This is a genomic window from Desulfonatronovibrio hydrogenovorans DSM 9292 (assembly GCF_000686525.1).
GTDB lineage: Bacteria > Desulfobacterota > Desulfovibrionia > Desulfovibrionales > Desulfonatronovibrionaceae > Desulfonatronovibrio > Desulfonatronovibrio hydrogenovorans.
Genome location: NZ_JMKT01000011.1, coordinates 171,989 through 229,659 on the forward strand (window position 1 = coordinate 171,989; position 57,671 = coordinate 229,659).

52 protein-coding genes and 1 tRNA gene (2 of these 53 running past the window's edge) are annotated in these 57,671 nt (G+C 48.8%); 37 read left to right on the plus strand and 16 right to left on the minus strand.

The window, feature by feature from the left end:
- On the minus strand, positions 1-1,168 hold the 5' portion of the coding sequence (locus P771_RS0110245; protein ID WP_028575077.1) for an aspartate:alanine exchanger family transporter. It extends 509 nt beyond the left edge of the window; 1,168 of the gene's 1,677 nt are visible here — the first part of the coding sequence; it begins with the start codon at positions 1,166-1,168; its stop codon lies off the left edge, out of view.
- Positions 1,168-2,838 carry a diguanylate cyclase gene (locus P771_RS18350; protein ID WP_084301835.1) on the minus strand — a complete coding sequence of 557 codons (1,671 nt, stop codon included), beginning with the start codon at positions 2,836-2,838 and terminating at the stop codon, positions 1,168-1,170. Before P771_RS18350 ends, P771_RS0110245 begins: the two co-directional genes overlap by 1 nt.
- A gap of 381 nt (positions 2,839-3,219) precedes the next feature.
- Here P771_RS18350 and P771_RS0110265 point away from each other — a divergent pair, with 381 nt between their 5' ends.
- From P771_RS0110265 to P771_RS0110310, 9 genes are all read left to right on the plus strand, one after another.
- Positions 3,220-4,002 carry a response regulator gene (locus tag P771_RS0110265; protein ID WP_028575078.1) on the plus strand — a complete coding sequence of 261 codons (783 nt, stop codon included), beginning with the start codon at positions 3,220-3,222 and terminating at the stop codon, positions 4,000-4,002.
- A 44-nt stretch (positions 4,003-4,046) separates the two neighbouring features.
- Positions 4,047-5,846, plus strand: coding sequence for a methyl-accepting chemotaxis protein (locus P771_RS0110270; protein WP_028575079.1), 1,800 nt, complete (start codon positions 4,047-4,049; stop codon positions 5,844-5,846).
- Between the two features lie 116 nt (positions 5,847-5,962).
- Positions 5,963-6,292 (plus strand): STAS domain-containing protein, encoded by a 330-nt coding sequence (locus tag P771_RS0110280; protein ID WP_028575080.1) that lies wholly within the window; start codon positions 5,963-5,965, stop codon positions 6,290-6,292.
- Complete coding sequence (locus P771_RS0110285; protein WP_028575081.1) at positions 6,285-6,647, plus strand: response regulator; 363 nt, start codon at positions 6,285-6,287, stop codon at positions 6,645-6,647. Before P771_RS0110280 ends, P771_RS0110285 begins: the two co-directional genes overlap by 8 nt.
- A 71-nt stretch (positions 6,648-6,718) precedes the next feature.
- Complete coding sequence (locus P771_RS0110290; RefSeq protein WP_028575082.1) at positions 6,719-8,875, plus strand: chemotaxis protein CheA; 2,157 nt, start codon at positions 6,719-6,721, stop codon at positions 8,873-8,875.
- A 14-nt stretch (positions 8,876-8,889) separates the two neighbouring features.
- Entirely contained in the window at positions 8,890-9,957 is a 1,068-nt protein-coding gene (locus P771_RS0110295; RefSeq protein WP_028575083.1) for a protein-glutamate methylesterase/protein-glutamine glutaminase, read from the plus strand.
- A 136-nt stretch (positions 9,958-10,093) separates the two neighbouring features.
- Complete coding sequence (locus P771_RS0110300; protein WP_035244289.1) at positions 10,094-12,145, plus strand: methyl-accepting chemotaxis protein; 2,052 nt, start codon at positions 10,094-10,096, stop codon at positions 12,143-12,145.
- Positions 12,146-12,260: 115 nt separating this feature from the next.
- On the plus strand, positions 12,261-12,761 hold the full coding sequence (locus tag P771_RS0110305) for a chemotaxis protein CheW (RefSeq protein WP_028575085.1): 501 nt from the start codon (positions 12,261-12,263) through the stop codon (positions 12,759-12,761).
- Positions 12,762-12,803: 42 nt separating this feature from the next.
- Positions 12,804-13,646 carry a CheR family methyltransferase gene (locus P771_RS0110310; RefSeq protein ID WP_028575086.1) on the plus strand — a complete coding sequence of 281 codons (843 nt, stop codon included), beginning with the start codon at positions 12,804-12,806 and terminating at the stop codon, positions 13,644-13,646.
- Positions 13,647-13,696: 50 nt separating this feature from the next.
- Here P771_RS0110310 and P771_RS0110315 read toward each other — a convergent pair.
- The 3 genes from P771_RS0110315 to P771_RS0110325 form a co-directional block, all read right to left on the minus strand.
- Positions 13,697-13,773 (minus strand) — tRNA-Met (locus tag P771_RS0110315).
- Between the two features lie 82 nt (positions 13,774-13,855).
- On the minus strand, positions 13,856-14,722 hold the full coding sequence (locus P771_RS0110320; RefSeq protein WP_028575087.1) for a universal stress protein: 867 nt from the start codon (positions 14,720-14,722) through the stop codon (positions 13,856-13,858).
- Between the two features lie 117 nt (positions 14,723-14,839).
- A complete protein-coding gene (locus P771_RS0110325) occupies positions 14,840-15,049 on the minus strand; it encodes a hypothetical protein (RefSeq protein WP_028575088.1) in 210 nt (69 codons plus the stop codon).
- Between the two features lie 289 nt (positions 15,050-15,338).
- Between P771_RS0110325 and P771_RS17230 the strand changes: the two genes are divergently transcribed.
- Complete coding sequence (locus P771_RS17230) at positions 15,339-16,331, plus strand: patatin-like phospholipase family protein (protein ID WP_051617258.1); 993 nt, start codon at positions 15,339-15,341, stop codon at positions 16,329-16,331.
- Here the strand turns inward: P771_RS17230 and P771_RS0110340 are convergent.
- On the minus strand, positions 16,302-17,753 hold the full coding sequence (locus P771_RS0110340; protein ID WP_028575089.1) for a UTP--glucose-1-phosphate uridylyltransferase: 1,452 nt from the start codon (positions 17,751-17,753) through the stop codon (positions 16,302-16,304). The two genes, P771_RS17230 and P771_RS0110340, sit on opposite strands and share 30 nt — an antisense overlap.
- Before the next feature lie 13 nt (positions 17,754-17,766).
- Positions 17,767-19,077, minus strand: a complete 1,311-nt coding sequence (locus P771_RS0110345) for an ATP-dependent 6-phosphofructokinase (protein WP_028575090.1) — start codon at positions 19,075-19,077, stop codon at positions 17,767-17,769.
- Positions 19,078-19,481: 404 nt separating this feature from the next.
- Here P771_RS0110345 and P771_RS18355 point away from each other — a divergent pair, with 404 nt between their 5' ends.
- The 7 genes from P771_RS18355 to dsrP all read left to right on the plus strand — a co-directional run bounded on the left by P771_RS18355 (position 19,482) and on the right by dsrP (position 25,786).
- Positions 19,482-19,934, plus strand: coding sequence for an Hsp20/alpha crystallin family protein (locus P771_RS18355; protein ID WP_150112178.1), 453 nt, complete (start codon positions 19,482-19,484; stop codon positions 19,932-19,934).
- 324 nt (positions 19,935-20,258) lie between these two features.
- The gene (locus tag P771_RS0110360) at positions 20,259-20,771 is read left to right on the plus strand and encodes an RsbRD N-terminal domain-containing protein (protein ID WP_028575092.1); all 513 of its coding nucleotides are present in this window, start codon (positions 20,259-20,261) and stop codon (positions 20,769-20,771) included.
- A 41-nt stretch (positions 20,772-20,812) separates the two neighbouring features.
- On the plus strand, positions 20,813-21,841 hold the full coding sequence (gene dsrM / locus P771_RS0110365; RefSeq protein WP_028575093.1) for a sulfate reduction electron transfer complex DsrMKJOP subunit DsrM: 1,029 nt from the start codon (positions 20,813-20,815) through the stop codon (positions 21,839-21,841).
- 6 nt (positions 21,842-21,847) lie between these two features.
- Entirely contained in the window at positions 21,848-23,470 is a 1,623-nt protein-coding gene (gene dsrK / locus P771_RS0110370; RefSeq protein ID WP_028575094.1) for a sulfate reduction electron transfer complex DsrMKJOP subunit DsrK, read from the plus strand.
- Positions 23,470-23,853 (plus strand): sulfate reduction electron transfer complex DsrMKJOP subunit DsrJ, encoded by a 384-nt coding sequence (gene dsrJ, locus P771_RS0110375; protein ID WP_028575095.1) that lies wholly within the window; start codon positions 23,470-23,472, stop codon positions 23,851-23,853. The genes dsrK and dsrJ overlap by 1 nt, the downstream gene beginning before the upstream one ends.
- The gene (dsrO, locus tag P771_RS0110380; RefSeq protein ID WP_028575096.1) at positions 23,854-24,618 is read left to right on the plus strand and encodes a sulfate reduction electron transfer complex DsrMKJOP subunit DsrO; all 765 of its coding nucleotides are present in this window, start codon (positions 23,854-23,856) and stop codon (positions 24,616-24,618) included.
- Between the two features lie 10 nt (positions 24,619-24,628).
- Positions 24,629-25,786: a sulfate reduction electron transfer complex DsrMKJOP subunit DsrP gene (gene dsrP / locus P771_RS0110385; protein WP_028575097.1), complete on the plus strand. Its 1,158-nt coding sequence runs from the start codon at positions 24,629-24,631 to the stop codon at positions 25,784-25,786.
- A 71-nt stretch (positions 25,787-25,857) separates the two neighbouring features.
- Here dsrP and P771_RS0110390 read toward each other — a convergent pair whose 3' ends face one another.
- Positions 25,858-26,442 (minus strand): VOC family protein, encoded by a 585-nt coding sequence (locus tag P771_RS0110390; RefSeq protein WP_028575098.1) that lies wholly within the window; start codon positions 26,440-26,442, stop codon positions 25,858-25,860.
- 134 nt (positions 26,443-26,576) lie between these two features.
- Here P771_RS0110390 and P771_RS0110395 point away from each other — a divergent pair, with 134 nt between their 5' ends.
- The 8 genes from P771_RS0110395 to P771_RS0110435 all read left to right on the plus strand — a co-directional run bounded on the left by P771_RS0110395 (position 26,577) and on the right by P771_RS0110435 (position 33,181).
- Positions 26,577-26,765 (plus strand): ferredoxin, encoded by a 189-nt coding sequence (locus P771_RS0110395; RefSeq protein WP_028575099.1) that lies wholly within the window; start codon positions 26,577-26,579, stop codon positions 26,763-26,765.
- Positions 26,766-26,965: 200 nt separating this feature from the next.
- Positions 26,966-27,676 (plus strand): YkgJ family cysteine cluster protein, encoded by a 711-nt coding sequence (locus tag P771_RS0110400; RefSeq protein WP_028575100.1) that lies wholly within the window; start codon positions 26,966-26,968, stop codon positions 27,674-27,676.
- A gap of 3 nt (positions 27,677-27,679) precedes the next feature.
- Positions 27,680-28,036, plus strand: coding sequence for a hypothetical protein (locus P771_RS0110405; protein WP_028575101.1), 357 nt, complete (start codon positions 27,680-27,682; stop codon positions 28,034-28,036).
- A gap of 15 nt (positions 28,037-28,051) precedes the next feature.
- Entirely contained in the window at positions 28,052-28,687 is a 636-nt protein-coding gene (locus P771_RS0110410) for a tetratricopeptide repeat protein (protein WP_028575102.1), read from the plus strand.
- A 229-nt stretch (positions 28,688-28,916) separates the two neighbouring features.
- Entirely contained in the window at positions 28,917-30,230 is a 1,314-nt protein-coding gene (gene dsrA, locus P771_RS0110420; RefSeq protein ID WP_028575104.1) for a dissimilatory-type sulfite reductase subunit alpha, read from the plus strand.
- Positions 30,231-30,242: 12 nt separating this feature from the next.
- Positions 30,243-31,406: a dissimilatory-type sulfite reductase subunit beta gene (gene dsrB, locus P771_RS0110425; protein ID WP_028575105.1), complete on the plus strand. Its 1,164-nt coding sequence runs from the start codon at positions 30,243-30,245 to the stop codon at positions 31,404-31,406.
- Between the two features lie 66 nt (positions 31,407-31,472).
- Positions 31,473-31,703 carry a dissimilatory sulfite reductase D family protein gene (locus P771_RS0110430; protein ID WP_208595963.1) on the plus strand — a complete coding sequence of 77 codons (231 nt, stop codon included), beginning with the start codon at positions 31,473-31,475 and terminating at the stop codon, positions 31,701-31,703.
- A 32-nt stretch (positions 31,704-31,735) separates the two neighbouring features.
- On the plus strand, positions 31,736-33,181 hold the full coding sequence (locus P771_RS0110435; RefSeq protein WP_035244291.1) for a cobyrinic acid a,c-diamide synthase CobB: 1,446 nt from the start codon (positions 31,736-31,738) through the stop codon (positions 33,179-33,181).
- Between the two features lie 46 nt (positions 33,182-33,227).
- On the opposite strand, the gene P771_RS17240 is transcribed toward P771_RS0110435, so the two are convergent.
- From P771_RS17240 to P771_RS0110455, 4 genes are all read right to left on the minus strand, one after another.
- Complete coding sequence (locus tag P771_RS17240) at positions 33,228-33,983, minus strand: tRNA1(Val) (adenine(37)-N6)-methyltransferase (protein WP_051617260.1); 756 nt, start codon at positions 33,981-33,983, stop codon at positions 33,228-33,230.
- A 9-nt stretch (positions 33,984-33,992) separates the two neighbouring features.
- Entirely contained in the window at positions 33,993-35,198 is a 1,206-nt protein-coding gene (locus P771_RS0110445) for a DUF1015 domain-containing protein (protein ID WP_028575108.1), read from the minus strand.
- 19 nt (positions 35,199-35,217) lie between these two features.
- Entirely contained in the window at positions 35,218-36,762 is a 1,545-nt protein-coding gene (gene murJ / locus P771_RS17245) for a murein biosynthesis integral membrane protein MurJ (protein ID WP_337833574.1), read from the minus strand.
- A 129-nt stretch (positions 36,763-36,891) separates the two neighbouring features.
- Positions 36,892-38,244, minus strand: a complete 1,353-nt coding sequence (locus tag P771_RS0110455; RefSeq protein WP_208595964.1) for an MFS transporter — start codon at positions 38,242-38,244, stop codon at positions 36,892-36,894.
- 329 nt (positions 38,245-38,573) lie between these two features.
- Between P771_RS0110455 and P771_RS0110460 the strand changes: the two genes are divergently transcribed.
- From P771_RS0110460 to P771_RS17265, 10 genes are all read left to right on the plus strand, one after another.
- Complete coding sequence (locus P771_RS0110460; RefSeq protein WP_028575110.1) at positions 38,574-39,497, plus strand: diguanylate cyclase; 924 nt, start codon at positions 38,574-38,576, stop codon at positions 39,495-39,497.
- Between the two features lie 97 nt (positions 39,498-39,594).
- Positions 39,595-44,103 (plus strand): PAS domain S-box protein, encoded by a 4,509-nt coding sequence (locus P771_RS18360; RefSeq protein WP_051617261.1) that lies wholly within the window; start codon positions 39,595-39,597, stop codon positions 44,101-44,103.
- The gene (locus tag P771_RS18365) at positions 44,096-45,265 is read left to right on the plus strand and encodes a PP2C family protein-serine/threonine phosphatase (RefSeq protein WP_051617262.1); all 1,170 of its coding nucleotides are present in this window, start codon (positions 44,096-44,098) and stop codon (positions 45,263-45,265) included. The genes P771_RS18360 and P771_RS18365 overlap by 8 nt, the downstream gene beginning before the upstream one ends.
- Before the next feature lie 35 nt (positions 45,266-45,300).
- On the plus strand, positions 45,301-45,648 hold the full coding sequence (locus P771_RS0110475; protein WP_028575111.1) for an STAS domain-containing protein: 348 nt from the start codon (positions 45,301-45,303) through the stop codon (positions 45,646-45,648).
- A 3-nt stretch (positions 45,649-45,651) separates the two neighbouring features.
- Complete coding sequence (locus P771_RS0110480; protein WP_028575112.1) at positions 45,652-46,089, plus strand: ATP-binding protein; 438 nt, start codon at positions 45,652-45,654, stop codon at positions 46,087-46,089.
- 165 nt (positions 46,090-46,254) lie between these two features.
- Positions 46,255-46,584: a tetratricopeptide repeat protein gene (locus P771_RS0110485; RefSeq protein WP_161635965.1), complete on the plus strand. Its 330-nt coding sequence runs from the start codon at positions 46,255-46,257 to the stop codon at positions 46,582-46,584.
- A gap of 89 nt (positions 46,585-46,673) precedes the next feature.
- On the plus strand, positions 46,674-47,216 hold the full coding sequence (locus tag P771_RS0110490) for a tetratricopeptide repeat protein (protein ID WP_028575114.1): 543 nt from the start codon (positions 46,674-46,676) through the stop codon (positions 47,214-47,216).
- 5 nt (positions 47,217-47,221) lie between these two features.
- Positions 47,222-50,485 (plus strand): tetratricopeptide repeat protein, encoded by a 3,264-nt coding sequence (locus tag P771_RS0110495; RefSeq protein WP_161635966.1) that lies wholly within the window; start codon positions 47,222-47,224, stop codon positions 50,483-50,485.
- A 102-nt stretch (positions 50,486-50,587) separates the two neighbouring features.
- Positions 50,588-52,180, plus strand: coding sequence for a glycosyltransferase family 2 protein (locus P771_RS17260; protein ID WP_244147316.1), 1,593 nt, complete (start codon positions 50,588-50,590; stop codon positions 52,178-52,180).
- The gene (locus P771_RS17265) at positions 52,152-53,207 is read left to right on the plus strand and encodes a glycoside hydrolase family 26 protein (RefSeq protein ID WP_051617263.1); all 1,056 of its coding nucleotides are present in this window, start codon (positions 52,152-52,154) and stop codon (positions 53,205-53,207) included. The genes P771_RS17260 and P771_RS17265 overlap by 29 nt, the downstream gene beginning before the upstream one ends.
- Positions 53,208-53,286: 79 nt before the next feature.
- On the opposite strand, the gene P771_RS0110510 is transcribed toward P771_RS17265, so the two are convergent.
- The 3 genes from P771_RS0110510 to P771_RS0110520 form a co-directional block, all read right to left on the minus strand.
- The gene (locus P771_RS0110510; RefSeq protein ID WP_035244349.1) at positions 53,287-54,093 is read right to left on the minus strand and encodes a hypothetical protein; all 807 of its coding nucleotides are present in this window, start codon (positions 54,091-54,093) and stop codon (positions 53,287-53,289) included.
- A gap of 60 nt (positions 54,094-54,153) precedes the next feature.
- On the minus strand, positions 54,154-54,546 hold the full coding sequence (locus tag P771_RS0110515) for a DUF3568 family protein (protein WP_035244351.1): 393 nt from the start codon (positions 54,544-54,546) through the stop codon (positions 54,154-54,156).
- A gap of 91 nt (positions 54,547-54,637) precedes the next feature.
- Positions 54,638-55,981: a M48 family metalloprotease gene (locus P771_RS0110520; protein ID WP_035244353.1), complete on the minus strand. Its 1,344-nt coding sequence runs from the start codon at positions 55,979-55,981 to the stop codon at positions 54,638-54,640.
- A gap of 206 nt (positions 55,982-56,187) precedes the next feature.
- On the opposite strand from P771_RS0110520, the gene P771_RS0110525 reads away from it, so the two are divergent.
- Entirely contained in the window at positions 56,188-56,976 is a 789-nt protein-coding gene (locus tag P771_RS0110525; protein WP_028575119.1) for a lysophospholipid acyltransferase family protein, read from the plus strand.
- A gap of 54 nt (positions 56,977-57,030) precedes the next feature.
- Here the strand turns inward: P771_RS0110525 and P771_RS0110530 are convergent, their stop codons facing one another.
- Positions 57,031-57,237, minus strand: coding sequence for a hypothetical protein (locus P771_RS0110530; protein ID WP_028575120.1), 207 nt, complete (start codon positions 57,235-57,237; stop codon positions 57,031-57,033).
- Between the two features lie 296 nt (positions 57,238-57,533).
- On the opposite strand from P771_RS0110530, the gene P771_RS17270 reads away from it, so the two are divergent.
- Positions 57,534-57,671: the 5' end (the start) of a DedA family protein gene (locus P771_RS17270; protein WP_051617266.1), read on the plus strand. 453 nt of this gene lie beyond the right edge of the window; 138 of the gene's 591 nt are visible here — the first part of the coding sequence; it begins with the start codon at positions 57,534-57,536; its stop codon lies beyond the right edge, outside the window.

Here is a 57,671-nt window from a genome sequence, read left to right on the forward strand (position 1 = left end):
AAGCAAAGGTCAGCAGGTCTGTCTGGATAATGTTTCTCTCCACATGACCCAGGCGCCGGATGAGTTCTTCAAGCCTGTCTCTGGCTCCGGTAACCCTGACCACGTCGCCTTTTTCCAGAACAGTGGACTCGTCAATGGGGAGGTTCACGTGAGAACGGCTGACCCTGGTTACAAAACAGCCATATCTGGCTGGATAGTGCAGGTCACCCAGGGACCTGCCCACAGCATCAGGGTGGGTGACCACCACGTCATGGGTTTTGACCGGTGTGGTGAGCAGTTCTTTGTCCAGTACCTCAGGGCCAAGCATTTTTTCCATGCGCTCATGGCCTTCCAGAGGCCCGACCACTGAAACCCGGTCATTTTGCTCCAGGACCGTGTCTGCTCCTGGGGCGAATTTTTCCTTTCCCCGGATAACGCTCTGGATCACACATCCTGTTCTGGTGGTAAAGCTTAAGTCTTTTAAGGGACGCCCCACCACCTGGTCTGACTGAACACGGTAGGCCCGGAGCATCTGACTCTGGGATGATTCGGCACTGTCGTCATCTTCAGGGGTGAAGCGTTTCTGTCTGGCCAGTTTGACCGCTTCCTGGGCCAGGTTGAACTTTAACAGGTAGGGGATGAGTCTGATGAAGGCCAGAAGCCCAATCAGGCCGAACAGATAGGTTATGGCATAGGCTGAACCTATGTCCTGAATGACCAGGTCTGCTGATCTGGATTCAGGCAGCCTGGCCAGGCCGCTGTGAACCGCATCCTGGGCAGCGGCCAGGGTCGGGGTGCTGGTCAAGGCACCGGAAAGAAGGCCTGCGCTGATTCCCCTGGAAAATCCGAGATAGGAAGAGATGCCAAAGGCCAGAGCCACTGCACTGATGCTGACCACCAATGCCAGGGTGACGTATTTAAGGCCGTCCTCCAGAAAGACGCTGAAAAATCTCGGGCCGGCCTGAAGGCCTACTGAATAGATAAAAAGAATGAACCCTATTTCCAGGGTGTTGGCCGGAAGCTCAAAGCCAAAGTGTCCGAAGAAAAGACCAGTTAGCAGGACTCCGGTGGTGGATCCGAGTTCAAAACCCCTGACCTTTATGTTCCCCACCAGGTAGCCCAGGCCCAGGATCAGGAAAAACAGGAGTTCAGGCATGTCCCTGATAATTCCGATGAGGTCAATTTCCATTATTCGCCTTTGGGGAGATCACCATAAAACAGAAAATTAAGACCTGGCTGCTGCTTGGCTCTGTACATGGCCAGATCTGCAGCGTGGATGAGATCCTCGATGTTCTGGGCGTCGTCCGGATAGATGCTTATGCCCAGACTGGCATTGATAAAGCAGTCCTGACCGTCCACCTCGAATTCCATTTTCATAATCCCCAGGATCTTACTGAGAGTCCGTTCAATGTCTTTTTTTTGAGTCAGGCTGGAAATCACAAAAACAAATTCATCTCCTCCGAACCTGGCCACAGTATCTGTTTTTCGGGCGCACTGGGCCAGCCTGTTGGCCACAGTCTGGAGCACGGCATCCCCGAACATGTGTCCGTATCTGTCATTTATGGGCTTGAAATCATCCAGGTCAATGAAGATCAGCCCGACTTTCTGGTCGTACCTCTGGGCATAAGAGATGGCCTGATCCAAACGGTCGTTGAAAAGCTGACGGTTGGGCAGACCGGTCAGGGGATCATGCAGAGCCTTGCGGGTCAGTTCCTGCTCCACGATCTTAAGGGGAGTAATGTCAGTGAGCATGGCATACCAGGCCGTGGCATTCTCGAATTCATGGGGAACAGTACTTATTCTCAGCCATTTGATATTCTCTCCCGGACCATAGACCCTGAAATCCGAGCCAAAGGCCAGGTTGTCGGACATGCTCTGTTTGAACTGTCTGTAAATCCGGTTCAGATCATCGGGATGAACCCTTTCCCAGATGAGATCAGGCTTAATCATGATGCTCTCAGAGTTCAAGGCCAAAAGATTGAAGATCCCTGGGCTGACATACATCAGCTCCGGTTTCTGGCGGGGCAGAACCCTGTACTGGATAACTGCTCCAGGCATACGGGAGGTGACTTCCTTGAGCAGTTTTTCACTTCTCTCCAGAGCCTTGCGGGTGTTGATGTTGCGGGTAACATCCATGGCCACTTCAACCATGCTTACAACCTGGTCTTTATCATCCCTGACCGGATAGGCCCTGACATCCCAGACCCTGCCATCCCCGGTTTTCTGCTGGGACTTTTCCATTTTTCCGGATACAAGGGCCCTGGAAACCGGGCAGTCGGACCGGCCTGTTTCTGTGCACGCCCATAAAGAATTGCATTTTTGACCCGATACATCTTCCAGAGAGGAGTCTATGCTTTCCAGGGCGGATCTGTTGGCCCAGATGACCTTCATCTCCAGATCCAGACAGATGACAAGCTCACTAAGGCTGTTCAGAATGGTCTGGTACCAATGCTTCTGGCTGGCAACTTTTTCCTCGGCCTTTTTGAGCCTAAGCATGGCCTTGACCTGGGCAAGAAGCTCTCTTTTTTCCACAGGTTTGACCAGGTAGCCGTCAGCTCCAGTTTCAAGACCCAGGGCTTTGTCCAGGGGGTCAGTCCGGACTGCGGAAAACAAAAGGACAAGGATTCCCTGAAGGGTTGGGTCCGATTTCATGGCCCGGCAGACATCAAGTCCGTTAAGGTCTGGAAGTTTAACATCAAGCAGAACCAGATCCGGCATGTATTGGCGGGCTCTGCTGATTCCCTCGTAGCCGGTGGATGCTTCCATGACCCTGTAGCCTGCATCACCAATGATTTTGGAAGCAAACAAAAGGCCTGCTGGGTCGTCGTCTACTATGAGAACGCTTTCTTGATTTGACATGGATGGCAAGGAATGCGGGTCAGTAAGTTTTTTTCAGGTCAGCACCGCCAGTGGCCATAAACAAGGCATGATTGCCGGTAACCAGAAAACTGCAGAACTAAAAAGCAGCCCGGATAACCGGGAAAGAGCAGATCCGGGCCTTGATGGAAATATTATATAACATACCTGAGCAAATATAAACCACTTTTTTCCCCGTGACTTAAGCCGACTGAAAAAAGCCGGAACCTGTTTCTTTTTTTTGAACATGTTATGTTTTTTGCTTGTTAATAGATTTAATTTTCAGTATATTTTATATATGTAAAGTTTTGCTTCATTCGTATGGTAATCTTTCTGGTACGCATGTGAAAAAAATAACCCGATTTCATCACCGGAGTCCTGATCATGACTGAAGAAGTTTTTAAGGTCCTGCTGGTGGAAGACAACCCTGTGGACGTCCTATATTTTGAAAAGATATCCAGGGAAATGAGTGATGTTAGCCTGAGTCTGGTCAAGGCAGGTACCCTGTCCAAGGCCATTGAACTTGCGAAATCCCAAGAGCTTGACCTGGCAGTGTGCGACCTTGGACTGCCCGACAGCATGGGGCTGTACACGGTCAAGCAGATAATGGCTGTCTCTCCGGACCTGCCCATTATCGTCATGACCAATATCAATGATGAAGATCTTGGATTCAAGGCGGTAAAGATGGGTGCACAGGATTATCTGCCCAAAGGGAGCTACAATCCAGGCCTCCTGGCCAGATCCATCAAGTATTCAGTGGAACGAAAGGCTTATGCGGCCAGGCAACTATGGAGCTGCAGAGAAAGGTTCACGGCCCTGTTCAACAACATTTCCCAGGGAGCAGCCTTTTTTGACAAGCAGTTGAGCATGACCCACTGTAACCCCCTCTTTTCAGAGCTGCTGGGGCTGAAAGGTGTTCTGTCAGGTCCAGATATTCTTGATCAGGTTTCACCTGAATTTCTCCAAAGAGTAAGTGCTGTCCTGGAAGGATCAGAATCTAATATGGATATGGGGGCCTTGGTGTTGAAGAAATCAGCAGAGTTCCAGCCCTGGATTCGATGCATTCCGGTCAAAGACAGGCAAGGTGATGTCCAGGGAGTTCTCTGTCTGGCCATTGAAAAAACACCATCCAGGCCCTTGATAGACCTGGGTCCTGAAGCTGATTGATGCTGTATTCATTTTAACTGCCAAAGTCATTTTGAGGAACTGTTTTGCAACACCAGAAAAGATTTGATTTTGAATCCTGGGCCGGTCAGATCCAGAAGGTATCTGCATTTCTGGACACCGTCATCAAGGACAGGGAACAGGATTTTTTGAATCTGGGCCAGGAACTCCATGAAATATCTTCCAAATCATCCGGACTCTACAATATGGCCGGTCAATTGACCGACCTGGCTGGAGGAGAAAAGATTATCAAGGCCCAGACCGACCTCAGGCAAAAACTGGATGACATAAACACCTATTGTGATGTGACCTGGGGGGAAAAAAGCGCTGATCTTCTGGCAGGAGTGCTTGAGCAAAGCAGCTCTCTGGTTCTGCAGATGAATGACTTTAAAAAAATCGTGCGCACCCTGAATGTTCTCAGCTTCACCACCAGGATCGAGAGCGCCAGGCTGGGTGAGCTGGGCCGGGGGTTTATGACTCTGGCAGATGACGTGGAAAGCCTTGGCAGCAAAATGATGGCCCACTGGCAAAGAATAATTGATGAGTCATCCACTCTTTTTCAGCTGGTTGATTCTGCCCGGATCAGGGTCCGGGAACTGGTTGGGGATCAGAAGACCGGAGTGGGGATGGTGCTTGAGGACATAAATTCCAACCTCGGGTATCTGGAGGATATCAGACTCAACTCAAAACAGGCCTCAGAAGAAATGGAGGAAAAAGCCGGCCAGATCAGCTCGGGATTTAGAGAAATGGTGTCTTCAATGCAGTTTCATGACATAACCAGGCAGATCATTGAGCATGTCCAGGAAACCCTTGATGAAGTGCTTAGTCTGATCCGGCAGAACTCTGATCCGGTTGAAGGGGGTGACCAGGATTTTACGGAACAAGTGGCTGGTTGGATCAACAGGGTCTGCCATCTGCAAATCCGCCAGATGGATCAGGCCGGCTCATCGTTTTTCAAGGCAGTGGACAGCCTGAAGAATAATCTTGATTCAGTTGCCGGGAACGTTTCCGGGATGACGGATAGCCTGAAGAAATCCCTGGGCATGGGTGATGACCGGCAGGACAACTTGCTGGCCACCACGGGAAGCAAAATATCCCAGGTCAAGTCATGCATTAATCAGTTTGCCGACCAGAGCCGGGAAATCGGCAAGATAATGCAGACTGTGGGGAAGAGTGTGTCCCAGATGTCCTCTTTTGTGAATGATATTGAAGAGGTGGGCTCGGAAATCGAACTCATTGCTTTAAATGCTAGTGTGCGGGCTGCCCATACCGGCTCTGAGGGCTTGGCTCTGGGTGTGGTGGCTGTGGCTATTCAGCAGCTTTCGGGCCGGGCCAGGGAAAAGACGGGTGTGGTCACCCAGACTTTGAAAAGAATTGCCGAAGACTCTGGACAGTTGAATGAATTGACTTCCAGGGCCATGGACTTCAGCGGGTTTGACCGCATAAGCTCAGGGATAGACACTACTCTGACTGAATTGCAGGATCTTGATGCCCGGACCGGAAAGATGATTTCAGAGATACTTGGTACGGGCCGGGAGCTGGCCGAAACAGCAAGGCATCTTGGTGACAATCTTGGGATTCACCATGAGGTGATACAGGAACTGGATCAGGCCAAGGGTTTGCTGAGCAAAATAGTCCGGGAGACAGAAGCCGGATCTGGCAATGACTTTGAAAATATGGAGTGGCCGGAAAATCTGAGAAGGATGTTTGATAGATATACCATGGAGTCCCAGAGGCTTGTACACAAAATTCAGCTGGATGGACAGGCTGAACCAGAACAGGACGCCCAAAGTCCAGAGCAGGCTGATGACCAGGAATCATTGGGAGATAATATTGAACTGTTCTGAAGTGGATGGAACTGGCCACTTAAAAAGGCCATGAAAGATGATTCAAGGGTGCTGAACCGGCGAGCAGCCTTAAGTCCTGTCAAAAGCAGGGTCAAGGCAATTATTAGGAGAAAGCTGTGACTGATTTTCAGGTTACAACAGATAAGGACGGGGCTTTGGTAGTCCTCAAAGGCAGTCTGGGTATTGAATCGGCTTCTGAACTTTACGCTGGAATCAAGGAAGCCCTGGAAGCCCATGAAGTGATTCGGATCAATATGAGCGGGGTGGATAATGTGGACCTGTCATTCCTCCAGCTGGTCTGCTCCCTGTACAAGGCAGCGGTCAAGGAAGGAAAAAAGCTCGTCTTTGATCAACTTCCGTCCAGGATTGTCAGGAAGGCCGAACAAATGGGATTTACCGAGGAATATACCGGAGGATATTTCTGGAAAGGAGATGAAAATGGCTAAAACCATAATGACAGTTGACGATTCAGCCAGTGTCCGCCAGATGGTCAACTTCACCCTCAAGGATGCAGGATACACAGTTGTTGAGGGCTGTGACGGAAAAGATGCCCTTACAAAACTGACTTCGGCTGTGAACATGATCATAACCGATCTGAACATGCCCAACATGGACGGGCTTGAACTCATCCGCCAGGTCCGGGCCAAGCCTGGATTCAAGTTTGTGCCCATTATCATGCTTACCACGGAATCTCAGGCAGAAAAAAAGCAGGAAGGAAAACAGGCCGGAGCCACTGGATGGATAGTCAAGCCTTTCAAGCCCGAACAGTTACTGGCTGTGGTCCGAAAGGTGCTTGGTTAGACGTCCCTGAAATAGGTGCTTTTGGATCGGGGATGGTTTAATTGGTCCGAACTTTCACTAGGAGGCTTTAGATGACCAGAGCAGACCAGGGTCGTCAGGCATACCGGGTTGAAGCAGCTGAATTGCTGGACGAACTGGAGCAGGGCCTTTTGGAGCTGGAAGATAATCCTGATGATCATGAGTTGATCAACAGGATTTTCCGGGCCATGCATACCATAAAGGGATCAGGCTCCATGTTCGGGTTTGAGGAGATTGCTTCCTTTACCCATGAAGTTGAAACAGTGATGGATCAGGTCCGGTCCGGCACTGTAAGCCTTTTTCCAGGACTCATCGACCTTCTGTTCAAATCCAGGGATCTTATCAGCGATATGCTTGCTGATCGCGGTGCTGATCGGGATAAAAGGGCTCAGGACATAATCAAGTCTTTAAAGGGCAGTTTGCCTGCTCAGAAGATTGCCAAAGAGGCTGAACAGGTTAATCAGAATGAGGCTGAGCATCTTGCTGACAAGGCTGAACCGAGTACCTTCAGAATACGTTTCCGACCCCACCGGAATATATTTTTTACTGGTGCCAAGCCACTGGCTTTACTGGACGAACTCTTTGACCTGGGTATCTGCGAAGTTAAAGCCGGAACAACCAGGGACACCCCGCTATGCAAGATAATCGCCAGGACGGACGATATACCGGACCTGGCAGAGATGAATCCAGAGATGTGCTATACATGGTGGGATATTATCCTGACCACCAGTGACGATGAAAACGCCATCCGGGATATTTTTATCTTTGTTGAAGATGATTGTGACCTGCATATAGAAAAGATCAGTTCCGCCGGGGCAGTGGACATTGAAGAGGCGCACGACAAGCTCGGGGAAATACTGGTTCAACGGGGTGTGATTACTGAGCAGGATGTTGAAGAGGTCCTGAGCCTTCAGAAGCGGATCGGCAGTATCCTGGTTCAGAGTGGAAAAGTGTCAGCCCAGGAAGTTGCTTCTGCCCTTGCTGAACAGGAAGTAGTCAAAAAGTCGGGAGCCCGGAAAAAGGACAGTGTAGAAGTCTCCAGCATCAGGGTGGACTCCAGCAAACTGGACAGTCTGGTCGATCTGGTGGGAGAGCTGGTCATTGCTCAGGCCAGATTGAACCAGATTGCCGGTGAGATCCCCTCTCCCAGCCTCCAGACCCTGGCTGAAGAAATGGAAAGACTGTCCGATTCCCTTCGGGACAGCACTCTGGGTATAAGAATGATGCCCATCGGGACCACCTTCAGCAAGTTTATCCGGCTGGTCAGGGATCTGTCCAGGGATTTGAAGAAAGATATCAGACTGATCACCAAAGGAGCAGAAACAGAACTGGACAAGACAGTTATTGAAAGACTCAATGATCCCCTGGTCCATCTGTTGCGCAACAGCATCGACCATGGCATTGAGCCGCCAAAAATCAGAGAGTCCCAAGGCAAGCCGGCTCAGGGCACCATAACCCTTTCAGCGGCCCATGCCGGTGGAGAAGTGGTCATTGAAATAGTTGACGATGGACAGGGCCTAGATCCGGATGCAATCAGGAAAAAGGCACTTGAAAAAGGATTGATCAGCAGTGAGGCTGAGTTGGGAGATTTTGAGGTCCAGCAGTTGATATTTGAGCCGGGTTTTTCCACTGCCGGAAAAATAACCGGGGTCTCAGGCCGGGGGGTTGGAATGGATGTGGTCAAAAGGTCCATTGAATCTCTGAGGGGAAATGTTTTTCTGGAAAGCGTCAAAGGCAGCGGCACCAGGATCACTGTCAAACTGCCCCTTACCCTGGCCATTATTGACGGCCTTCAGATCAGGATCGGGGATGACAACCTGGTGGTCCCCCTGGCCATGGTGGAAGAGTGTGTAGAGTTGAGGATGGATGGCAAGAAAAAGGAATCCAAAAGTGTAATAAATCTGCGTGGAGAGATGGTTCCTTATATCCGGCTGAGCGATTGGTTCAGTATCCCCTGCCAGGATCTGGATATTGAGCAGATAGTCATTGTCAGTGTCAAGGATCAAAGGGTCGGTCTGGTGGTGGACAAGGTCGTGGGTCAGCATCAGACTGTGATCAAGAGCCTGGGCCAGGTCTACAGAAATGTCCGGGGAATTTCTGGAGCAACAGTCCGGGGAGATGGAAGCATGGCCCTTATCCTTGATGTTCCGGCCCTGGTGGCTGATGTGGAGGCGGAACAGCCTAAGGGTGGACACCAGCATGAACTTTAGGCTTGGTGGGATTCATGGCAAAAAAGATTAAGGTCCTCATAGTTGATGATTCGGCCCTGGTCAGGCAGACCTTGGCCGACATCCTGTCCAGCGACCCGGAAATAGAAGTCATGGGTGCTGCAGCAGATCCCTTTGCAGCAGTCTCCAAAATGGAGGAGCAGGTCCCTGATGTCATCACCCTGGATGTGGAGATGCCGCGTATGGACGGGATTACGTTTCTGCGCAAGATCATGACTCAGCATCCCATTCCAGTGGTAATATGCTCTACTTTGACTGGTGAAGGGGCGGAAACAACCCTTAAAGCCCTGGAATACGGGGCAGTGGATATAATTCAGAAGCCCAAGGTCGGTACCAAACAGTTCCTTGAAGAATCAAAGGTCCGGGTCTGCGATGCAGTTAAAGCTGCCTCTCAGGCCAGGCTCAAGCCTCTGTCCCGCATGGTTCAGGCCATGCACAAGATGACTGCTGATGCAGTCCTGCCACCGCCCACTACCCGGGCCATGGCTGAGACTACAGAAAAGATGGTGGTGGTAGGGGCATCTACAGGAGGTACCGAAGCCCTGAGGATTGTTCTGCAGGCCATGCCCCTGGACTGTCCTGCCCTGGCCATTGTTCAGCACATGCCGGAAAATTTTACTGCTGCTTTTGCCTCCAGGCTGGATTCTATCTGCAGGATTTCAGTCCGGGAGGCCAGGGACGGCGACAGCATGCTCAGAGGGCATGCCCTGATAGCTCCAGGGAACAGGCATATGCTGCTTAAAAGAAGCGGTGCCAGATACTATGTGCAGGTCAAGGACGGTCCAATGGTTGCCAGACACCGGCCATCAGTGGATGTCCTGTTCAGGTCTGCTGCCAGGTATGCAGGGGGCAACTCCATTGGAGTGATCATGACCGGTATGGGCGATGATGGGGCCAGGGGAATGAAAGAGATGCATGACCAGGGGGCTTTTACCATTGCCCAGGACCAGGAGACCTGTGTGGTTTATGGAATGCCCCAGGAAGCAGTCAAGTTGGGGGCTGTGGACAAAGTTGGATCACTGCAGGAGATCCCCAGGGAGATTATCAAAGCTGTGAACAGGTGATTTTTTGGGGTTCCAGCAGCTCCGGCCTGAGTGTGTAATACACTGTTTGGGGTGGAAACAGGCGGGCAGCTGGAACAGCAAATCAGGTGGTTTAGTTTAACGGCTGGCAAGCCACAGGCAGGAAGGAGCAGGATTGATGAAAAACATTAAGCTCGGTGTGAAACTGTTGGGGGGGTTCATTGCAGTGGCCCTCATCGTCCTTGTTGTGGGTTTTTTCGGCTGGAGGGGGGCCAATAATCTCAGCGGACATATTGAAGGGGTGGGTACCATTGATCTTCCCGGGGTCCAGGTACTCATGGAGATTGAAAAAGATTATGAATCTCTGCGGGTGGCTCAGAGGACTTTGCTTTCTCCCGGTCTAAGCCCTGAAGAAATGAATCGGCAGCTTGATATTCTTACCAGGCTCAGGAGTGACATCGCCCTGCTCCGGGAAAGATACGAAGCCCTGCCTGCGACATCCGAGGAAAGGGCCATGTGGCGTCAGGCTTCTTCAGCACTTGATGAATGGCGTGCAGTCAATGATCAGTATATTGAAACAGTCAGACAGCTCCAGAGAACCGGCATCAATAACCCGGCAGAACTGAGGGCTTATCTTCAACAGTTCCGGGGGGATCACCACGCTCTGATGGGTGATGTGTACGCCCTTATAACCACTGGGGATTATTTTGAGGGAGGAGATGACCCCACAGCCTGCAATTTCGGCCGATGGCTGGCTCAGTTTCGTACCGATAACCAGCAGCTGATGGAGATACTCAGGCGCATGCCTGCTTCCCATGACCCCTTTCACCACTCCATCAGAGAGATCAGGAATCAGGTCCAGGCCGGCAATACTGCTCAGGCCAACCAGGTACTCCAGGAGCAGACCATACCCGCTGCTGAGGAGACTTTTGAGCGTTTTAATGAGCTGCTCGCAGTGGCCCAGGAGGCAGAGAACCTTTTTAACCAGATGACCCAGATGGCCATGGTCACGGTCCGGGACCGGCAGGTGGAAGCCCTTGGATATCTTACCCAGGTCCTTGAACTGAATATTGACAATGCAGATCAGGCAGTGGCTCAGGCCCAGGCTGATGCAGCCCAGGCCCAGCTCATTGCCATGGCCGGGATGGGTATAGGAGTGATCCTGGCCTTGGTCCTGGGCGTGGTTCTCACCAGAGCCATTACAGCTCCTGTGGCCAAAGGGGTGACTTTTTCCCAGAATATGTCCCAGGGTGATATGACTTCAGCCCTGGATGTGGATCAGAAGGACGAGATTGGGGTGCTGGCCCGGGCCATGAACCAGATGCGTGATAAACTCAGGGAGGTAGTGGTTGAAGTAAAGACCGCTTCAGAGAATGTTTCAGCCGGGAGTGAGGAGCTGGCATCCTCTTCTGAACAGATGTCCCAGGGCGCAACTGAGCAGGCGGCATCGGTGGAAGAAGTGTCTTCCTCCATGGAGCAGATGGCGGCCAATATCAGGCAGAACACGGATAATGCCTCTCAGACTGAAAAGATAGCCAACCAGGCGGCAAAGGACGCTGAACAGGGGGGCAAGGTGGTTTTTGAGGCTGTGGATGCCATGAAGCAGATTGCAGACAAGATTTCCATCATTGAGGAAATAGCCCGTCAGACCAATCTGCTGGCCCTGAATGCGGCCATTGAAGCAGCCAGGGCTGGAGAGGCCGGCAAGGGATTCGCAGTGGTGGCCTCAGAGGTTCGTAAGCTGGCTGAAAGAAGTCAGACAGCAGCAGCCGAGATTATTGATCTTTCCGGTTCCAGCGTTGATGTGGCTGAAAGGGCAGGGGACATGCTGAAAAAAATTGTACCTGACATCCAGAAGACTGCAGAGCTGGTTCAGGAAATTTCAGCTGCCAGCAGAGAACAGAACTCTGGTGTGGAACAGATAAATCAGGCCATTCAGCAGCTGGACCAGGTCATTCAACAGAATGCATCAGCGGCTGAAGAGATGTCGTCCACTGCTGAAGAGCTTTCCAGTCAGGCTGAGCAGATGCAGGCCACCATGGCCTTTTTCCGCATAGGGGATGAAGCAGGTTTTTCCGGGCCAAAAACCAGGAGGATGAGCGTGAAAAAAAATGTTGCCCCTAAAGTCTCCAAAGCCGCTCTTAAGGAAGGTAAGGATAGTCGGGATAAACGCTTTGCCCTGGATATGGGTGCTGAAGATGACCTGGACAAGGATTTTGAGAAATTCTAGGTCCTGAAAGGATGAAAAGCTTGAAAAAGGAGTAATTTCCAGGGGCCTGGCCACCATCATGACCAGGCCCTGCCCTGCATCCTTTAAATCCCGTAATCCTGAAAAAGGAGAAGACATGGCGGAAAAGGAAAAAGAAATTAAAAAGACCAACCAGTACCTGACATTTACCCTGGCTGAGGAGCTTTACGCCATAGATATTGCTCAGGTCTGGGAAGTTCTGGATTACACACCCATTACCCGGGTTCCCAGGACCCCGGAATTTTTACTCGGCATCATCAATTTGCGGGGACGGGCTGTTCCAGTGGCAGATCTCAGGCTGAAGTTCGGCCTGGAAAGGACTGAGCGAACGGTTAATACCTGCATTATTATTGCCGAGGTCAAGATGGATGGGGAATCCACGGTCATGGGTGCATTGGCTGATTCTGTCCAGGAAGTGTTTGAAATATCGCCCTCGGAAATTGAACCGCCTCCCAAGATGGGGGCCAAAGTCAGGACTGAGTTCATCCAGGGTATGGCCAAGCATAATGACCGGTTTGTGATAATCATTGATGTGAACAAGGTGTTTTCATCTGAGGAGATGTCAATGGTCCAGGAAGCCGGTGAGGTTTCAGAATAGCACCTGTTATTATCAGTACCCTGAAACCGGGGATGTCTGAACATGACAGTCAACCTCAGTTATAAAAAACTGGCTGAGCGGGATTTTAAAAAGCTCAGCCAGTTTATCAGCGCCGAGTGCGGCATAAGGGTCCCGCCAGCCAAGAAGACCATGCTTGAATCTCGGCTTCAGAGAAGGCTAAGGTCCCTGGGAATGAGCGATTACAAGGATTATTGCGAATATCTATTCAGTCTCAAGGGGATGGAGATAGAGATGCCCCATCTCCTGGACGCAGTAACCACCAACACCACTCACTTTTTCCGGGAGCCAGGGCACTTTGAGTACCTTCACAACAAGGTTCTCCCGCAATGGCATGCTGAACACAAAAAAGACAAAGAGATGATCATCTGGAGTGCGGGCTGTTCTTCAGGAGAAGAGCCCTACACCCTGTCCATGGTCCTGGCTGAGTTTGCCGAACGCAATCCTGGTTTTTCCTTTGTAGTGGTGGCAACGGATATCAATAACGAGGTCCTGGAGAAGGCCAGCCTGGGCATCTATGATGAAGAAAGGATATCAGGAATTCCTCCTTTGCTGAAACGCAAGTATCTTCTGCGCAGCAGGGACAGGAAAAAGAAGCTGGTCCGGGTGATACCTGCCCTGAGGAACAAGGTGAAGTTCAGACGGCTTAACTTCATGGGCGAGTTCGGTTTCAGAGAGCCCATGGACGTGATTTTCTGCCGCAATGTCATGATATATTTTGACCGTCCAGTTCAGGAGAAGCTTTTACAGAAGTTTGTTTTTCATCTGGCTTCTGGAGGGTTTATATTTATCGGTCATTCAGAAAGTCTGGCCGGTATGGACCTGGGGCTTGAACAGACTGCCCCCACCATTTATAGAAAAAAATAGCTCAAAATAAAAAGGGTTCAGGCTAAACGCCTGAACCCTTTCATTTTTTATGGTAGCGAGGGAGGGACTTGAACCCCCGACACTGCGGATATGAGCCGCATGCTCTGACCTCCTGAGCTACCTCGCCGTAAAGAGCTAGTCTGATAATTGGTTTGGAATAAAAAATCAAGTCAAAAAATGACCGACTGTAGGCTGGTTCTCAGACCGGTTTATCTGCAGATCCAAAGGCTCATTCCCTGGATATCCCTTAATACGGCTCCGCTGACCGATCCCACAAAAAATCTGGAGAGCCCGGTTCTGGGCTTGGTCCTGCATTTCCTGCCCATGGCTATGGCTGCGAAATTGTTTTCCTTTGCGTGGCGGAGTATAGTCTGACCAACATTATTGCTGTCCAGAACCAGGGTGGATATCCTTTGCTCAGGAAACTTGTTCTCAGTGATCTGCTCCACTGCTTTGGTCAGGATCTGTTCAGGGTCGCTCTGGTCATTGCTTGAACGGACATGAAGGACAGTGATCCTGTTTTTGGGATCGGAATTAAGAACAAATCCGACATGATCAGCTGTATGCAGGCTGTGGTCAGAACCGTCCACGCACAGCAGCAGGTCTTTCCTCTGTCTTTCAGGTTCCCGGCAGATCCAGATGGGAAGGTCACACTGCTCGTCCAGGATCTTGCTGCTTACACTGTCCTGGATCAGGTTTTCCAAAAGGGTGAGGCCCCGGCGGCCCATCACCAGGGAGTCGTACAGCCCTTTGCGGCCGTGAGAGATAATGTCTTTGACCGTGGATATGGCACTGAGTTTGACATCTGTGCGGATGTTTTTTTCCGGATAACCAAAGTCAACCAGTTTCTGATTCACCTGGGACAAGAAGGATTTTCCCTTTTCCATGGATTCGGCCCTCAGGGCCTGGGCTGAAGCATAACCTCCATGACTTGGATTGGCGGTGACATTCAGGATATCGATCAGCAACTCATCCTTGTTGTGAAAGAAATAGCCCAAGAACCTTACTCCGTACTGGAAGGTGAGGTCATTGCTCACAGCCAGCAAAAAGTGTTTTTTTATTTTCATTTTTTCCATCCGGTCCTGCTTGGTTGATAATGTCCTTGCAGAGATTGTCCCTGATTCAGAATGAGATTAAGCTATAGAAGTGTTTGCAGTCAATGGATTTTTGATGTTGTCTTCGGTCCGGAACAGCTACACCAGTTTGTTTATCAGAGTGCCCTGGTCCGCAAAAGCGGCTGAAAGCACCTTTTGCTGGAAGTCGTAATCAGCGTCTGTTGAGCCGCTGAAGTGGTTGCTTGTATTCATGTAATCAAGAGTCTTGGTCACCACCTGGGCGCCAAAGGTTTCTCTGGTCATGGCCTGGCTTGCCTGGGCCATTCCGGAATCAGATTGTATTTCCATAACTCCTCCCTGCTGTGCCTCCGAACCGAAAACAACACCTGATCAGCTTTATCGGATGAATATTGAGATTGTTTAGAGCAGACTTCAAAGGCATGGGATCGATTTTGTCCGGATTGTCCTGATGGGTGAGGTCAGAAAAAGGCATTCACCTGGAGGTCTGGACCTGGCAAACCAGGAAGGCCAGAAAAGGCAAGGCTTTGCTGCCTGAAGGCCTTCAGGTTTGACCCGGTATTAATATGGCTTTATCATGGATGCTATCCTGAGATTAGCTGGAAGAGGTTAATAAAAAATGGCTTACAGAAAAATCGGTCTGGCCCTGGGAGGGGGAGCAGCCAGGGGATGGGCCCATATCGGGGCTATTCAGGCCCTGCATGATTGCGGGGTCAGGCCCGACTTTGTGGCCGGGACCAGCATTGGTGCCCTGGTCGGATCGGTTTATGCGTCAGGAAACCTGGATTCTTTCCGGGATGCAGTCCTGGCCATTGACCGGAAAAGAATCATCACCATGTTGGACGTGGTCTTTCCCAAGTGTGGACTTCTGGATGGAAAAAAAGTGACTGATTTTTACAGGTCATTTATTTCAGGCCGGTACTTTTCTGATTTGGAACTGGAGTTTCAGGCCACGGCCACTGATCTGCAGACCAGCAGTGAGGTGTGGCTCGGCCAGGGTGAGATTGCCAAGGCTGTCCGGGCCAGTATTGCAGTTCCAGGGCTATTTACCCCTGTTTTGATCGAGGACAGGCTCATGGTGGACGGGGGTCTGGTTAATCCCCTTCCGGTTAATGTGGTCAGGAAGATGGGGGCAGACCTGGTGATTGCCGTGGACCTGAATTACTATCTGGCCATGCGGGGCAACAACCTGGCCAGAAAGATGGATTGTGCTCAAAAAGAAGATGCCAGGGACACAGAATCCAGTGAGGGTTTTTTTCCGGGACTGATGGAACGCATTGACAAAATGGACATATCCCTGCTTGAATCCATAAGAAACTGGCGGAACAAGCCATCCAGTCCCAATATCTTTGAAATCATCTTTGCCTCGACCCTGGTCATGGAAAAGACCATTACCGAGCTCCGTCTCCATAGAGAGCCGGCTGACATCCTGATCAGACCGGAGCTGGGTGATATCAGGTTCATGGATTTTCACCGTGGCCGGGAAAGTGTGCAGGAAGGTTATGATGCCTGCCTGGCAGCTTTGACCGGAAATAAAAAGATCAGGGACATGCTCGGGATAACCAGACAGATGGCAGACAAATTAAAAAGAAACATCTCCTTCCAGGACTGATCCATCTTCAATCCTGACCTGTTTTCCAGAGTCATTGACCAGCCTTACTCTGCCCTTGATCCGGACATCCTTCCCAAAGAGCAGGTCTCCTTTGACCTGGAGATATTCACATTCCAAAAGGGATGGAACCCCGTTTGGAAATCTCTGTTCAAAATCATCCACTTTTTTATAATATTTTTCATCCAGGTGAACATCAGGCATGGGCAGGCTGCGCCTCGGGTCAGGGATAATGGTTTTCATCTTTGAGATGGAGAAACAGTCGGACATGACAGTTAAAAGATCGCTGGTGGTTTTGACCGGAGCGAAGCGATCCCTGGGCACAATCAGGGCACCAGCGTGGTCAAAAGCAGAGATGGCTGACCCCATGGCCGTTTCCAGCTGGTAGACCAAGGGAGATTCAGGGTTTCTGGGGTCCAGGTTTTTGGTGTTGATGATCAGGTCAAGGGGGATCATCTTGTGCCGTAGGAAAACTTTTTCCAGGGCTTCCAGGTTCAGCCAGATGGAGTTGGTGTTGAAAAAGGAATATTTGTCAATGTTCATGAATTCTTCAAGGTCGTTTTCCGGACACTGGGCGATTTCCCTCAGGGCCAGGCGGTTGTTTTTCAGGAGCCTGCACAAGTGGCCTCCCTTGCGGTCGGAAACAGTTCTGGGAGTGACTTCCATGAGAAAGGTGAATTCCTGGGACTTGAGGTAGCCCAGGATACTCTGGTTCATGGTTGCTCCAAGGTTGTCGGAATTTGAAATAAAGGCGTATTTATAGCCCTTGTCCAGGAGATTCTTCAGGATACCCGAAGTGATCAGGGCGGTATATATATCCCCGTGTCCGGGTGGATTCCATTCCAGGTCAGGGTTGTCAGGCCACCTTGCCGGCTCCATCTCTTCAGTCAGGATCTTGGGATATTTGTGCTGAAGAAAAGCCAGAGGAAGATGGTAGGGATTTTCCACATCTATATGGAGCATAGTGTCCAGATGGGTTCTGAAGCTGTTCATGAACAGAAGAGGGATGGCGATCCGGTATTTTTCCCGCAGGACCCTGATCTGGTCCAGGATCAGATCCAGAAAGGAGCTGTCCTGACGGACCGTAATCAGGGACTTGGCCGTTTCCATGCCCATGGTTGTGCCGAGCCCTCCGTTCAGCTTGATGATCACGAGTTCGGATATGGCTTCTTGAGCAGCCTCCCGGTAGGCAGAGGTTTTTTCCAGGTTATCCAGGTTTTCCAGTTCGTTTTCCGTTACAGGCAGGATTTCTTTTCTGGTGAGCTTGCCCTGGCTGCCAAAAACCAACTGGGAAAAGTAGCACTTGAAAAGATTGATGACAATGGGAGGCAGGGATTGCTCCTCCATCTTCAGGGCAAAGGGTCTGAAGATTTTCATCAGGTCCGGGTCACTGTTGGAAACGCAATTCAGATCATGATTATCCATGACTTCTCCTTGGTCAGCATTTGGAACTGGAACTGTTTTTCATGGACATGGGCTGTCCTGTACTGGCCAAAACAGCTCCCCAGTAGTTGGAATCAATGTTAAGGGTCTTTCTTTTTTGGGTTGCCAGAGAAAGGGGAAGATAAATAAATCTGTCCTGGAGCATGCTGACCAGCATTCCGGTCTTGCCGGCCATGGCTGCATGGACGGCATGCTGACCCAGGAATCCGCAATAGACCCGGTCGTTGGAGTTGGCCGGGATGGAGCGGATGATATAGCTTGGGTCAATGAACTTCAGGGTTACAGGAAGTTCTCTTTTCTTAAAGTGATTTTTGATTGCATCCCTTAAAACGGCACAAATGTCCCCCAGGATGATGTTGCCTGAAGCATCAGCTCCCTTTCGCTCAAACAGTTCCTGCCCGGCACCTTCGGCAACCACTATTACAGCGTGATCTCTGTCCCTGAGCCTCTTTTCCAGGTGAACCAGCAGTCCATTTTCCCCATGCAGCTCAAAGGGAGACTCCGGAATAAGAACAAAATTAACCTCTTTTAGGGCAATGGCGGCCTGGGCAGCAATAAAACCCGATTCCCGGCCCATGAGCTTGACCATGCCTATGCCATATGGAGCACCCAGGGCCTCGGTGTGGGCGCAGCGGATGGCTTCGGTGGCTTTTTCCACAGCCGTGTCAAAGCCGAATGTCCTGGAGACGAAGTGAACGTCATTGTCAATGGTTTTGGGGATACCGATGATGGCAATCTTGTTGTTTCTTCTGGCAACTTCTTCCTGAATGGCCTGAGCAGCCTTCATGGTTCCGTCGCCTCCAATCATGAACAAAATGCTGATATTCATGCGCTCCAGAGCGTCCACGATTTCTTCAGGCTTTTGGGGTCCCCTGGATGATGCCAGGATGGTTCCTCCGAACTCGTGGATCTGGGATACATTGTCTGGAGTAAGCTCCATCACCGAATGTCCGTATTCAGGGATAAAGCCCTGGAGTCCGTATTTGATGCCCAGTACCGAAGGCACATTGTAATTGTGATAGGCCTCCATGACTATGGCCCGGATAACGTCATTTATCCCGGGACAAAGGCCGCCGCAGGTGACTATGGCGCACTTGGTCTTGGATGGATCAAAGTACAGCTTCTGTCTGGGACCTGCTTCTTCAAAACATAGGACCTGGGGTGCGTTTTCTTCGGCTCCCAGCATTTCAGGATCAAAGTTCATGCTGATGGGCTTCTGATCATCCATGAAACGGCAGAACGGCAGCGGTGACTGGACCTTGGTCGGACCAAGGGTCTTGATGGATGTGTGGAATTTTTTGGTCATGTGGTGTTCCTTGGTTGGTTTGGCTTAGTTTGTGCCGAGGATATTATATGTTAAATGTTTGTCAATATGCAGGCAAGGAGTATCAAGCAGAACTGACCTGGCAGTATGGGGCCTGGTGCGTGTTTACAGGAATGGAAGGATTATTCCAAATTAAGCCTGGCAGTCAGCAGATGCCCAGCAGGCAGAACCGGGCTTGACTTTAGCCTGGCTGACACTGGAACAGACAATCTTCATGCCAAGACAACAACTACCGGTCAGCCTGGTGCTGAACATCCTGGCGGCTGAAGCAGGCAAAAATAAATATTGACAGAAAGGGTGAATTGTTTAGAAAAAGTTCAGTTTACCCGGCAGGAAAGGACAAAAAACAGGTTGTTCAGACCTTGAGGCTGAACAGGAGGTTTTATATGGTCAGCAAGGCCAACCCGTGGACTGAAATAAAAAGCATGCGGGAAGAAATGGACAGGATAATGAATGAATCCATGAATCAGAAAATGACTGGGAAGAACCTCAGGAGCAGGCTTTCCCTGTGGCAGCCTGTGGCAGATCTCTATCAGACTGAAGATCTGCTGGTTGTTGAAATGGAGTTGCCCGGAGTCCATCAGGCCAATGTCAACCTTGAGATTCAGGGCAACCAGCTTATGGTTTACGGTGAAAAGAAAATGGAAAAAGAGGCCACCGGCAGTGCCTACCAGATGCTGGAAAGGTCATACGGTCCATTCAGCAGGGTTTTCATTCTCCCGGACAACATCGATTCAACTGCCATTAAAGCTGTCTTTGCCAACGGCATTCTCAGCGTTTTCATTCCCAAGGCCGCCAAGGTCAAAAAACCGGTCAGCATCAAGATATCTGAAAACTGATTCAGATCCCTTGGTGATCAGCAGGAACATGCCATCCACCATATTCGTCAAGTGCTTTTTTTCACTTTGTCTGGATGAGGACTAGTCAAATAAGCGTTTTTTCGTCCAACATCTTGAAATTTATTGTGTTCAAGTGCCCAGTCTTTGTTAATTTTTTCTCAAATTATCTTGACGATGAGTAATACCTGTTTTAAGAAGGCGACATATTTTTTACTCAATGTGTTAATCTTTTAACAGGACCGGCCTTTATCGGCATCACCCAGACAGTGGCTTTCCGAGCCATGTCCGGATGACTTTGCTGAAAGTGACCGGTCTGGGATTGTAATGAATTTTGATAATCTTTTGGAAAAAAATAAAAGCCAGATCATAGACCTGTGGATCAGAAAGTTCACTGATACATACCCTGATGAATCCGCCCGGTTTTTTCGAGATGGGGCCGGGCAGTTCGCCAATCCCGTGGGCCATACTTTCAGGGTGAATCTTGAAAGTATTTTTGATGAGCTTTTTCAAGAGTCTGACCCTGATCGAATGGGCAGACTTCTGGATGGCATTGTCAGGATCAGAGCGGTGCAGGGGTTTCGTCCTTCAGAAGCTGTCTGTTTCGTGCCCATGCTTCGTCAGGCAGTCTGGGAGTCCTGCGGTCGGGAGATCAGCAGGCAGGGACTGATGCCAGGCTGGGTGGATTTCCTGAACCGCCTGGAGTGGCTTATGAATATGTCCTTTGATATCTACATGTCCTGTCGCGAACTGCTCTGGAAGCAGAAAGCCGAATTCATGAACTCCAGAACCCATAAACTGCTGGAGAGGGCCAATCTATTGGATAAAGCCGTAGAATAATTTTTAGGATAATGTACAATCTTTAAGCGAGGTAGCAGCACATGAAAGCGATTTATTCACTGTTTCTGGTCTTTGCCCTGGTTCTGGTCGCCATGTTCGGCGCCGGAGCACTGGGTATGGAGTACCTCTTCGGAGTATTGATTCCATACCTTGCCGTGTTGGTATTTGTTGTCGGCTTTGTGCTCAGGGTAGTCGGATGGGGAAAGTCTGCAGTGCCTTTCAGGATCACCACTACCTGTGGACAGGGGAGGTCGCTCCCCTGGATCAAGCAGGACAAGCTTGAAAACCCATCCACCACTGGAGGGGTGCTGGGCAGGATGTTCTTTGAGGTGTTCCTCTTCAGGTCACTGTTCCGCAACACAAAGGTCGAACTTCATGACGGGCCCAGAGTGGCTTATTCATCAAGCAAATGGCTGTGGCTTTTCGCCATTCTTTTTCACTACACTTTTCTTGTTATCTTTCTGCGGCACATGCGCTTCTTCACAGAGCCGGTCCCCTTTCCCTTTGAAATGATGGACAGGCTGGACAGCATGCTTCAGATAGGTGCCCCAGCCCTTTATCTCTCCAGCGTGATTATTCTGGTGGCACTGGGCTATCTCCTTCTCAGGAGGCTCTTTGTTCCCAGTGTCCGCTATATATCCCAGCCCGCGGATTATTTTCCGCTTTATCTGATTATATCCGTGGTCATTTCAGGCATAATGATGCGCTACTTTGTCAAGACCGACATCATGGCGGTCAAGGAGCTGACCATGGGGCTGGTCACTTTCAGGCCTGTGGTTCCAGAGGGAATCGGTACGGTCTTTTATGTGCATCTCTTTTTGGTGTCCTCTCTTCTTATTTATTTCCCCATGAGCAAGCTCATGCACATGGGCGGAGTGTTTCTGAGTCCCACCAGAAACATGACTGCCAATTCCAGAGAGGTAAGACATGTCAACCCCTGGAACTATCCGGTCAAAGTCCATACCTATGAGGCCTATGAAGATGAATTCCGGGAAAAGATGGTTGAGGCCGGCCTGCCAGTGGTCAAGCCTCTGGATGAGACATCAGAACCAGCAGAAAACAAGGAGTAAATAAGAATGGCAATACAGAAACCGGATGTACTGTTCAAAGGCATCAGCCACAGGCCGCCGCAAAAGGACTGGATGGATGTTCCGGCTCAGATCAAGCCCGGAAGATACTGTTACGCAGGTGATCCTGAGGCCCTGGAATATGTCGGACTTCCCAATCCCCGCAAATGGAATCCACTGGATGACGACTGGAAGCTGCCGGAGAACTGGCAGGAGATCGTGATCGGCGGTCTTAAGGAGCGACTGGAAAAGTTTCGTTCCTTTAAGATCTTCATGGACGTTTGTGTACGTTGCGGAGCCTGTGCAGACAAATGTCACTTCTTTATCGGGTCTGGAGATCCCAAGAATATGCCCGTACTCAGGGCTGAGCTTTTGAGGTCCATTTATAGAGGAGAAATCACCAAGGCTGGCAAGATCCTGGGCAGGTTTGCCGGAGGGCGCAAGCTCACCGAAGAGGTGCTCAAGGAGATCTGGTATTACTATTACCAGTGTACTGAATGTCGCCGATGCTCAGTATTCTGTCCCTATGGCATTGACCAGGCCGAGATAACCATCATCGGTCGGGAGCTGCTCAATCTCCTGGGATTGAATATCGACTGGATTGCCAAGCCTGTTGCCAATTGTTACCGCACCGGCAACCATTTGGGCATTCAGCCTCATGCCTTTAAGGATATGATTGACTTTTTCTGTGATGATATTGAGGAGATATGCGGAATAAGACCTGAGCCGACTTTTAACAAGGTCGGGGCGGACATCCTTTTTGTCACGCCTTCAGGAGACGTTTTTGCTGATCCAGGCACCTACACCTGCATGGGCTATCTCATGCTCTTCCATTATTTAAAAGAAGAATACGGCCTGGATGTGACCTGGAGCACTTATGCATCAGAAGGCGGAAATTTTGGCTTTTTCACCTCTCATGAGATGATGAAGAGGCTTAATGCCAAAATGTATATGGAAGCCAAGCGCCTTGGTGTTAAATGGATTCTGGGCGGTGAGTGCGGACATATGTGGAGGGTGATCCACCAGTACATGGACACCATGAACGGCCCGGCCGACTTTCTGGATGTACCTGTTTCCCCCATTACGGGCACCAGGTTTGACAGTGCAGCTACAACCAAAATGGTCCATATTGTTGAGTTCACCGCTGACCTGATCAAAAACGGAAAGTTAAAATTTGACAAATCCAGAAATGCCGCGATTAAGGCAACCTTCCATGATTCCTGTAACACATCCAGGGGGATGGGCTTTTTTGAGGAGCCCAGGTATGTCTTAAAGAGTGTCCTGGACAATATTTATGAGATGCCAGAGGGCACTACAAAGGAACAGACATTCTGCTGCGGCGGCGGATCAGGTCTCAACGCAGGCGAGAATGATGAGATCCGTATGATGGGCGGCCTGCCCAGGGCCAACGCTGTCAAGTATGTGCACGACAAACACGGGGTTAATATGCTCAGCTGCATATGCGCCATTGACCGGGCCACCCTTACTCAGTCGGTTAATTACTGGGTCCCTGGTGTTGAGGTCTGCGGGCTGCATGAGCTTGTAGGCAACGCCCTGATTCTGCCGGGCGAGCAGGAAAGAGAGACTGATCTTCGTGGTGAAACACTGCCTGGTAAGGAGGAGGAAGAATAATGTATCATGCCAATAAGATTATACCGGGTCTGGTCATTTTTGGCCTGCTTATGACCTTTCCGTTCTGGTTCAATATAGGCAGCGCCGCGTACAGCACTCCTGAGCTGGTTTTGCCTGAGGATCATGAGTTCTGCGTGGAAAGTGTCGAGTACATGCGGGCCGAACACATGTCCATGCTCAACGAGTGGCGTGACGCCTACGTTCGGGATGGATACGGCGAATACCAGAGCATGCTGACCGGACAGATGTATCCCATGAGTCTCACCAAGACCTGCATGAACTGTCACAACAACAAAGAAGAGTTTTGTGACCGTTGCCATGCTTCTGTATCAGTAGATCCTTACTGCTGGGATTGTCACATAGAGCCACAGGGGGTTGAATAAATGAAGAGCAGCAGAAGAAAATTCATCAGGATGGCTGGTTTTGCCGCCCTTGGCTGGAGTATATGCCCTTCCCTGGCCGGGGCTGCTGTTGAGGCTGGCCCGAAATTGTATTTTAAAGGGGAGGAACAGCTCAGTGCAACTCAGTGGGCCATGGCTGTTGACACCAAGAAACTGACCAGGCAGGTCATGAACAAGTGCATTGAGGCCTGCCATACCCTGCACAATGTCCCTGAAATCGATTCCAACCAGAATATTAAGTGGCTCTGGATTGAGCCCTTTAGAAATCTATTTTACGACCAGTCCCACCCCAACCTGACGGATATGGCTAATAAGCCTTTCCTGGCCCTGTGCAACCACTGTGAGAATCCTCCCTGTGTACGGGTCTGCCCCACCAAGGCGACTTTCAAGCGTCCAGACGGAATCGTGCTCATGGACTTTCACAGGTGTATCGGCTGCAGGTTCTGTATGGCTGGATGTCCTTACGGTTCCAGGAGCTTCAACTTTTTTGATCCCCGAAGATATCTTGAACAACTTGATCCAGAGTATCCCACAAGAACCAAAGGTGTTGTAGAAAAGTGCGAGTTCTGCGCCCATCGCCTGGACAAGGGGCAGATGCCGGCTTGTGTTGAGGCATCCGAAGGAGCTCTTCTTTTCGGCGATCTTTCTGACTCTTCATCTGATGTCAGAAGGGCCCTCAGGGAGAGATACTCTCTGGTCCGAAAACCCAAGTTGGGCACCGGTCCTAACGTTTACTATCTAATATAAGGGGTGTGAGATGCTTGAAAAAGCTATAAAAGGAAATGTTCTTTACTGGGGATGGCTGTTCTTTTTGCTGGCCATTATAGGAGTAGGGGCTGGAGCTTACATGATGCAGCTCGAACAGGGCCTGGGCATCACCGGCCTTAATCGTGACGTATCCTGGGGTTTTTATATTGCCCAGTTTACCTTTCTGGTTGGAGTGGCAGCCTCAGCGGTCATGATGGTAATTCCAAAATACCTGCATAATTTCAAAGCCTTTGGCAGGATGCTCATCCTGGGTGAATTTTTGGCCATTGCAGCAGTGAGCATGTGTCTCATGTTCATCATAGCTGACCTTGGACAGCCACAGCGGCTGATGAATGTGCTGCTTCACCCCTCACCGAATTCAATCCTGTTCTGGGATATGATAGTCCTGAACGGCTATCTGTTCCTGAACCTGCTTATTGGCTGGGTCACGCTGCAGTCTGAACGGAAACAGGTGGCTCCTCCCAAGTGGATTATGCCCTTCATTTATCTGTCCATTCCATGGGCTGTGAGCATCCATACTGTTACAGCCTTTCTGTATGCAGGCCTTCCTGGTCGGGACTTCTGGCTGACCGCAGTCATGGCGCCCTCATTTCTGGCTTCAGCATTTGCTGCTGGTCCTGCTCTGCTTATCCTTCTTGGTCTGGCCGTTAAAGTGTTTGCCAAGTGGGATCCAGGCAAGGAATCCATCCAGGCTCTGGCCAAGATTGTTGTCTATGCCATGAGCGTACATCTGTTCATAGTGGCCTGTAAGGTTTTCACCGCATTTTACAGTCAGATTCCTGACAAATTGTACCATTACAAGTTCCTGTATTTAGGCCTTGATGGACATACCACCCTGGCGACCTTCAGCTGGGTAGCCATTGCTGCCGGGGTCATTGCGGTGATCATTCTGCTTAATCCCAGAAACAGGCAGGCTGAAAACGTTCTGGCCTTTTCCTGTATTCTGATTCTTTTGAGTACCTGGATTGATAAGGGACTTGGGCTGATCTCAGCTGGATTCATCCCCAACCCCATGAAGCAGGTGGTGCTTTATACCCCAACCCAGCCTGAACTGCTGATTACCCTGGCCATCTGGGCCAAGGGTTTTCTGATTCTGACCATCCTCTATAAGGTGGCGGTCGGAGTTAAGAAGGAAATCGAGGCATAAAGGCCTGGCACCGGCTTAAACCTGGCAGTCAAAGCATAATAAGGTAATGGGCCGGGTCGGATACCGGCCCATTACCATTTATTTTTTTTGTTTATGAACTGGCTTCCCTCACCCGGATAAACGATTTTTTCCTTATCCGGAGTGGGTCTGGTCACTGGGGTTAACTGTTCCTTAACAGGATCAGGACCGAGTAAGGCCTGGGCGCAGGGATTTTGATCCAGCATTCTCGGGTTATTTCTCAGGTCGACTTCTGGATTGCTCCAGGAAAATTCAATGGGTATATTGTTGGGATCAAATGAGTAGATGGACAGTATGAATCCATGATCCAGGACTTCAGATACCCAGAAATCCGAAGCACAAAGACGATCATACATGGTCCAGAGATCATCCTTTGATTCCACTTCCAGGGCCAGATGATCAAAGGCAAAGGGGCCGTGGACCGGTACGCCGTGATCCTTCTCCGGCAGTGGTTCGACCCCTTCCCATTCAAAAAAGAGAAGCATGTTCATGGGGCCTAGTTCGAAAAAATATTGTCTGTATCCGGGCTTGCCCAGGCCTGCTATGAGCCTGAGACCCACAAGGTCGCGCCAGAAGACTATGGTCCCATCCATGTTGCCGGTGGCCAGTGCCAGATGATTTATCCCTTTAAGCTGCATAGCTAACTCCTTTAAAAATATATTTGAAAAATCCAGCTTGACATTAATTTGTAATTTTGACTAATTCCAGTTTACTTTTGGTTCAATGGGGAAATTAAGTTTTTCCTAAACTAATTAATCTTGGAGGTTTTATTATGGGTTGGCAAGTAACGGTTGATACTGATAAGTGTAACGGCGACGGCGAATGTGTTGACGTATGTCCGGTTGAAGTATTCGAACTCAACGACGGCAAGGCTGATCCGGTGAACATGGAAGAGTGTCTCGGCTGTGAGTCCTGTGTTGAGGTCTGTGAGACCGAAGCTATTACAGTGATAGAAGTTTAAATCAAAAAAATCAGGGGGGCTTAGGTCCCCCTGATTCCTCTCACCACTCCATCTGCACGATTTTGTATCAAGTCTAAACCAATTCCTTTGACTCTTCAAGATTCTTCGGTGATTTGCACCTGGTTCATGGTTGTGAATCAGCGTAAAAAAGTTTATAGTTAATTCTTTTGATCCAGGTATAAAAAGCCAAGGAGGGATTTATGGATCTGGGAATAGATTTGAATATATATTTTCAAAAATACCAAGATCTTATGAGCGGAGTAGACAAGGTGTTTTTGAAAATGAAGCAGGATTTTCCCCAGGAAGTCAGGTGTGACAACGGCTGTACTGAGTGCTGCCATGCCCTTTTTGACCTGACCCTTGTTGAATCACTGTACTTGAACCACAAGTTTTCTTTGCTGGATCCGGATTTAAGGAATCAAATCCTTATTGAAGCTGACAAGGCTGATCGGAAGACGCATCAAATCAAAAAAAAGCTTTATAAGGAACATCAGCAGGGTGCAAACGAGCAGGAGATACTGAAAAAGGCTTCAATGGCAAAGGTCTGCTGCCCACTGCTTATTGAGAACAGGTGTGTCCTTTATCAGGAAAGGCCCATTACCTGCCGCCTTTACGGGATTCCCTTTGATATGGGCGGTTTTGCAGCCAGCTGTTCTCTTTCAGGTTTTGAGCCAGGAAAGCAATATCCTACAGTACATATGGATAAGATACATCAGCGGCTCATCTCTTTGAGCCGGGAAATTTCCCAGGCCTTGAATTCAAAGTACCCGCACCTGGATTCCATGCTGGTTCCAGTGTCCATGTCTCTTCTGACTGATTACTCCCGGGAATATCTGGGGGCCAGGGAGGAGGAAGCAGCTGCTGCAAAGGATTCTCCAACCAAAGAGTGGGTCATGGGACCCAAGGAGTAGGGGATGCAAGAAGATAATAACCAAAGCAACCAGAAAAAGGCCATGTACGACTCTCTTTCGCCCAGGAGAAAGAAGTTCATCGACCGTATAGGCTATGACAAGTGGGATCCCTTTCAGGAGCCCAAGAATCCCATCGATATCAGGACGGATACGACCAGAAGAACCAGCAAGCAGTTGATGCGGGACTTTTTGTATGAATGTAAGCCAGAAGAGTACAGCAATGCATATGGACGGGGCGTTCTGGAAATGTGCCTCGGGATAATTAATGGAGACGATAAGTGCAGGGCTATGTACGAGTTTTCCCTATGGTACAGGGATCTTCTGGAAAGGGAAAAAAAGGAATTCAAAACCGGTTTGTAACCATAGGAGATAAAAATGACCAGAATGACGCCTGATCAGCAGATAAAGGAGCTGGAAGAGCGATTGAAGTCTGACCCTGATTGCGGGATAACCCTTTATAATATCGGAGTTAATTACCTGGCCAAGCGTGACTTTGAAAAAGCCAAGCACTACTTTCAGGAGGCCATCAGAAAAAATTCCGATATTGCAGAGGCATATGTTCAGCTTGGCGGCCTGGCCATGAATGAAGGCGATCTTGACGGATGCTTCAGCTATAACCAGATGGCCAGCAAGGTCAGACATCGCTTTGCAGTCCCTCATGGTAATATGGGCTTTGTCCATCTCCAGAGAAATGAAGTGGACAAAGCTATAGCGTCCCTGAAAAGGGCTATTTCCTTTGATCCCAAGTTTGTCCAGGCCCACGCCACTCTGGGCAGTGCTTATCTGATGCAGGGTGATGTGGACGGGTGCATCGCCCAGAGCGACAAGGCCATTGAACTGGAGTCCACATTCGGACCTGCATACAACAATAAGGGACTGGCATTGATGGAAAAGAAAGATTATGCTGGTGCAGCAGAATGCTTTAAGAAGGCCAGAGAAACCGGCTATGAGGTTGCCCGGGAGGTCCTGGATGAGTTGGAGGCCGGACTTGGGGCCACGGAGAAATCCTGAGTAATACCATTCAGGCCTTCAGATTTGGCAGTCTCATCTCTTGGCCGATACAGGCCCTGCATTCAAGGGAAAATTGTATTGACAATGGATTTCCTTTGTGTGAAAAATCACAAGACAGATCAGGATATTTCAGGGATACAGGCGTTGTGAAGCCGTCAGCTTCATTGATCATAAATGGGGCGGCTTTTTTTATTATAAGGTTGTAACCATAATTCAAGGAGGATTTTCAATGCCTAAACGTGAAACCCCTTTGTTGGATCAGCTCGAAAGCGGTCCATGGCCGAGTTTCGTGTCTGAAATGAAGAGGCAGTCCGAGTCGAGACATGCCAAAGAGAACGAAGTTCAGTACCAGATTCCTGTGGATGTCTGTGATGATCTTCTTGGTGTTCTGGAGCTTTCATATAAAGAAGGCGAAGTTCACTGGAAGCATGGCGGGATCGTTGGAGTCTTCGGATACGGCGGCGGAGTTATCGGAAGGTACTGCGACCAGCCTCAGATGTTCCCTGGCGTTGCTCACTTTCACACTGTCCGTGTTAACCAGCCTGCAGCCAAGTACTATAAGGCTGACTTCCTGCGCCAGCTGTGCGATCTCTGGGATTTCCGCGGCAGCGGTCTGACCAACATGCACGGTTCAACCGGGGACATCGTTTTCCTGGGCACAAGGACCGAGCAGCTTGAGGAAATCTTTTTTGAGCTGACCCATAACCTGAACCAGGACCTTGGCGGCTCCGGCTCAAACCTGCGTACCCCTGAGTGCTGCCTTGGCGAGTCCAGGTGTGAGTGGGCCTGTTATGATTCTCAGGAGCTGTGCTATCAGCTGACGATGGAATACCAGGATGAGCTGCACAGGCCGGCCTTCCCCTACAAGTTCAAGTTCAAATTTGATGCCTGCCCCAACGGATGCGTAGCTTCTATTGCCCGTTCTGACCTCTCCTTTATCGGAACCTGGCGTGATGAAATCCGCATTGATCAGGAAGCAGTGGCTGCCTATGCCGGCGGGGAAATCTCCCCCAACGGTGGAGCCCATGCCGGCAAGGACTGGGGTCCTTTTGATCTGCAGAAAGAGGTCATTGATCTGTGTCCCACCGAGTGCATGTGGATGGAAGATGGCAAGCTGAAGATCAATGACAAGGAATGTACCCGCTGCATGCATTGTCTGAACGTCATGCCCAGAGCCCTGCGCATTGGTAATGACCGTGGTCTGTCCATTCTGGTCGGTGCCAAGGCCCCGATCCTGGATGGTGCTCAGATGGGCTCTCTGCTTGTTCCCTTCATCAAGGCCGAAGAGCCTTATGATGAGATCAAGGAAGTCATTGAAAACATCTGGGATTGGTGGATGGAAGAAGGCAAGAACCGTGAGCGCATTGGTGAGACCATGAAGAGAATGGGCTTCCAGAGGCTGCTCGAAGTGACCGGTATTCCGCCTATGCCCCAGCATGTGCAGGAACCCAGGACCAATCCGTATATCTTCTGGAAGGAAGAAGAAGTACCCGGCGGATGGGACCGCGACATCGCAGACTACAGATCACGTCACCAGAAATAAGGGAGGTAAGAAATGGCTTTTATATCATCAGGATACAATCCAGACAAGCCGATGGAAAACAGGATTTCCGATATCGGCCCAAGACATTATTCAGAGTTTTTGCCTCCTGTTATCAAGAATAACAAAGGCAAATGGCTCTGGCACGAAATTCTTGAGCCCGGCATTCTTATGCACAAGGCCGAGAGTGGAGAAGAAGTATACACAGTTCGCGCTGGCTCTCCCAGGCTCTTGAGCGTTGAGACCATCCGCGAAATTTGTGATATTGCAGACAAACACTGCGACGGCTACGTCCGCTTCACCACCAGGAACAATGTTGAGTTCATGGTGGACAGCAAGGACAAGATCGCTCCTTTGAAGGAAGATCTGGCCTCCCGCAAGCATCCCGGCGGAAGCTTCAAGTTTCCTGTGGGTGGAACTGGTGCTGGTGTGACCAATATTGTCCACACCCAGGGCTGGATCCACTGCCACACCCCGGCTTCTGATGCTTCCGGTACGGTCAAGGTTGTTCTGGACGATCTGTTTGAAGAATTCCAGCAGATGAGGCTTCCGGCCCAGTTGAGAATCTCCATGGCCTGCTGCCTGAACATGTGCGGTGCTGTGCATTGCTCTGATATCGCCATCCTGGGTTATCACCGCAAGCCCCCCATCATTGACCATGAGAACCTGGAAAACCTGTGTGAAATTCCTCTGGCAGTTTCATCATGTCCAACAGCGGCCATCAGGCCTTCCAAGACCACCATCAAGGATCCCAAGACCGGCGAGGACAAGACCGTTAAGACTGTTGCAATCAAAAACGAGCGCTGCATGTTCTGCGGTAACTGCTACACCATGTGTCCTGCCTTGCCCCTGACTGATGGCGAAGGTGACGGACTGGTAATTATGGCTGGAGGAAAGGTTTCCAACCGGATCTCCAATCCCAAGTTCTCCAAGGTTGTAGTAGCCTTTATTCCCAATGAAACACCCCGCTGGCCAACACTGGTCAAGGTTGTTCGCCAGATCGTTGAAGCCTATGCCAAGGGTGCCCGCAAGTACGAGCGCGTTGGTGACTGGGCTGAACGGATTGGGTGGGAGCGTTTCTTTGAGGCTTGTGACCTCGAGTTCACCCATCACCTGATTGACGATTTCCGTGATCCAGCTTACTATACCTGGAGACAGACAACCAACTTCAAGTTCTAGTTGGGGTTTTTAACCAGTACGGCGCCGCCTGGAAAGGCGGCGCCTAAAACAAAGGATGAGGTGGATATGGATCAAGAAGCTGCAAAACAGGAGATTGTTAATTTCCTGGAATCCAAGTCAAAGTCAAAAACTAAATTTTACTTCAATGATTTTACCAAGCTTTTCCCGGATATGAAGTCCAGGGAAGTCAAAAAACTCCTCACAGCACTGGTTCAAGAAGGAAAGCTTGTTTTCTGGTCCAGCGGCAGCACAACCATGTACGGCATGAAAGATGCCGGCAAGACTGAAGAAGGCTAGACTGTTTATCAGTTTTTCCATAAGATCCCTTTGTGGAACAGCAGACTGATAACTTTCTGAATTTTCCCAGGATTACCCTGGCAGGCCTCAAAGGCGGGTCAGGAAAAACAATAGTTTCACTAGCGCTTTGCAGGCTTTTCACCCAGAAAGGTCTGAAAGTTAAGCCTTTTAAGAAGGGCCCAGATTATATAGACGCCAAATGGCTATCCCTGGCAACAGGACATAATACGTCTAATCTGGACCCTTTCTTATTTCCCACCCAAAAAGTTAAATCATTGTTCTGGTCCTATGCCGGTGATTTTGACCTGGCTCTTATCGAAGGTAACAGGGGCCTGTTTGACGGTAAAGACGTCCAGGGATCTTACTCCACTGCTGAGCTGGCCAGGATTCTGGAGTGTCCTGTGGTGCTGGTCATGGACTGCACAAAGATGACCAGGACATCAGCAGCAGTGGTACTTGGTTGCCGGATGTTTGAAAAAGACCTGAATATGGCCGGAGTCATTCTCAACCGAACAGCCGGAGAAAGGCACAGAACCATTACCCGTTCCTCCATTGAAAGATATACTGACATTCCGGTCCTGGGGGCACTGCCCAAACTGGCAGCAAACCCCATACCCGAACGACACATGGGGCTGATATCTGATCAGGAACATCAAGGCCAGGAAGGTATTTTTGACCAGATATGCAGGGTCGTCTCAGAATGCGTTGACCTGGATAAGGTTTTTGAAGCTGCAAGTCAGGCCCCCCCGGTAAAAGATGATGTCCTGGAAAAAGTTCCTGAAATATCTTCGCCCAGGCCAGGACCAACCATCGGAGTGGTCAGAGATAAAGCCTTGTGGTTCTACTATCAGGAAAACCTGGATGATCTGGAAAGACATGGGGCAAAACTGGTAGATTTGAGCCTGCTGTGCAAAGGTTCCTGGCCTGAAATTCACGGTCTTTACCTGGGCGGTGGATTTCCGGAAACCATGGCCCAGGCATTGGACGAAAACAATCCGGTAAGAAGCAGGTTAAAAATCCTGGCCCAGGAAGGATTGCCAATTTATGCCGAATGCGGCGGCTTTATGTATCTGGCTGAAAGCCTGGAGTATGAAAACCGGTGCTTTTCCATGAGCGGTATCCTCCCGCTTCGGACCAAACTCTTTCCCAGGCCCCAGGGACACGGATATGTCCAGGCCATTGTGGTCAGACAGAATCCATTTTTTCCGGTGGGGACCAGGATAACCGGGCACGAGTTTCACTATTCCAGGTGCATTCCTGTTCCAGAGGGTCTGGATTTCTGCTTTCAACTTCAAAGGGGAGTGGGCATTGACAAAGGACTTGACGGGCTTGTCTATAGAAATGTCCTTGCCGGCTACACCCATATCCACTCGTTCGGAGCTAGGGGATGGGCGAGTAATTTTGTCCGGGCTGCAAGGATATACCTGGACTTTAAAAAGAATGGCCAGGGAACATGTCCGGACATTGTCTGCTGTTAAGACTTAACTGAACCCCTACCGGATTCGGTCAGAATCAAATAAAAACCTACCTGCGAGAGTTGCATCCCAGAAAAGGACAGAACTCAAGAGCCCTGTCTGTCAGGGTGTTGTCCTGATTGTAAAGGACAAGGGGAGGTAATATCTTAAGGCCTGCTCCCCCATCCTTGATGGCTTCCACCAGAACCAGTGATGCCCTTTTTTTTATTGTACCGTAAACCGGGATCATCCTTTTGGGTATAAGTCTTTTTTGTCCCATGGAGCTGAGGAGCATGTCCAGCTGCTCTCCAGCAAAGACCACTCCCAGCCGGGATTTTCTTTTCAGAAGATAACCGGCTGCCTCAAAAAATAACCCCAGCTCATTGGCAGTGCAAAAAGAAGCGGCTTTTCTGGACTCATCTGCCGGCATTCTGCCTGACCCTGGATCTCTGTAGGGGGGATTCAGCAAAACCAGATCAAAGCTTTCAGGATACAGATCACTTTTTACAACCTCGGAAACATCCTTCTCCAGAGCACTGCAGCAATCATCCAGTCCTAATCGGGCGATGTTTATCCGGGCATGCCTGATCATTTCCGGGCTTTTATCCAGTCCCAATACCTGGATTTTCTTGCCCGGGTTGGCAAGAATCAGGCCTAGACCGATGACTGCACAGCCACAGCCCAGGTCAGCTACTTTGCTTGAATTTCCTGGAGTTATGAATGTGGATAAAAGCAAGGAGTCAGTTGAGAAGCGAAATCCTTGCTCAGGCTGGGACAGTCCGCGCGGGAACAAAAACTGAGGATGGGCGGGCTGGCTGTTGAGCATTTCTTGCCTCTACCAGAGGTGGAAAAGAACCCCGGTGGGCAGTTTGGGGAAAAAGTAAGTGGATTTTCGGGGCATGACCTGGCCGGTTTCACAGACTTGCCCCAGGATATCCATAGGCACGGGCTTAAGTAGAAAGGCAGCCTGGGCCTGTCCTGAATTGACCAGTTCAATGCATTGATTCTGGTCATGGGTGTAGCTGAGGAATTCTCCGGAGGACAGGTCCTTATCACTCAACCTCATGGCCTGGCGTAAGAAAAGTTTATCCAGGACATGTGCACCGATCCGGGAGAAGATATCGGCTGACTCTTCAAGCGGGGTGAAAAGAGTAAATTTCCGGTTTTCATAAAGGACAAAAGCCTCTGGACGGGTCAGGGCGGACAATGATTCAGGCCCGGAAACAGGAGAGGTAGTAAAAATACTTTTGGCCTGGTTTTTGATTTTTTCCCATTCAAAGGACCTATTTCGGGAAACAATCCGGTGGTAGGGGAATATTTCCAATCCTGGAGAAGAAATATTGCTTAAATAAATGAAAACATGGTTCCAGGGAGCATTGGCTTCCCGGCCCATGGACTGCTGATAATTCAGGGCAGTTTCATACCGGTGGTGTCCGTCAGCTATGAAAACCTTCTTACTCAACACCAGGTTTTGGATAGACTGGTTGTGTTGGTCTGGTACTCTCCACAGCCTGTTTTTTACTCCATGCTCCTGGTTAAAGGTTATCATGGGCTCCTGGTTCAGGCAGGCCTGTCCTATATCCTCCAGAACCAGGGCAGGATCATCATAAACAGCAAAGATGGGACTCAGCTGAGCCTGGGTGGTCTTCATCAGATTCAGGCGGTCATCTTTAGCTTTAGAGTAGGTCTGTTCATGAGGAAAGACCACCCGGTCTTCAAAAGGGTGCAGTCTGAGACCGCCAAAAACACCCCATCTGGTCCTGGATGAATTGCCGGCCTGATAATCAGTGGCCATGACATAAAAGGATTCATGCTGGTCAGGGATCAAAATTTTGTTTTTGACCCAGTCGGTCAAGGTGTGGGCAGCAGCCTGGTAAGAGGAAGGGGAATCCACGTGGACCACATTAAATGGTTCACCAGCCAGCTTGTTCTTATCATCAGGCGACAGCACGTCATAAGGAGGAGATATCACCTGGTCAGGCTTGATTCGGGAATGGGACCAGTTGTATCGAAAAAAGTTCAGTGGCTTGAATTCAGGCATTTTTTTACACTTATGATGTTTAAGGGTTTCTTTTTACAGGCAGCAGCCTTGAGATGATCAAAGCCTGGGGAAGCTTCAGGGCCATGGCCAGGGCAAAGTAAAATGCCCCCCAAGCCGGGATCAGGGCGATGGCCATCCAGGGGGTTACTGATAAATACTTTGTTCCAAAAAGTAAAACAGAACTTGCTGCAGCCATTTTCCAGAGATCAGAACTGCCAGTCAGCCATTGTCCGGTTTTTCTTTTCAAGGCCAGCCCCAGCAGGATTACGTTGACCCATGAAGAAATGCTGGCTGCCAGGGCCAGTCCGAAATGGTCAAGCTTCTGCATCAGGAGGATTCCCAGGCCGATATTAACTATCAGACTCAGGACGGCGATTTTGACCGGGGTTCTGGTGTCTTCCAGAGCGTAAAATGCTGAAACCAGCGGGCGTACGCAGGAAAAGGCCGGCAGGCCAGCAGCATACCCCACCAGGGCCAGGGATGTAGCATGAACCGCCTGCACAGTGAATTCACCTCTGCCGAAAATCACATCAATAAGCGGGTGGCTCAAGCCGATGAGGCCGGCTGTAGAAGGCAGGGCAATAAAAAGGGTTAGGCCCAGAGAGGTATTAAGTGTTCTTTTGAATCCTTCCATGTCTCCTTTTCCGGCCAAAACGGACAAAGAGGGCAGGGCAACCGTGCTGATGGCTACTGCAAAAACCCCCAGAGGAAACTGGACCAGACGGTCGGCATAGTAGAGATAGGATATGGACCCGGCAGCCAAAAATGATGCCAGGACCGTGCCGATGAGGATGTTTAACTGATAAACAGCCGCTCCAAGGACTGTAGGGAGCATCAACTTGCCTATCCTGAGTACCCCGGGGTGTTTCAGAGAATAGTCCCCTTTCCAGGAAAAGTTGATGTTCCGTAAAAAGGGGTACTGAAAGTACCATTGGACAATTCCGGAAACAAAAACGCCGATGGACAGGTAAAGGGCTACGTTTCCACCGCTCAGGTAGGCAGCCAGGGCAAATCCGATGAGGGTCAGGTTCATCAGGGCCGGGGCTGCAGCAGGGGCAAAGAAGTGGTTCATGGAATTTAAGATTCCCATGCATAAAGCCACTGAGGAGATGAACAGTATGTATGGGAAGCAGATTCTTACCAGGGTGACGGTTAGGTCAAAAATTTCCGGACTGCTTTTAAATCCAGGGGCAATAATGCCGGTGATGGGGCCTGCAAAAACAAGGGCTGCCAGGGTGATCAGTCCGACAATCATCAGAAGCCAGATTTGAACGGACCTGGCAAGGGCATAAGCTTCTTCTGTACCCTGGGAATGTTTGATCTTGGTGAAGACCGGCACAAAGGCCATGGTCAGGGAACCTTCTGCAAAAAGACGCCTCAGCAGGTTGGGAAGCCGAAAAGCTACAAAAAAAGCGTCAGCAATGGGTCCGGCTCCCAGGGCAAAGGCAATGATCAGGTCCCGGGCAAATCCCAGGATCCTGCTCAGAAAAGTAGCACCGCCCACAACAAAGGCGTTGCGGGCCATGGCCCTTGATGATGTATGGCTGGACTGGTCGGAGTTCAATTAACTTTCCGGTTGAGGATTGATCTGGGGTTATGGATCCGCTGCAAGTCTTTGGTAATCTGCCAGGCATAAACTAACCGGGTGTTCAAGCAGGATCAAGTCCATAATATTTAAGGACCCTGCCCAAGATTACAGGCTGTTGTCTGTAGCCGCCTGTCGGCCTCTTTGTTCGTTGACAAAGAAGTTTGCAGTCAGAGCCAGGCCGAAAAAGAGCAGACAGAGAAGCACGGCTGACTGAAGTCCGACCAAGGTTTGAAGTATGCCCAGGCCCAGGATGCCGAAGATGGCGGCCAGCTTGGTGGCCATGCCCCAGAATCCAAAAAATTCAGCTCCTCTGTTTTGAGGGGTGAACATGCCGACCATGGTTCTGGCACAGGACTGGACCGACCCCAACCCGGTTCCGGCCAGACAGCCCACCAGAAGAAAGGTGTGCTGGGGTTCAAGTTCAAGCCCGAGCATTTTGTTGACTTCAGAAGTAATTATCGGGGTGAAATAAATCATGACGATGGATACGATCCACAACCCCAAGGTGATGTTAAAGGTAGTTTTGGCCCCGATTCTGTCCTGCAGGAAACCGAACAGCAGGGCACCAAAGGCAGCGGTAAGCTGGGTCAGGACAAACATGAGCATCTGAAACCTGGGTTCCCATCCGATGATCTGGTCGCCGTAAATAAAGGTGAAGCTGATAATGATATACAGTCCGGCCATGGCAAAGAACAGGGAAACCAGGAAGACTGCCAGATCCCTGTAGGCCGGAAGATCACTGATGGTTGAACGGATGCGCTGATATCCGGATCTTATGTATGCAATCGGTTTGTTCAGTTTTTGAGCGGTCCTTCTTTCCTTGAGCCATAAAAAAGTTGGCACCGCGCCCAGCATGAAAAATATGGCGGCCAGCGGACCTGTCAGGCGTAAATTGTCAAAATTACTTTCAGTAATCCCTCCCAGTCCCAGAAGAACTATGCCGGTAGAAAACAGGCCACCGACATAGCCCAGGGCCCAGCCAAAACCGGATATCTTGCCCAGGGATTCCGGAGGTCCCAGCTCCGGCAGAAACCCGGCAATGAATGGTTCACCCATGGAGTAGGCAAAATTGGAGATGATGATCAGGGCCATGCCAAGAACGATCATCCCGGGCATGATGAAATAGAGGCAGGCTGTGGAGATGATCGTGAGCACATAACTGGCAAAGAGGAATTTTTTCTTGGCCCCGGCATGGTCCATGATGGCCCCGCAGACCGGAGCCAGGAAAACCACCAGGGCGTAGCTCAAGCATAAAGACAGGCTCCAGAGCAGATTGCCCAGCCTGAAATCCGGCCCGTCTCCAACAATGACCCTGGTAAAGACCACCCCGAAAATTACAGTAATAATCAGGGTAGTGTAAGCCTGATTGGCAAAGTCGAACATGGCCCATCCGAAAATTTCTTTACGGGAGGCCTTGTGATGGGTTGCCAGTTGTTTTTGAACGGATTGACTATTCAAGGGAAAGAATCCAGGATAAATATTTAAGACCATATGAATAAATCTACGTTAAACCGGGAATTTGTACAAATTGTTTTCCGACCTGCCCCCTGTTTTTTTGTTGGTTCCCAGACGTTGCATGTGGATATTTAAAAAGTGAGCAGCGGTTACACATTTGATGTTGATGATCTTTTTCTGAAGCCATGAACAGCTGGTTGTGGCAAAAGTATAATAACCACTTAATAAGTTCCATTTTTGTGCTTGCACATTATTGAAAAAACAATTTGAATAGTAATTCAAAAAAAATATATGCTGCAGGATTTGGCCAGCATTACAGGACCAGAAATCAAATGAAGTCTAGTCTTTTTGAAGAAAACCGAACAGTATTGATTGTTGATGATCAGCCTGCCAATATCCATGCTTTAGCCAACATTGTGAAAGCTGAGTATAGTGTCAAAGTTGCTACAAGGGGCGAAAGTGCCCTGGAGATCGTCAGTACAGATGATGAGATAGATCTGATCCTCTTGGACATTGAGATGCCTGGAATGGACGGGTATGAAGTCTGCCGGAGACTCAAGGCCAATGAACAGACCAATAATATTCCTGTTGTGTTTGTAACTGCAAGAGACTCGGCAGAAGATGAAGAGTTGGGGTTCAGCCTCGGTGCGGTTGACTATATTTCCAAGCCTTTCAACCCAATGATTGTCAGGGCCAGACTAAGAAACCACATGAATCTGAAGATAAAAACTGACACTTTGGAGAGGCTTTCTATGCGTGATGGTCTGACTGATATTCCTAATCGTCGTTCATTTGATGAACAACTTGAAAAGGAATGGGCACGTTCTCAGAGAAACGCTCTGCCCCTGTCTCTTGTAATGTTGGATATTGATCACTTCAAGGCCTATAATGACAACTATGGTCATGGGGCAGGTGACGAGTGCCTGCGGAGGGTAGCAAGAGTGTTGTCACAGTCCCTGGCACGCCCCATGGATATGCTGGCTCGATATGGAGGAGAAGAATTTGTTGTTTTGCTGCCTGAGACTGACCCTCAAGGAGCTGTCCATGTTGCAGAACATTTGAGACAGGCTATTTTTGAGACAGCCATCGTGCACGAGTATTCCAGCATCGCTCCGGTGGTGACCATTAGTCTTGGAGCGGCCACTCACTCCAGTGAGTCGGCAATGAATAATCCAGAACATCTTAAGCTGACAGCTGATAAGGCACTGTACAAGGCCAAAAAAAGCGGCCGCAATCAGGTTCATTCTGGAATATGATCTAATACGTCAGTATTCTTGAGTTATAATCAGTAAGGTGCTGCTGCATAACCAGCCGCCGCAGTTTTTTTTCATTTTGCCCGACCCTGGAGATTATATGGTCACAGATCACATATACAAAAAGATTTTTCACCTGTCCCCGGACGGAATCGTTCTCATCGATCCGAAAAGTACACTTCCCATCGAATTCAATACAGCAGCTCACGAAAACCTTGGCTACACTCGGGAGGAGTTCGCAGCCCTGTCCATATCAGACTATGAAGCCAACGAGAGCAAGGAAGACATTGAGGCTCATGTTCAGAATATCATGAAAAATGGGCGGGATGACTTTGAAACCCTGCACCGGACCAAGTCTGGAGAACTGATAAATGTGCTGGTCACGGTAATCCTGGCGGAGCTGGAGGAAAACAAAGTCCTCCTTGCTCATTTCAGGGATCTTACAGAAACAAAGATTGCCCAGAGCAAGGCCGATGAAGTGCATAGAAAGTTGGAAATGATATCATCCCAGATCCCGGGGGTGGTTTATCAATATAAGCTCAATCCTGACGGAACTTCCTGTTTTCCCTATTCCAGCAGAGGCATGAAAAGTATTTACGGTGTTGAACCCCATGAGGTTGAGGCGGATGCTTCTGCGGTATTTAAGACCCTGCATCCTGACGACTTGGACAGAGTGTCATCCTCAATAAAATTATCAGCAGAAACCCTGGAACCCTGGAAAACTGAGTACCGGGTTCTTAGCAGGGACGGTCAAGAAAAGTGGCTCATGGGCAGTGCATTGCCAATGAAAGAGAATGATGGTTCTGTTTTATGGCACGGTTTTATAACTGATATTTCAGAACAAAAGGTGATCCAGGAAAAACTGGCCAGTAAAACAAAAGAGCTGGAAGGTTTTTTCAATGTTTCCCTGGATCTTTTGTGTATTGCTGATCTTCAGGGTAGATTTATAAAGCTGAACAAGGCTTGGGAAGACGTACTGGGGTACACGGTTCAGGATTTGGAAGGCAGACATTTTCTGGATTTTGTCCACCCTGATGATATTGCAGGCACTGTAAAGTCAATGTCCCGACTTAAAGACAACAGTAATGTTCTCAACTTTGTCAATCGTTACAAGGATAAAAGGGGCAACTATAAGTATATTGAGTGGCGTTCTCATCCCCATGGAAATCTTATATATGCAGCGGCCAGGGATATTACAGACAGGATTGAAACGGAAAAGGCCCTGCGCTTAAGTGAGCAGCGTTTCAGGGATGTCTCCTCAGCCGCTGGTGAATACATATGGGAAACCAATGCTGGCGGGGTTTATATTTTTGCCACTGACAAGATATGCGATGTCCTGGGAAGGCCCCTGGATAAGATAATTGGAAAATCACCGTATGATTTTATTGACAAGGAGGATGGCAGGGAGGTTGCTGATTTTTTTTCAAGAAAGGCTGAGAGCAGGGAATCTTTTTCCAGCCTGGAGCATAAGATTATGCGTCCGGATGGAAGCATTGTCTGGCAGAGGGTGACCAAAGTACCTGTTTTTAACGATGAAGGTGAATTTTCTGGATACAGGGGAGCAGGTCTTGATATTACAGCAGAGATTGAGGCCAGAAAACACCTTGAAGACAATGAGCTTAAGTTCAGGGGACTTTTTGAAATGTCTCCCATAGGCATTGGTCTCAACGATATGGCTACTGGACAATGGCTGGATTTCAACAGGTCCCTGCTGGAGAGCACAGGATATAATGAAGATGAATTCCTGAAGTTGAGTTATTGGGATCTTACTCCCAAAGAATATGAGCCCCAGGAGATGGAACAGATCAGACAGCTCAGGGAAACCGGATATTTTGGACCTTATGAAAAGGAATACATCAGTAAGAACGGTCAACGGTACCCTGTTCTTTTGAACGGGATGCTCATCAAGGACAGTTCAGGCCGGGAAATGATCTGGTGCATTATCCAGGACATTACTGAGCGTAAGCAATTTGAAGAAGCAATTTTGCGCAGTGAAAAGCAAATTCGAACCATGACCCAGGCTTCCCTGGATGCCTTGATCATGGTTGACTCCAAAGGCACGGTTACATTCTGGAACCTGGCTGCTGAAAAGCTCTTTGGTTATTCGGAAAAAGAAGCCATGGGCCAGGATGTTCATAAGCTGGTGGCTGACGAACATGAGTTTAAGAAGCTTGTCAGCGGGATGAAAGAGTTTGCTGAATCCGGCAGAGGACCAGTAATTGATAATGTTTTGGAGTTCAAGGCCAGACGCAAGGATGGAGAGTGGATTGACGTAGAAAGATCAGTTGCTGCGTTTGATCTTGACGGTGAGTGGCATGCTGTTGGCAGCTTGCGGGATATCAGCGATCGAATAAAGGCCAGGGAGGAAACTGAAAAGGCCCGTCAGGCAGCAGAAGCCGCCAGTAAATCAAAAAGCGAATTTCTGGCCAATATGAGCCATGAAATTCGTACGCCCATGAATGCTGTCATAGGTCTTAGTCAGCTGGCACTAAGGACTGACCTGAATCCAAGGCAAAAGGATTATCTGAGCAAAATTGAGAGTTCTTCAAAAATGCTTCTGGGAATAATCAATGATATCCTGGACTACTCTAAGATTGAAGCTGGCAAGATGGATCTGGATGAACACGAATTTAATCTTGATCGTATTATAGAGCAGGTTTCAGTTTTGTTTCATGAAAGCATCGAATCCAAGGGTCTGGAGGTTTATTTTCGGGTCATGCCTGATGTGCCCAGAATACTTGTTGGAGACTCACTGCGTTTGAAACAGGTTTTGACCAACCTCATGAGTAACGCAGTTAAGTTCACCCATGAAGGTGAGATTGAAGTCAGAGTGAGAGTTGAAAGCAGACATAATAATCGTGCTGTCTTAAGATTCGAAATCAGGGATACCGGGATCGGTCTGAGCAAGGATGAACAGGAAAAACTTTTCCAGGCATTTTCCCAAGCAGATACTTCAACTACCCGTAAATATGGAGGGACTGGCCTAGGGCTGACCATCAGCCAGCATTTGGTGACCATGATGGGGGGCAGCATCCAGATCAAGAGTGAATCAGACAAGGGAAGTGTGTTTTCATTTACGGCCCGTTTGGGAATATCTGATGACAGGGAGTACAGATTTGACTCCTGCGATCTGACCGAGTGCAGGGTTCTGGTGGTGGACCATATCAGCAAATCAAGAAAGATTCTGAAGGAGATGTTTGCGTCCTGGGGGTTTAATTTTCATGAAGCAGCCTCAGGTCAAGAGGCCTTGCAGAGGGTAAAAGACCTGGCGAACCATGAAAGGGGTTACGATTATATTGTTATTGACTGGGATCTTCCAGATCAGAGCGGCATCCAGACAGGTCGGCTTATTCGCCAGGCAGAACAGGAGTTTGGTCTGGGCAGGCAACCCTGTATAATACTGACTTCGTTCGGTAACAAGGAAGAAGTTATGGAACAAGCAGCAGGCTATGATCTGGATGTATTTTTGGTCAAACCAGTCACTTCTTCAGCTTTATTCAACGTCATTATTGGTGTAGGGTATGGCCAGAACATTGGTACATCTCTGGAGTCTGATAAAGCCAGGTCTGGACTGTTTTTTAAAGGAATCAGGGTTTTGCTGGCCGAAGATAATGAGATTAATCAGCAGGTGGCCAGGGAAATTCTTGAACAGGCCGGGATTGAAGTCCATGTAGTGCAGAATGGCAGGCAGGCAGTGCAAGAGGTAAAAAAACAGAGTTTTGACTTAGTGCTTATGGATATTCAAATGCCAGAAATGGATGGCTTTGAAGCTACTGCAGCCATCAGGGAAATTAGCTCGAGTCTGCCCATAGTTGCCATGACTGCTGCAGCTATGACCGAGGATCGGGAAAAAAGTCTGGCTGCGGGCATGAATGATCACCTTGGCAAGCCAATAGACCAGGGTTTATTGTATCTTACAATTCAGAAGTGGACAGGGCAGGCAGCACAGGGTGACCATTTTACTCAAGCCGATAGTGGGTCGACAGGGATTCAATTTCCCGATGAATTGCCCGGGATAGACGTTTCAAGTGGGCTGGCTAGGCTTGGAGGGAACGCTTTGCTTTTTGCCAAGTTGATTCACAGTACAGTCACTGACTATTCAGACCTTCCTGCAAAGCTACGAGAGTACCTGGTTTCCAGCGATACTGAAGAGGCTGGAAAACTGGTGCATGCCTTAAAGGGCGTCTCTGGAAATATTTCAGCCAAAAGGCTGTTTGATGCCTGTAAGGAGTTTGAGGATTCGATGCAAAGGGGTAGATCTGCGACAGCTAAGATCCAGGAAATTGCAAATGCTCTGGAAGAGATTGCATCCGGTCTTGAGCTTATTCCCATAGAGAAATTAAGACCACTAAGGGAATCCAGTGGACCAGTGTTGTCAGAAGTGCTTGAGAATATTACTGCTTTGAAAGACAGTTTAAGGCAGCACAGTTTAGAGGCAACAAGTATCGTCAGTTTTTTTCAGGAAAACTTTGGATATGGGGTTTATGCTTCGGTTGTTGACCAGCTTGGCAACAGCATCTTGGAGTTCGAATTCAAGGAAGCTGAAAAAAGTTTGCAGGAGTTTGAAAAACTTTTCCAGCAAAACTTCCAGGTGAGCCGAGATGAATGATAAACCAAAGCCTCAGCCAACACTGCTCGTTGTTGATGATTCACCGTTGAACCTGAATGTTTTGGGAAAAATTCTGGAAAAGGACTACCAGGTGCTTGTCGCCAAAAGCGGATCTCAGGCCTTAGAGGTTGTTCAGCAAGACCCGCAGCCGGACCTGATTCTGCTGGACATAATGATGCCGGGTATGGACGGATACGAGGTTTGCAGAATACTTAAGTCAGAACCACGCACTGCTGAGATTCCGGTGATATTTGTGACAGCCATGGCTACGGTAGAGGATGAAACTTTAGGGTTGGGGCTGGGGGCGGTAGACTATATCATAAAGCCATACCAGGCCCCGATTATCAGGGCTAGAGTCAAGACTCATCTGGAACTTCTTCAGGTAAAAAGGGATCTGCAAAGAGCTCATGCCGACCTATCTTACGAGCTTCAGGCTATGAATGAGCTGCAAGCCCTGATCCTCCCCTCCAGTCCGTTTGTCTCCAATTGCTTGTTTGCTCAAGGAGTATACATCCCTTCCGGGCTGGCCAGTGGAGACTATTACGATTATGTCCCCCTGGAACAGGGCGGACTCAGGTGTATTGTTGCAGACGTTTCAGGACATGGTGCCAGATCAGCCTTTATTATGGCCATGGTCAGAACTTTTTTTCATATTGACCAGTTCAGACAAGTATCTTTGCCCACACTGGTCAACAGCCTCAACAATCAGGTCAGGCAGACCCTTGGCGATCAGGGTGACTTCATCACCCTGTTCATAGCGGATATTGATGCTGAAGCAAGGAGAATTGAATATGTAAATGCCGGACATTGTCCCGCGTTTTTTCTTGACGAACAGGGCTTTCAGGAGATCGAACCGACCGGCCCTTTAATTGGAGTTTTTGATGGTGAGTACGAACAAGGCCAGATCTCGGTTCAAGGTGACTGGACTTTTCTGATGTACACTGACGGTGTTTATGAATGCCTTGTCCAGGGGCTGGAAATGTTCGGTTTTGAGCCCTTTCGTGATTTGTGCTCCAGGCTGCTTGGTGAAGATTCTTTTAAGGTTGGCGAGCTGCCGGCAAGGGTGGCCCGGGAAGCTCCAGGAATGGTCGGCATTTTAGACGATCAGACAGCTCTCCTGGTCAGGGGTCTAGTTGCAGCTCATGATCGTACTTTTGGATGAATGTTTCTTAATTAACTGTTATTCTGGGAGAAAAAGTGGATATTGAAGTCAGGCAAGTAGGTCAGGCTCTGATAGTAAAGCCTTTAGCTAAAAGAGTGGATTACGGGAATGCATCTGTTTTAAAGGGCGCCATGGTAGACTACATTAATCGCAATCATGTCAGGATTGCCGTAGATCTCAGTGAGGTAGAGTTTATGGACAGCTCTGGTTTATCAGCCCTTTTGTCAACATTAAAAACAGTTTCCAGACAGGGAAGGATGGTGGTGTTCGGAGTAAACCTAAACGTGGGCAAGCTTTTCTCCATAACCAAGCTGGACAAAGGGGTATTTGAGATACATGCCAGCGAAAGTCAGGCTGTGTCATCACTATCCGAAACAAGGTGAAATTTGCATACAGGAAAAAACATCACCTTTTTAATCCCTTCTTGTCAGAACCATGTCCGTCTTATGGGATGCGCACTCAAAGGGGTTTTATCTGAACTTTTTACTGATCAGGAGTTGATCTATCTGGTGGATCTTGCAGTGACAGAGGCGGTTTCCAACAGCATTCGCCATGCCTATGGCGGAGAGACCGGTTATCTTATTAAAGTTAAACTGCAGATAAATGAAAAGGATCTGGTGGTGACTGTGCAGGACCAGGGACAAAAAATGGACCCTGGCTTTCTGGATAAAAAAGGATTCAGTACTTGCAGGGATGTTAAAGAAGTAAAGGAAGGGGGCAGAGGTATTCCATTGATTAACGAGATTATGGACCATGTTGAGTATTCTTCTTTGGACGGAATCAATCATTTGATAATGAAGAAAGAATTTGACCGGGGTAAGTAATTGTTGACTCAGAAAAGTCGTCAGTACCTGCTATACGGCATTTTGCTCTGCACATTGCTGCTTGCTACTCCCTGGTTTTTTATGATGGTAAACCAGGATATTGTGAAGTACAGGCAGGCAGAAAAGAGTTTTTTAAAGCAGGACTATCATCAGGCTGCGCAGCAAATGGCAAGTTCCATCACTGCAGGAGGGGCTGATTCCGCAAAACTCAATCTTCTTGGTGATATCTACATGGCTCTGGAAAAATATGATCGGGCCTTGCTTGCCTATGCCGATCTCAGCAGCATGGTTCCTGAAGATTTGAATGTGTTGATCAAACTGGCCGATGCCTATTCTCTTGCAGGCCAGACAGACATGGCCCTGGAGTTCATGGCCAAGGTTCTTGAGCAACGTCCTGAATTTCGAACTGCCCTGCTCTGGAAGGCCCGGATCCTGTCTAGAGATCAGCGATTTTCGCAGGCGATAGATTTATATTATCAAGCATTGGGAGATTGATGGTGAAAATATTTAATATACTGGGAATGCTATTGGGGTCGGTGTTTCTACTGGCTGTTTTGCCGGGCTGGACAGCACAGGATAGAGGAATGACCGGGGCTGTGCAGGGAGTTTTTCTTGAAGAGATTCCTGACTGGCAGGCCAGGTGGGAGCTTGCCAGGCTGCTCAGTTATACTGAGCGATATGCTGAGTCTGAGATTCAGTACAGAAAAGTTCTGAAAGAAAGGCCGGACCAGCTTGAGGCAAAAATTGAGCTGGCCAGGGTATTATTCTGGAAGGGAGATACTGATGAAGCCGAAAAAGTGTTCTCATCGATCCCAACTAAGGATTTGACACCTGAGGCCAGGCTGGAAATGGCAGAAATTTACCTGGCTCGAAACCAATATGTTGCTGCAGCAGATATATATCTTGATCATCTGGTGAAAAATCCTGGAGATCACAGAACCAGGTTCAAGCTGGCCCAGGTGCTCAGCTGGAAAGGTGATTACGATGCTTCCCTGAACCAGTATCAAATAATCCTGGATGAACTGCCCAGCGATGTTCAGGTCCGGAGAAGGTACGCCCAGGTCCTTGTTTGGGCTGAAAGATTTGATGAGGCCATTATTGAGCTGGAAAGGACCCTAGAGGATTGATGGTTATGGGCGGATCTGTGCTCACCAGGCTGAAACCATGGGTTGTCGCCGGATGGATCTGGTGCATCATGCCAGGTATGGCTTGGGCTGATGATCCCTCACCTTACTTTACTGTTCAGATCGGCAGTTATGAACTGCTAGAAAAAGCTGAAGAGAATCTGGACAGATATCTTGACTTCTTTCCCCAAGACATTGACAAGCTGAGAATTGAAGATCATCCCCCATTTTTTGCCCTGCGGGCTGGACTGTTCAGGCAGTACAGTTCTGCCGATGATTTAAGAAAGAAGATTGCAGAAGTGTTTTCTGAAGCTTTGATACTCCGTGCATATTACCTGGAGGACAGGATTCTTTCTGGTGGTTCGCGGCCTGGTGTGCGCGCCTCAGAATCATCGGTACATGCACCGGCAAGGATGCAGCATGAGAAAAAAGGTATTGATGATTCCATTGTCCCTGCCAGCGAAGCCATCTCAGACTCGCAAGCCAGATTTATTTTGGCGGAGTTGCTTATCAGACATGGCAGCCTTGACAGTCTAAGGAAAGCTGAACAGCTGATAAGCAACCTGCGAAGAATCCAGGCTGATTCATCTGAAGTTGACCTGCTGCAGATCCGTCTTGAAGCTTTAATGGGGAATCGAGTCAGGGTTACACAGCTGACAGAGGATTATGTCCGGAACAGACCCTTTGATCCTGATGCGTGGCTTGTAATGGCGGATATTGCATCTTCACTGGGGCACTTTGCCCGGTCCAGGGATATGTATCTAACCGCCATTGACCTTCTGGACGGCGCTGAGAAGCAAAGGGTCAGGCTGATTTTTGCTGAACGGACTCTGGTCTGGGGAGATTATTATGCTTCAGAAACCATTGTCAGAGAGGCACTCAATCATGATCCAGATAATCCTGAGCTCATGCTCGTTCTGTCCAAAAGCCTCATTGCTCAGCAGCGTTTTGTGGAAGGCCGGGCCTGGCTTGACCGGGTCATCCGGCTGAACCTGACAGGGTCTGAAACGTATTTTCAAGCCTGGACTGAAAAGATCAATCTTGGTCTGCAGGAGAAAGACTATGCCCGCGCTTCCGCGGATGCTAACGATTTTTTGTTTCAATATGGACCGAAAAGATTAATGATTATTCCTGGAGCAAGGGCATATTACGAGTCTGGACGGTTTGAGGAGTCGGAACAATTGTTTGCCAAGGCCCTGGGTGAAAATCAACTCAAGTCTGAGGCGCTGATTGGGCTGGCTCTTCTTAAAATCCGACAGAATGACAGGGAAAAAGCAGCGGGTTATCTGTCCCAAGTGGGGATTGACTCAGAAGCATATGCTTTGGCTAAAGTAATTCTGCACAAGGACAATCCATCTGCTCTATTTGGATTCCTGGACCATTATCTGAACATGGAAAATGATCCTTCCAGACTAATGAATCTGGCCCATGCTCTGGCAAAATATGGATATTCTGGTGAGGCAACAACCTGTTTTGAGGCGGCTCTTGTGCAAGATCACAGGTTTTTTCCGGCCCGAATTGGCTTGGCAAAAGTTCTTCCAGCAACGGGCCGGTATACAGAAAGTCTTGATATAATTGGATTTCTGGCGAATGAATTTCCAGATAACTATAAGCTTGGCCTGACCCGGGCCAGGGTGTTGGCCTGGTCAAGGCAATATCAGGAATCTATTGCTGCCTACAATGTTCTTCTTCTGCAGAACCCTGACAATGCAACTGTATTAAGGGAGGCCGCAAGGACTGCATATTGGGGTAAAATGGCCAGCCTGGGAAACGAATTGTACCAGAGAATATATACCCCATCAGTGGATGAGATGCTTTTGCAGCGGCTTGAAAATATGGTCAGATCGCCAGGGGGTGATCTGCCTGCAAAGCCAGTGGAAACACTTGCCGCAACAGCAGACCGGGGTCTGGTGGTCAAAGGCTATGAAGAATTCATTGGCTGGTATGAAGAAAATTCATCCGGCCTTGATGCACAGATTGTTTCAGATATTGAGCAAATCAAGCATGACCTGAATCCTGTTTACATTAACCAGAAAAGAGCTGTTTTGGAAAAAAAGACCAAGGATCTGGTCTGGAACAGGCGTTTTGCTCCGGCAAGACGCGAGCTTGTGAGGCTGACCAGCTTTGATCCGGGAAACCAGGAAGCTTTGTTTGACCTGGCCCAGGTAAATTGCAGTCTAAGTCTTTGCGACCAGGAAAGGGAGGTGTATGAGCAGCTGTTACGGCTTGAGCCTCTTCACGGGCAGGCTGGCAAGGCTCTGGAAAGGCAAAAGATCCGTTCCAGCCCTAGAATTTTCGGTGGATATGCCTTTTGGAAAGAGAAGGGTCGCGGAGATCTGGCCAGAATGACCTGGCACAGCGTTGATCTGGGAGTGGAGGTACCATTTTTCTGCAGACACAGTCTGAGGCTAATCACTCACAAATACATGGAGTCCCCACAAAAATATGGAAGAATGGTTCACGCTTCAGGGCTCAGCCTGGAGGGTGATGTTGTAACAGGTCCAGATATTATTTTTTCCGGCAGGATCACTCATAAATCATATGATGGCGATCTTAAAGTCAGAAGATTCTCAGACTTGGCAGGAGGATCTGCTGCTGAGGATTCCTTTAAGGTCAGTCTTGAGGATATCAGCACCGGATATCTGGATATGAGGGTTAACTTTGATAATTATGCTGCACTGACCGTTGGCTATGAAAAAAGACAGGAGATGTCTAATGTCACGGCCCTGGCACAAGGTATTTACTCAGACCGGTACAAGGCTCACCTGGATGTATACCCTTCAAGAAAGCTCGATCTGAGTTTGGTTGCCGAGTATATTGACTACAACGATAACAATCACGGCTATAAGTACGGTGGTGAAATTGGCTATGCATTCACAGATCATCCCCGCCAGTTCAAGACTATTCTTTCGGCCCGGTACAGGGATACGTCCAAAGAATATCAGGCATGTCCGGAAACAAATGTGCAGTGCTCAATCAAGAATGACTTCAAACATCCGTACTGGACTCCTCAGGATTACTGGGGAGCAGCCCTTACTTTTGCATTTCGCCATGATTTGGCTGAAGCTTTTTTTTGCGGCGCCAGAGAGCATTTTTACGAGTTGAAACTTACCTTGGGAACTGAAAAGGACAATAATGATTCAGTCGAGGTTAAGGGACTTTGGCAAAGGGAAGTTACTGACTGGTTCGGTGTGCAGACTCAGGCTATGTGGCACCATTCCAGGGAGTGGCAAGCTCTGGCAGGTGAGTTGGGACTGTTTTTCAGGTTTTAAGAGCAGTTAAGGATGAACATGGATAAAACAAAACGATCATTGTTCAGTAAAGCGAAGCTGATACTGGTTACGGTTACGCTTCTTTCCATTGTGCTGTATCTGATGGTACGAACTGTACTGTTCATTATTGCTGACTATGCCTGGTATGACAAAATATTTGGTTTTTTTCTGCTTATGGCCCAGGTCTTTGTACTGACCCATGGTTTTGGATACTTTCTGAATCTGTTCAGGGTGGTCAATGCAGAACAGCAAGACAGTTCTGAAGAACGGCTCAAGTCCATGGAGCTGACAGAGTACCCGCCTGTGGCCATAATTGTCTCTTCATACAAGGAGCCGCTCCATGTTGTCGAAGATACCCTGATCAGTTTTTACAACCTTACTTACCCAAACAAGAGCATATATTTTCTGGACGACACCAGATATGATCTTAAAGGCTGGGATCCTGAAGAAGCCAGGCTTTATCGGGAGCAGATCAATGATCTGTGTAAAAGGATAGGCGTCAATCTGTTCCGACGCAGGTGGCGCGGTGCCAAGGCGGGAATGATAAATGACTTTTTAAGCTTTCTTGACGGAAATCCTCCGGAAGGGTTTGAGTTTGTGACCTTTGACCAGGCACAGCAGGTCAATCCCGGTCAGGAAGAGTATATTATTGTCTTTGACGCAGATCAAAATCCGTTTCCTGATTTTGTGGAAACTCTTGTCTCTCGGATGGAGGCCAATCCAACCGTGGCTTTCATCCAGACCCCCCAGTATTACAGTAACTTCGAGTTTAACAGGGTGGCCAGGGCTTCCGGTCTTCAGCAGGCTGTTTTTTACGAGTACATTTGTGAGGGCAAGAGTATGCAGGACGCCATGTTCTGCTGCGGGACAAATGTAATATTCAGACGAGAAGCCCTCAGAGATGTAGGCGGCTTTGACGAATCATCGGTAACTGAGGATTTTGCCACATCCCTGAAATTCCATGTTAAGGGATGGCGTTCTGCGTACTTGAACAGAGTCAGCGCATTTGGAGATGGCCCTGAGGATCTGGGGGGATACTTCAAGCAGCAGTTTCGCTGGGCCTTGGGCACTGTAGGACTTTTCAGGACAATTATTGCCCGTTTCCTGAGAAATCCGCTGGAGCTTCCAATTTATAAATGGTGGGAATACATGCTTTCCGGGACACATTATTTTGTGGGCTGGGTCTTGATGATTCTGGTGATTTCACCCTGTCTGTTTATCCTGTTCAACATTCCCACCTATTTTGCCAGGCCAGAGCTTTATTTCGTGTTTTATGTTCCGTACATTATTTTGACTTTCAGTCTGTTCATCTGGTCTCTGGGACAGAGGCACTACAGTGTCTCTGAAGTGATCAACGGAGTTCTCCTTCAGGCAATCTGTTTTCCAGTTTATATGAAAGCGTCTTTTCTGGCTGTGCTAGGATACAGAGGTACATTTAAAACCACACCCAAAGGCAGAAGCCTGGCTTTGCCCATGTATGCCCTGTGGGCACAGATCGGCCTTGCTTCACTATGTTTAGTGGCCATGGTCTGGGCCGGAATGCGGATTTATTTTGAACGTGAGCTTATACTGGCTTTAAGTGTTAATGCGTTCTGGTGTTTTTACCACTTTCTGATTTTATCAGCAGCCGTATACTTTAATCATCCTCTTGAAGAGAGCCGTTCTGATGGTCAGTCTTTATATCAGGCGGGTTAGAATCCTTTCAGTGTTCCTGATGATTTTCTTTCTGCTTCCCGGGTGCAGGGATGGTCAGATTGATCAGAAGGGTCAAGTGTTGTTTGGTCTGGCTTTGGAAGGTTTGCCCACATCAGCTTCTTTTTTTCATGAACTAGAAATGGACATGGGGCTGCCAGTGACTTTCATCAATTTCTTCCTGCAGTGGCCTGAGGATCCAAAACAAATCAATTTTCCTGCCCAGACGTTTAAGGATGTGCATGATTTCGGTGCAGTTCCTGTGCTTACCTGGGAGCCCATGTACTATGAGGGTATGACAGAGCACATGATACCGGCTGATGAAATTCTCAGGGGCAGGTATGACGGGTACATCGAGTACTTTGCTGGCAGGATCAAAGACATGGGTAAACCTGTAATCGTTCGATTCGCTCATGAGATGAATCTGTCCAGATATCATTGGGGTGGAACCATTGAAGAATATGGGCCAGAAAGTCCCAAGAGGTATGCAAAGCTCTTCAGACATGTGGTAGAGGTTTTCAGACAACAGGGTGCTGAGAATGCCTTATTTGCCTTTTGCCCCAATAATGAATCTGTACCAAGTCCTAAATACGATGCGCATGCATATTGGAACACAGCCCAGAACTATTACCCAGGTGACGACTATGTGGATATACTGGGTATGGATGGTTATAACTGGGGCACGACCAGGACAATTGATGAACATGGCTGGAGCAGCAGATGGCTTTCCTTTGCTGAGATCTTTCAGGATATTTTTCTGGAATTAAGACAAATCAACCCAGGCAAGCCATTGTATGTCTTTGAAACCGCATCAGTACGCCAGGGCGGAGACTGGCAGGCCTGGGTCTGGGAAGCCTTTGCGACTGCAGGCCAGTGGGAGCTTGACGGGATCATCTGGTTTCATGCTGACAAGGAAGAGGATTGGAGATTTACCGGATTTGCTGATTCCGAGTATTATCCTGCAATTCTTGAGATCATTGGCACAGGCAGTCTAGGCGACAACCAGATCCAACAAGCCAATGCAAACTAAGAGCAAGCTTTTACCGCTGATCTGTATAAATAAAAACGTAGAAAATCAAGTATCCGGCTGCATATTAAGCAGTCCGCCATTAAAGATTCTGAAGATAAAGCATGACCATAGTATTGTAATTATTATAACTCTTTTTTTCCAAGGTTTTAAGGGCCCTCAGATACCTGTTTGCTGACTCAAGAGACAGCACTGAACTGAAGAGATCTATATATAATTCGGACTCAATGCTTTTTCTTAATTCGTCAATGTCCAGCCTTCCAAGTATCTCTTCGTGGTCACTGCCCATTGCCATTGCAGCCAGATAAGTTTTGTTCAGGTATTCAAGGTTTTTTTCCAGGCCAAGCTTTATATCGTTGATCACATTTAAGCGGAAAAGTGTGTATTCTTCTCTTTTGAATTCGGTAAGCCTGGTAAAGTACGCTGTTAAATGATTCAGATATATGAGCATTCCTCTTTTAAGCAGGACGCAGTCCTTGAGCACCAGTAAAAGGAGTTTTTCTGGTGTGCTGAAACGGGCCAGATCGATTACGACCTCTCTTGTGTCCAGGGCAATAAAGACCGGATATGTTTCAGGAAAGCTTTTGTTCAGCGCGATACCACATATCTGAGAGTCCAGATCGTCCTCCCATTTCTCCCATGCAATCTGTCCCTGATTCCGGCTTTGACCTTTGAATTTATAGGGCAGATGCAGGTTGACCTGGTCGTCCTGGTACAGTCTTTCTCTGCTTTGCACCCAGGCAGGAATGGCAATGCGCACACCGTTCTGGCTGAAGTCCTGGATGATGTATTGAAAAGGCTGATAGTCCTCTTCTCTGGAACCAAGAAAGGGCAGCACAGCAGATTGTATCGAGAGCCGTTTTTCCGTTCTGTGGTCGTTTCCAGTCATTTTCAAGACCGTTTTTTCTTGTTTCAAATCAAGGTTATCGAGGTAAATTTGGGCTTGCTACTAAGGTAGGTGTCTTCTTATTTCTTCCCATATCCTTCTGGATCTGGGTTCGTCTCCAAGAACTCCGACCCGAATCCTGACCTGGGTGGTGTTGGTAGAAAGATATTTGGTGTTGATCCAGACATTGGTCCCATCAGGGTACTGGGCCCTGATGCTGGTTGAGTCAACTTTTTTATCCTGCTCCAGGACAGCCATCTCCATGGTTTGCAGGGCAGCCAGGGACGCCTCATGCACCTGGTGCATATTGCGGCTGATATTTTCCTGGAGCCGGCCCTTGAAATAAATTGCAGTCCCGCCACCAGCTGCCCCGCCCACTGCAAACCAGCATCCGGCCAGACCCAGGCACAGGACTGTAATCAAAAAAATGGAAATCGTTTGCTGTAATGGTTTCATTTGATTCTCCACAATTGTTAAGGTCAGTAGCACATTGAGATTCTGGAAGATAGCCGGAAAAATGGTCATGCAGCCGGGATGACTTCTGCCTTTACTGCAGGTATCCCCACTCCTGCAGTCTGGTGTGGGCGTGCCTTGCATACTCACCCTGGGAGACGTTTTGCAGGTAGGCATAATATTTTCGGGCGGACTGTTCCCTGCGGCCCATGCCTTCCAGAGAAAAGCCCTGGAAAAATGTGGTGTTGGGATTGCCTGGCAGGGAATTTTCATATTCGTCGAACCTGGCCAGGGCCTGTTCAAAGTTCCTCAACTGCAAATTGGCCATACCGAGGATATGTGATGCCTGAGGCTCTTCCGGATAAGTTTCTTTTGCCTTTAAAGCGAAGTCATGGGCTTGTCTGCTGTTTTTCAAGGCCAAGTGGCATTTGGCCATTTTCAGGTTTCCGGCATAGTCGTCAGGCGCAGTCTGCAGAGATCTCTGGTAATGTTCCATGGCTTTCCCGGGATTGTCTTTCATCATTTCCCCGTCTCCGTCCTGCATGGCCTTAATGGCTGAGCCTATTTTTCTCAAGCCGGCAGTATTATCCATATACCTTTCCCTGAAAACCGGATTTGTTTTTTTATGTGCAGCATACCGTGTTTCAACATCATTCAGGGCAGTCCTATACCTTTCGCTACTCATAGGATGAGTTGAAAATAGTACAGCCATGGAGCTTTCATTTTTGCCGGACATTTCATTGAGCATGCTCATGAGCCCGACAAATCCCTCAGGATTGTAGTTGGACTTGACCATATATTCCAGACCAAGGGCATCGGCTTCCCGTTCCTGATTTCTGCTGTATCCGGCCAGCAGAGCTCCTGCGCCAATGCCTCCCAGGCCGGCCACAAGGTCTCCCACCTGAGAGCCTGCGGCAACGGATGCACCGCTTAAAACCACTGCAGCCAGAAGTCCCCTGGTCATCCTCTGGCTGGTATGGCGGGCCGAGACATGCCCGGCTTCATGGCCTATGAGGGAGGCCAGCTCAGCCTCGTTTTCCAGATCCAGAAGGATTCCCCTGGTAATGCCTATGGTTCCGCCTGGAAAAGCATAGGCGTTTACATAAGGGGCATTGAGGGTGTTAAAGGAGTAGGGCATGTGGGCGCGATGGGTGTTCCGGGCAATGCTCTGACCAACATGGGAAACATAGTCATTCAGGGCTTTGTCCCTGGTGATGCCGTAGTCAGCGGATATCTGGTGGGGTGAGTTCTGCCTGTCCACGTTAATTTCCTGAGCTTCTGACATAAGCAGGATTTCATGTCTTCCTGTAACAGGATTAACTGCGCAACCTGCGCACAGTCCTATGCTTGCAGCGGCTGCAAGGTACAGAAAGTCCCGTCGGCTGAACCGATCTGAAAAGGAATGGCTGAGCTGAGTCAATCTGGTTTGGTTAGGCATGAAGGAATCTCTCAGGTTATGGTTGATCAGGCCAAAATGAATACCTGACCCGATTCTTGAAGAAATTAATCTAAGGTAAACACCTGACCATTGCAAGAAGCTAGGTTTTGTTTTTGATAAATAAATCCAGCCCGATTTTTATTGCAGTGCTGACCAGACTTCTTTAAGAAAGGCTGATTAATTCCCGGTTCAAAAGGATGGTAACGATGAGAGTCGTGTTCAAAATTCTAGCCTCGCTTTATCTGGTAGTGATCTTTTTCATTGTTTCTATGCTGACCCTGATTTTTTATCCAAAAGGTGAAAAGAGATATGCCCGCATAACCAAAAACACGGCACTGTTCAGCCCGATCCTGCTCTGGATTATGGGAGTCAAGTTCAGAGTCAGGGATTTTTCCCAGGGGGATGGGCTTGCAGGTAGTGGCCTTCTGGTGGCCAACCATGTTTCGTATGTTGATGTCTTTGTGCTGGCTGCAGTTAGACCCATGCTTTTTATTTCCTCAGTTGAACTCTCCCGGAAGTTTTTTGTTGGCCATGTATCCAAGCTGGGAGGGACAGTTTTTGTTGAAAGGCGGAGTTATTCTTTTCTGAGGAAGGAGATTGGCAAGGTAGCTGACATTATTAAACTTGGTTTTTTGATCGCCTTGTTCCCTGAGGCCCGGACCTCGGACGGAACTGGAGTGCTGCAGTTCAGGCCGGCCCTTTTTGAGGCGGCTGTAAAGTCCGGGGCAGACGTGATTCCGGTCTGCCTGAATTACCTGAAGATCAACGGACAATCCTTGAGCCGGGAAAACAAGGATCAGGTATTTTTCCACGGCGGGGTCAAATTCCTGCCTCATATTATCAGATTGTTCAATAATCATGATATTGAAGTGGAGGTCAGTATTTTTAATAGACTCCCAGCTAAATCAGGCAACAGAAAAGAGCTGGTACGTCAGTCCTATCAGATGATCAGGGACTGTTACAGCCAGAGCATGAAGATGCTGGAACGTGACTGACAGGTCAACATCAAGCAGGTGGCGGGGGTATGATTGCCATCCAGAAAGTGGACACTAACCCACCCACATGTCTTCGTCCTCACCGGAATCATGATGGTATTTGTTCTTTTCCCGCTGTCTGATTATCTCCAGGGCGGTCTGGACTTCGCTGATGGCCTTGAGGATTCTGGCCTTAAGCTGCTCATCACTGGCTCCTTCGGAGCTCAGACTAGCGTAAAGACTTTCTTCGGCTTTTTTAAGATGCAGTTTTCTGTCACTCATTTCCCCACCTTTTTTGTTGTCCGGTTGTGCAGTTTATTTCAGAAATAAACCCCTCCAGGTTCAATTGCAATACTCGATTATTTAAAATAACAGTTACTCAGATCTACTTCGTTTTCTTGGGATTTTCTGGTATATGTTCCTGGAATCTATGGCGGACTGGCTGGATACTATTTTGTAACTGTTTGAGATTTTTTTGAACTGATGGAGATGGTCAGCAGAGGTTGTTCGGGCAGCCAGGATCAGCAGGCTGGTCCCGCTTATTTCTAAATCACAATAGCATCAGGTGTGAATAAAGAATGAATGTTTTTGTACTGGGATTTTTACTCAGCATGGTGACAGCCCCGGAATTCGTGGTTTTTGTCATGTTTGAAACCGTGAGTGCTTCGTACGTCTCAGCTATATTCACGATCCTGGTCATCAGCCTGGGAGGGACC

Coding starts and splice junctions, on each gene's coding strand:
- P771_RS18350 (WP_084301835.1), bottom strand. CDS start 2,838: ATGTCAAATCAAGAAAGCGTTCTCATAGTAGACGACGACCCAGCAGGC.
- P771_RS0110265 (WP_028575078.1), top strand. CDS start 3,220: ATGACTGAAGAAGTTTTTAAGGTCCTGCTGGTGGAAGACAACCCTGTG.
- P771_RS0110285 (WP_028575081.1), top strand. CDS start 6,285: ATGGCTAAAACCATAATGACAGTTGACGATTCAGCCAGTGTCCGCCAG.
- P771_RS0110290 (WP_028575082.1), top strand. CDS start 6,719: ATGACCAGAGCAGACCAGGGTCGTCAGGCATACCGGGTTGAAGCAGCT.
- P771_RS0110295 (WP_028575083.1), top strand. CDS start 8,890: ATGGCAAAAAAGATTAAGGTCCTCATAGTTGATGATTCGGCCCTGGTC.
- P771_RS0110300 (WP_035244289.1), top strand. CDS start 10,094: ATGAAAAACATTAAGCTCGGTGTGAAACTGTTGGGGGGGTTCATTGCA.
- P771_RS0110305 (WP_028575085.1), top strand. CDS start 12,261: ATGGCGGAAAAGGAAAAAGAAATTAAAAAGACCAACCAGTACCTGACA.
- P771_RS0110310 (WP_028575086.1), top strand. CDS start 12,804: ATGACAGTCAACCTCAGTTATAAAAAACTGGCTGAGCGGGATTTTAAA.
- P771_RS0110320 (WP_028575087.1), bottom strand. CDS start 14,722: ATGGAAAAAATGAAAATAAAAAAACACTTTTTGCTGGCTGTGAGCAAT.
- P771_RS0110325 (WP_028575088.1), bottom strand. CDS start 15,049: ATGGAAATACAATCTGATTCCGGAATGGCCCAGGCAAGCCAGGCCATG.
- P771_RS17230 (WP_051617258.1), top strand. CDS start 15,339: ATGGCTTACAGAAAAATCGGTCTGGCCCTGGGAGGGGGAGCAGCCAGG.
- P771_RS0110340 (WP_028575089.1), bottom strand. CDS start 17,753: ATGGATAATCATGATCTGAATTGCGTTTCCAACAGTGACCCGGACCTG.
- P771_RS0110345 (WP_028575090.1), bottom strand. CDS start 19,077: ATGACCAAAAAATTCCACACATCCATCAAGACCCTTGGTCCGACCAAG.
- P771_RS18355 (WP_150112178.1), top strand. CDS start 19,482: ATGGTCAGCAAGGCCAACCCGTGGACTGAAATAAAAAGCATGCGGGAA.
- P771_RS0110360 (WP_028575092.1), top strand. CDS start 20,259: ATGAATTTTGATAATCTTTTGGAAAAAAATAAAAGCCAGATCATAGAC.
- dsrM (WP_028575093.1), top strand. CDS start 20,813: ATGAAAGCGATTTATTCACTGTTTCTGGTCTTTGCCCTGGTTCTGGTC.
- dsrK (WP_028575094.1), top strand. CDS start 21,848: ATGGCAATACAGAAACCGGATGTACTGTTCAAAGGCATCAGCCACAGG.
- dsrJ (WP_028575095.1), top strand. CDS start 23,470: ATGTATCATGCCAATAAGATTATACCGGGTCTGGTCATTTTTGGCCTG.
- dsrO (WP_028575096.1), top strand. CDS start 23,854: ATGAAGAGCAGCAGAAGAAAATTCATCAGGATGGCTGGTTTTGCCGCC.
- dsrP (WP_028575097.1), top strand. CDS start 24,629: ATGCTTGAAAAAGCTATAAAAGGAAATGTTCTTTACTGGGGATGGCTG.
- P771_RS0110390 (WP_028575098.1), bottom strand. CDS start 26,442: ATGCAGCTTAAAGGGATAAATCATCTGGCACTGGCCACCGGCAACATG.
- P771_RS0110395 (WP_028575099.1), top strand. CDS start 26,577: ATGGGTTGGCAAGTAACGGTTGATACTGATAAGTGTAACGGCGACGGC.
- P771_RS0110400 (WP_028575100.1), top strand. CDS start 26,966: ATGGATCTGGGAATAGATTTGAATATATATTTTCAAAAATACCAAGAT.
- P771_RS0110405 (WP_028575101.1), top strand. CDS start 27,680: ATGCAAGAAGATAATAACCAAAGCAACCAGAAAAAGGCCATGTACGAC.
- P771_RS0110410 (WP_028575102.1), top strand. CDS start 28,052: ATGACCAGAATGACGCCTGATCAGCAGATAAAGGAGCTGGAAGAGCGA.
- dsrA (WP_028575104.1), top strand. CDS start 28,917: ATGCCTAAACGTGAAACCCCTTTGTTGGATCAGCTCGAAAGCGGTCCA.
- dsrB (WP_028575105.1), top strand. CDS start 30,243: ATGGCTTTTATATCATCAGGATACAATCCAGACAAGCCGATGGAAAAC.
- P771_RS0110430 (WP_208595963.1), top strand. CDS start 31,473: ATGGATCAAGAAGCTGCAAAACAGGAGATTGTTAATTTCCTGGAATCC.
- P771_RS17240 (WP_051617260.1), bottom strand. CDS start 33,983: ATGCTCAACAGCCAGCCCGCCCATCCTCAGTTTTTGTTCCCGCGCGGA.
- P771_RS0110445 (WP_028575108.1), bottom strand. CDS start 35,198: ATGCCTGAATTCAAGCCACTGAACTTTTTTCGATACAACTGGTCCCAT.
- P771_RS0110460 (WP_028575110.1), top strand. CDS start 38,574: ATGAAGTCTAGTCTTTTTGAAGAAAACCGAACAGTATTGATTGTTGAT.
- P771_RS18360 (WP_051617261.1), top strand. CDS start 39,595: ATGGTCACAGATCACATATACAAAAAGATTTTTCACCTGTCCCCGGAC.
- P771_RS18365 (WP_051617262.1), top strand. CDS start 44,096: ATGAATGATAAACCAAAGCCTCAGCCAACACTGCTCGTTGTTGATGAT.
- P771_RS0110485 (WP_161635965.1), top strand. CDS start 46,255: ATGGCAAGTTCCATCACTGCAGGAGGGGCTGATTCCGCAAAACTCAAT.
- P771_RS0110490 (WP_028575114.1), top strand. CDS start 46,674: ATGACCGGGGCTGTGCAGGGAGTTTTTCTTGAAGAGATTCCTGACTGG.
- P771_RS0110495 (WP_161635966.1), top strand. CDS start 47,222: ATGGGCGGATCTGTGCTCACCAGGCTGAAACCATGGGTTGTCGCCGGA.
- P771_RS17260 (WP_244147316.1), top strand. CDS start 50,588: ATGGTACGAACTGTACTGTTCATTATTGCTGACTATGCCTGGTATGAC.
- P771_RS17265 (WP_051617263.1), top strand. CDS start 52,152: ATGGTCAGTCTTTATATCAGGCGGGTTAGAATCCTTTCAGTGTTCCTG.
- P771_RS0110510 (WP_035244349.1), bottom strand. CDS start 54,093: ATGACTGGAAACGACCACAGAACGGAAAAACGGCTCTCGATACAATCT.
- P771_RS0110515 (WP_035244351.1), bottom strand. CDS start 54,546: ATGAAACCATTACAGCAAACGATTTCCATTTTTTTGATTACAGTCCTG.
- P771_RS0110520 (WP_035244353.1), bottom strand. CDS start 55,981: ATGCCTAACCAAACCAGATTGACTCAGCTCAGCCATTCCTTTTCAGAT.
- P771_RS0110525 (WP_028575119.1), top strand. CDS start 56,188: ATGAGAGTCGTGTTCAAAATTCTAGCCTCGCTTTATCTGGTAGTGATC.
- P771_RS0110530 (WP_028575120.1), bottom strand. CDS start 57,237: ATGAGTGACAGAAAACTGCATCTTAAAAAAGCCGAAGAAAGTCTTTAC.